Annotated in this window: 48 protein-coding genes and 1 tRNA gene; 29 read left to right on the plus strand and 20 right to left on the minus strand. The window is 59.3% G+C overall.

The window, feature by feature from the left end; all coding sequences use genetic code 11:
• Positions 1-62: 62 nt before the first annotated feature.
• The 6 genes from msrQ to FPT12_RS26105 form a co-directional block, all read right to left on the minus strand.
• A complete protein-coding gene (gene msrQ, locus FPT12_RS26080) occupies positions 63-683 on the minus strand; it encodes a protein-methionine-sulfoxide reductase heme-binding subunit MsrQ (RefSeq protein ID WP_145022007.1) in 621 nt (206 codons plus the stop codon).
• Positions 683-1,696 carry a protein-methionine-sulfoxide reductase catalytic subunit MsrP gene (gene msrP / locus FPT12_RS26085; RefSeq protein WP_145022010.1) on the minus strand — a complete coding sequence of 338 codons (1,014 nt, stop codon included), beginning with the start codon at positions 1,694-1,696 and terminating at the stop codon, positions 683-685. Before msrP ends, msrQ begins: the two co-directional genes overlap by 1 nt.
• 63 nt (positions 1,697-1,759) lie before the next feature.
• Positions 1,760-2,617, minus strand: a complete 858-nt coding sequence (gene pssA, locus FPT12_RS26090; protein ID WP_054595577.1) for a CDP-diacylglycerol--serine O-phosphatidyltransferase — start codon at positions 2,615-2,617, stop codon at positions 1,760-1,762.
• A gap of 144 nt (positions 2,618-2,761) precedes the next feature.
• Positions 2,762-3,778, minus strand: a complete 1,017-nt coding sequence (ilvC, locus tag FPT12_RS26095; protein ID WP_003185459.1) for a ketol-acid reductoisomerase — start codon at positions 3,776-3,778, stop codon at positions 2,762-2,764.
• 48 nt (positions 3,779-3,826) lie between these two features.
• Positions 3,827-4,318, minus strand: coding sequence for an acetolactate synthase small subunit (gene ilvN / locus FPT12_RS26100; RefSeq protein WP_003205610.1), 492 nt, complete (start codon positions 4,316-4,318; stop codon positions 3,827-3,829).
• A 2-nt stretch (positions 4,319-4,320) separates the two neighbouring features.
• Positions 4,321-6,045, minus strand: a complete 1,725-nt coding sequence (locus FPT12_RS26105) for an acetolactate synthase 3 large subunit (RefSeq protein WP_123583290.1) — start codon at positions 6,043-6,045, stop codon at positions 4,321-4,323.
• A gap of 398 nt (positions 6,046-6,443) precedes the next feature.
• Between FPT12_RS26105 and FPT12_RS26110 the strand changes: the two genes are divergently transcribed.
• Positions 6,444-6,866, plus strand: a complete 423-nt coding sequence (locus FPT12_RS26110) for a DUF4124 domain-containing protein (protein ID WP_145022013.1) — start codon at positions 6,444-6,446, stop codon at positions 6,864-6,866.
• Between the two features lie 18 nt (positions 6,867-6,884).
• Here FPT12_RS26110 and FPT12_RS26115 read toward each other — a convergent pair whose 3' ends face one another.
• Genes FPT12_RS26115 through mrcB form a run of 3 tightly spaced genes read right to left on the minus strand, consistent with a single transcriptional unit; the run spans position 6,885 to position 10,319 of the window.
• Positions 6,885-7,220: a YqcC family protein gene (locus FPT12_RS26115; protein ID WP_145022016.1), complete on the minus strand. Its 336-nt coding sequence runs from the start codon at positions 7,218-7,220 to the stop codon at positions 6,885-6,887.
• Complete coding sequence (locus FPT12_RS26120; RefSeq protein WP_145022019.1) at positions 7,220-7,978, minus strand: M48 family metallopeptidase; 759 nt, start codon at positions 7,976-7,978, stop codon at positions 7,220-7,222. Before FPT12_RS26120 ends, FPT12_RS26115 begins: the two co-directional genes overlap by 1 nt.
• Before the next feature lie 16 nt (positions 7,979-7,994).
• Positions 7,995-10,319: a penicillin-binding protein 1B gene (mrcB, locus tag FPT12_RS26125; protein WP_145022022.1), complete on the minus strand. Its 2,325-nt coding sequence runs from the start codon at positions 10,317-10,319 to the stop codon at positions 7,995-7,997.
• A gap of 117 nt (positions 10,320-10,436) precedes the next feature.
• Between mrcB and FPT12_RS26130 the strand changes: the two genes are divergently transcribed.
• From FPT12_RS26130 to FPT12_RS26140, 3 genes are all read left to right on the plus strand, one after another.
• Positions 10,437-11,993 carry a bifunctional aminoglycoside phosphotransferase/ATP-binding protein gene (locus FPT12_RS26130; RefSeq protein WP_145022025.1) on the plus strand — a complete coding sequence of 519 codons (1,557 nt, stop codon included), beginning with the start codon at positions 10,437-10,439 and terminating at the stop codon, positions 11,991-11,993.
• Positions 11,994-12,084: 91 nt separating this feature from the next.
• The gene (locus tag FPT12_RS26135; RefSeq protein WP_054595571.1) at positions 12,085-12,429 is read left to right on the plus strand and encodes a pentapeptide repeat-containing protein; all 345 of its coding nucleotides are present in this window, start codon (positions 12,085-12,087) and stop codon (positions 12,427-12,429) included.
• Between the two features lie 224 nt (positions 12,430-12,653).
• A complete protein-coding gene (locus tag FPT12_RS26140) occupies positions 12,654-12,926 on the plus strand; it encodes a TfoX/Sxy family protein (protein ID WP_019691679.1) in 273 nt (90 codons plus the stop codon).
• A gap of 255 nt (positions 12,927-13,181) precedes the next feature.
• On the opposite strand, the gene FPT12_RS26145 is transcribed toward FPT12_RS26140, so the two are convergent.
• From FPT12_RS26145 to FPT12_RS26160, 4 genes are read right to left on the minus strand one after another with little or no spacing between them, the layout of a single operon-like run.
• A complete protein-coding gene (locus tag FPT12_RS26145) occupies positions 13,182-14,033 on the minus strand; it encodes a ChaN family lipoprotein (RefSeq protein WP_145022028.1) in 852 nt (283 codons plus the stop codon).
• 9 nt (positions 14,034-14,042) lie between these two features.
• On the minus strand, positions 14,043-14,810 hold the full coding sequence (locus tag FPT12_RS26150) for a heme ABC transporter ATP-binding protein (protein WP_145022031.1): 768 nt from the start codon (positions 14,808-14,810) through the stop codon (positions 14,043-14,045).
• Complete coding sequence (locus tag FPT12_RS26155; protein WP_178098909.1) at positions 14,810-15,793, minus strand: iron ABC transporter permease; 984 nt, start codon at positions 15,791-15,793, stop codon at positions 14,810-14,812. Before FPT12_RS26155 ends, FPT12_RS26150 begins: the two co-directional genes overlap by 1 nt.
• 50 nt (positions 15,794-15,843) lie before the next feature.
• On the minus strand, positions 15,844-16,731 hold the full coding sequence (locus tag FPT12_RS26160; protein ID WP_145022037.1) for a hemin ABC transporter substrate-binding protein: 888 nt from the start codon (positions 16,729-16,731) through the stop codon (positions 15,844-15,846).
• Between the two features lie 185 nt (positions 16,732-16,916).
• Between FPT12_RS26160 and FPT12_RS26165 the strand changes: the two genes are divergently transcribed.
• A complete protein-coding gene (locus tag FPT12_RS26165) occupies positions 16,917-17,234 on the plus strand; it encodes a Rieske (2Fe-2S) protein (protein WP_145022048.1) in 318 nt (105 codons plus the stop codon).
• Here FPT12_RS26165 and sfsA read toward each other — a convergent pair.
• Positions 17,231-17,944, minus strand: coding sequence for a DNA/RNA nuclease SfsA (gene sfsA, locus FPT12_RS26170; RefSeq protein ID WP_145022058.1), 714 nt, complete (start codon positions 17,942-17,944; stop codon positions 17,231-17,233). The genes FPT12_RS26165 and sfsA overlap by 4 nt on opposite strands.
• Complete coding sequence (locus tag FPT12_RS26175; protein ID WP_145022068.1) at positions 17,944-19,116, minus strand: pyridoxal phosphate-dependent aminotransferase; 1,173 nt, start codon at positions 19,114-19,116, stop codon at positions 17,944-17,946. The genes sfsA and FPT12_RS26175 overlap by 1 nt, the downstream gene beginning before the upstream one ends.
• A 332-nt stretch (positions 19,117-19,448) precedes the next feature.
• On the opposite strand from FPT12_RS26175, the gene dksA reads away from it, so the two are divergent.
• From dksA to FPT12_RS26260, 16 genes are all read left to right on the plus strand, one after another.
• Positions 19,449-19,892, plus strand: a complete 444-nt coding sequence (gene dksA, locus FPT12_RS26180; protein ID WP_019691671.1) for an RNA polymerase-binding protein DksA — start codon at positions 19,449-19,451, stop codon at positions 19,890-19,892.
• A 135-nt stretch (positions 19,893-20,027) separates the two neighbouring features.
• Entirely contained in the window at positions 20,028-20,924 is an 897-nt protein-coding gene (gluQRS, locus tag FPT12_RS26185) for a tRNA glutamyl-Q(34) synthetase GluQRS (protein ID WP_145022076.1), read from the plus strand.
• A 77-nt stretch (positions 20,925-21,001) separates the two neighbouring features.
• Positions 21,002-21,178 carry a hypothetical protein gene (locus FPT12_RS26190; RefSeq protein WP_003176118.1) on the plus strand — a complete coding sequence of 59 codons (177 nt, stop codon included), beginning with the start codon at positions 21,002-21,004 and terminating at the stop codon, positions 21,176-21,178.
• On the plus strand, positions 21,162-24,116 hold the full coding sequence (locus FPT12_RS26195; RefSeq protein ID WP_178098907.1) for a sensor histidine kinase: 2,955 nt from the start codon (positions 21,162-21,164) through the stop codon (positions 24,114-24,116). Before FPT12_RS26190 ends, FPT12_RS26195 begins: the two co-directional genes overlap by 17 nt.
• A gap of 22 nt (positions 24,117-24,138) precedes the next feature.
• Positions 24,139-25,575, plus strand: a complete 1,437-nt coding sequence (locus tag FPT12_RS26200; RefSeq protein ID WP_145022086.1) for a sigma-54 dependent transcriptional regulator — start codon at positions 24,139-24,141, stop codon at positions 25,573-25,575.
• A gap of 712 nt (positions 25,576-26,287) precedes the next feature.
• Positions 26,288-27,691: a polynucleotide adenylyltransferase PcnB gene (locus FPT12_RS26205; protein WP_145022105.1), complete on the plus strand. Its 1,404-nt coding sequence runs from the start codon at positions 26,288-26,290 to the stop codon at positions 27,689-27,691.
• Between the two features lie 4 nt (positions 27,692-27,695).
• Positions 27,696-28,181: a 2-amino-4-hydroxy-6-hydroxymethyldihydropteridine diphosphokinase gene (gene folK, locus FPT12_RS26210; RefSeq protein ID WP_145022116.1), complete on the plus strand. Its 486-nt coding sequence runs from the start codon at positions 27,696-27,698 to the stop codon at positions 28,179-28,181.
• 291 nt (positions 28,182-28,472) lie between these two features.
• Positions 28,473-29,273, plus strand: coding sequence for a 3-methyl-2-oxobutanoate hydroxymethyltransferase (panB, locus tag FPT12_RS26215; protein ID WP_145022122.1), 801 nt, complete (start codon positions 28,473-28,475; stop codon positions 29,271-29,273).
• The gene (gene panC / locus FPT12_RS26220; RefSeq protein WP_145022125.1) at positions 29,270-30,130 is read left to right on the plus strand and encodes a pantoate--beta-alanine ligase; all 861 of its coding nucleotides are present in this window, start codon (positions 29,270-29,272) and stop codon (positions 30,128-30,130) included. Before panB ends, panC begins: the two co-directional genes overlap by 4 nt.
• Before the next feature lie 216 nt (positions 30,131-30,346).
• Positions 30,347-30,727 carry an aspartate 1-decarboxylase gene (gene panD, locus FPT12_RS26230; protein ID WP_003228271.1) on the plus strand — a complete coding sequence of 127 codons (381 nt, stop codon included), beginning with the start codon at positions 30,347-30,349 and terminating at the stop codon, positions 30,725-30,727.
• A 243-nt stretch (positions 30,728-30,970) separates the two neighbouring features.
• Positions 30,971-32,635, plus strand: coding sequence for a glucose-6-phosphate isomerase (pgi, locus tag FPT12_RS26235; protein ID WP_145022128.1), 1,665 nt, complete (start codon positions 30,971-30,973; stop codon positions 32,633-32,635).
• A 116-nt stretch (positions 32,636-32,751) separates the two neighbouring features.
• Positions 32,752-34,689, plus strand: a complete 1,938-nt coding sequence (gene acs, locus FPT12_RS26240) for an acetate--CoA ligase (RefSeq protein ID WP_145022131.1) — start codon at positions 32,752-32,754, stop codon at positions 34,687-34,689.
• A gap of 63 nt (positions 34,690-34,752) precedes the next feature.
• Complete coding sequence (locus tag FPT12_RS26245; RefSeq protein WP_145022134.1) at positions 34,753-35,622, plus strand: oxygenase MpaB family protein; 870 nt, start codon at positions 34,753-34,755, stop codon at positions 35,620-35,622.
• Between the two features lie 176 nt (positions 35,623-35,798).
• The gene (locus FPT12_RS26250; protein ID WP_145022137.1) at positions 35,799-36,815 is read left to right on the plus strand and encodes a class I SAM-dependent rRNA methyltransferase; all 1,017 of its coding nucleotides are present in this window, start codon (positions 35,799-35,801) and stop codon (positions 36,813-36,815) included.
• 94 nt (positions 36,816-36,909) lie between these two features.
• Complete coding sequence (locus tag FPT12_RS26255; RefSeq protein WP_145022139.1) at positions 36,910-39,864, plus strand: DUF748 domain-containing protein; 2,955 nt, start codon at positions 36,910-36,912, stop codon at positions 39,862-39,864.
• A 2-nt stretch (positions 39,865-39,866) separates the two neighbouring features.
• Positions 39,867-40,166, plus strand: coding sequence for a DUF2845 domain-containing protein (locus tag FPT12_RS26260; protein ID WP_145022143.1), 300 nt, complete (start codon positions 39,867-39,869; stop codon positions 40,164-40,166).
• A gap of 112 nt (positions 40,167-40,278) precedes the next feature.
• Here the strand turns inward: FPT12_RS26260 and FPT12_RS26265 are convergent, their stop codons facing one another.
• Entirely contained in the window at positions 40,279-40,635 is a 357-nt protein-coding gene (locus tag FPT12_RS26265; RefSeq protein WP_145022146.1) for a BON domain-containing protein, read from the minus strand.
• A 276-nt stretch (positions 40,636-40,911) separates the two neighbouring features.
• Positions 40,912-41,322, minus strand: coding sequence for a pilin (locus tag FPT12_RS26270; RefSeq protein WP_145022149.1), 411 nt, complete (start codon positions 41,320-41,322; stop codon positions 40,912-40,914).
• 226 nt (positions 41,323-41,548) lie between these two features.
• Here FPT12_RS26270 and pilB point away from each other — a divergent pair, with 226 nt between their 5' ends.
• From pilB to yacG, 5 genes are read left to right on the plus strand one after another with little or no spacing between them, the layout of a single operon-like run.
• The gene (pilB, locus tag FPT12_RS26275) at positions 41,549-43,249 is read left to right on the plus strand and encodes a type IV-A pilus assembly ATPase PilB (protein ID WP_145022152.1); all 1,701 of its coding nucleotides are present in this window, start codon (positions 41,549-41,551) and stop codon (positions 43,247-43,249) included.
• A gap of 3 nt (positions 43,250-43,252) precedes the next feature.
• A complete protein-coding gene (locus FPT12_RS26280; RefSeq protein WP_145022155.1) occupies positions 43,253-44,470 on the plus strand; it encodes a type II secretion system F family protein in 1,218 nt (405 codons plus the stop codon).
• Positions 44,471-44,472: 2 nt separating this feature from the next.
• Positions 44,473-45,345, plus strand: coding sequence for an A24 family peptidase (locus FPT12_RS26285; RefSeq protein WP_145022158.1), 873 nt, complete (start codon positions 44,473-44,475; stop codon positions 45,343-45,345).
• Positions 45,342-45,965: a dephospho-CoA kinase gene (gene coaE, locus FPT12_RS26290; protein ID WP_145022161.1), complete on the plus strand. Its 624-nt coding sequence runs from the start codon at positions 45,342-45,344 to the stop codon at positions 45,963-45,965. Before FPT12_RS26285 ends, coaE begins: the two co-directional genes overlap by 4 nt.
• The gene (gene yacG / locus FPT12_RS26295) at positions 45,962-46,162 is read left to right on the plus strand and encodes a DNA gyrase inhibitor YacG (protein WP_145022164.1); all 201 of its coding nucleotides are present in this window, start codon (positions 45,962-45,964) and stop codon (positions 46,160-46,162) included. The genes coaE and yacG overlap by 4 nt, the downstream gene beginning before the upstream one ends.
• A gap of 9 nt (positions 46,163-46,171) precedes the next feature.
• Here the strand turns inward: yacG and FPT12_RS26300 are convergent, their stop codons facing one another.
• Together FPT12_RS26300 and FPT12_RS26305 are read right to left on the minus strand one after the other, a co-directional pair.
• Positions 46,172-46,387 (minus strand): hypothetical protein, encoded by a 216-nt coding sequence (locus FPT12_RS26300; RefSeq protein WP_054595542.1) that lies wholly within the window; start codon positions 46,385-46,387, stop codon positions 46,172-46,174.
• Between the two features lie 63 nt (positions 46,388-46,450).
• Positions 46,451-47,137: an energy-coupling factor ABC transporter permease gene (locus FPT12_RS26305; protein WP_145022166.1), complete on the minus strand. Its 687-nt coding sequence runs from the start codon at positions 47,135-47,137 to the stop codon at positions 46,451-46,453.
• 131 nt (positions 47,138-47,268) lie between these two features.
• Between FPT12_RS26305 and FPT12_RS26310 the strand changes: the two genes are divergently transcribed.
• The 3 genes from FPT12_RS26310 (at position 47,269) to FPT12_RS26320 (ending at position 49,771) form a co-directional block, all read left to right on the plus strand.
• Positions 47,269-47,895, plus strand: a complete 627-nt coding sequence (locus FPT12_RS26310) for a DUF1780 domain-containing protein (protein ID WP_145022169.1) — start codon at positions 47,269-47,271, stop codon at positions 47,893-47,895.
• A gap of 76 nt (positions 47,896-47,971) precedes the next feature.
• The gene (locus tag FPT12_RS26315) at positions 47,972-48,145 is read left to right on the plus strand and encodes a DUF3094 family protein (RefSeq protein ID WP_145022172.1); all 174 of its coding nucleotides are present in this window, start codon (positions 47,972-47,974) and stop codon (positions 48,143-48,145) included.
• Positions 48,146-48,472: 327 nt separating this feature from the next.
• A complete protein-coding gene (locus FPT12_RS26320; protein WP_145022175.1) occupies positions 48,473-49,771 on the plus strand; it encodes an NAD(P)/FAD-dependent oxidoreductase in 1,299 nt (432 codons plus the stop codon).
• A 122-nt stretch (positions 49,772-49,893) separates the two neighbouring features.
• On the opposite strand, the gene FPT12_RS26325 is transcribed toward FPT12_RS26320, so the two are convergent.
• Positions 49,894-49,970, minus strand: a tRNA-Pro gene (locus FPT12_RS26325).
• Positions 49,971-50,118: the final 148 nt, after the last annotated feature.

The following is a 50,118-nucleotide window of genomic DNA, read 5'->3' on the forward strand; positions in this document are numbered from 1 at the left end:
GTTTCGACTGCGCCGGAAGTGGGGCGAATTATAGACGTCCAGAATCTGCCGTCAAGGGTTAATTACGCTTTTGTTGCAGAAGGTGCTTTTCTGGTCATCACTCGAGGGATTCGACGCATTACAGAGGGTGCTCGCAGCACTAACAGCAGCGCGCCTATAGATGCATACATCACCCACTCCTTTAGATCCGCCCGAACTATCCAGAGCATATGCAGCAACCCAAGACCAAGGACCACATAGACCAGGCGATGCAACTTCTTCCAGCGGACACCCAAACGTCGCTGACTGTAACGATTGGACGTTACCGCCAGCGCCAGCAAACACAGGAATCCCAGACTGCCGATAATAATGTACGGCCGCTTGCTTAGCTCTACACCCAACTGAGACCAATCAAGACCGAGGATGAAAAGCAGATAGGCACTCAGATGCAGAACAACATAAGCAAAGCACCACAATCCGATCTGCCGCCGAATGGCAATCCACCCTGCCCATCCTGTCAGCCTTTGCATAGGCGTCATGCTCAGGGTAATCAATAGCAGGACCAACGCTCCCAACCCCAATCGATCAACCAACACTTTTCCGGGATCCGGCCCCAAGGCAAAACTCCAGGCTTCATACAGCCAGAGTAATGGCCATATAGCCGCAACTATAAAGACGCTAATGCGCCACACTGGAAAACGCATCAGTAATTCTTCCGTAGATCGAGGCCTGTATAGAGAGAAGCGACTTCATCTGCGTAGCCATTGAACATCTGTGTGTCACGCACATTAGGCTTGAACAGCCCGCTCGGCAGGCGCCGCTCCCTGGCCTGAGTCCAACGCGGATGATCAACCGTCGGGTTCACGTTCGCGTAAAAGCCATACTCATCGGACGCGATGCTCTGCCAGGTGGTTTTCGGCTGCTCGCTGACCAGACTGATACGCACGATGGATTTGACGCTCTTGAACCCGTATTTCCACGGCACCACCAAACGCAACGGAGCGCCGTTCTGGTTGGGCAACTCACGGCCATACATGCCAACCGCAAGAATCGCCAACGGATTCATCGCCTCATCCAGACGCAGCCCTTCTACATAAGGCCAGTCGATCAAGGCAAAACCAGAGCGCTGCCCCGGCATGGTCTTGGGGTCCTGCAAGGTTTCAAAACGAATGTACTTTGCCTTGGAGGTCGGCTCGACCTGACGGAGCAACGCAGAGATGGGAAAACCGATCCACGGAATCACCATCGACCAGGCTTCTACGCAACGCAGGCGATAGATACGCTCCTCCAACTGGTACGGCTTCATGAAGTCCTCCAGCGCATAACTCCCCGGCTTACTCACCTCGCCATCGACAACCACAGACCACGGCTCGGTTTTCAGCGCGCCAGCGTTTTGCGCGGGATCGACCTTGTCAGTACCGAACTCATAGAAGTTGTTGTAGTGAGTCGCGTCCTTGAACGGCGTGATCGCCTCATCCTTGACGGTCACCGCCCCCCATTTGGTTACAGGGAGTTTTTCGGAAAACCAGGAAGGCGCCTTGCCCGGCTCGACATCCGCGTACCGAGCCGCGTTGTCGGCGCTGGCCCATCGTGGCAGGCCGCTGACCGCCATACCGGCGATAGCCCCACCAAGCACACTGCGACGAGAGAGGTAGAGAGACTCAGGCGTGACGTCCGACTCATGGGAGTCGGAAGACTTGGGAAACTTGAATAACATGGCAACTCCGCAGAATTGGAGGACAGATGCACCAATAGACTGCGGAGTATGGGGGAAATTACATCACTCGGCGTTTTTGTGCCGACGAAGATGCAACAGGTACTGCACCGGACCAGAAGCTGCATAGGCGAGAAAAACCAGCAGCAGAATGCGCGGCGGATCGCTGAAGACCACTGCAAACACCAGCACCACCGCCAGGATCGCTACGAAAGGTACACGCCCCTTCAGATCCAGCTCTTTGAAGCTGTTGTACTTGATGTTGCTGACCATCAGCATCCCGGCGGCTGCAACCATCAGCGCAACCAGGAAGGACATCTTGGAGCCCTGAATCCCGTAATCGCTGAACGCCCAGACAATACCTGCAACCACACCCGCCGCTGCCGGACTGGCCAGACCGATGAAGTAGCGCTTGTCTGCAGTGCCGACCTGAGTATTGAAGCGCGCCAGACGCAACGCCGCGCCCGCGACATAGATGAAGGCAACCATCCAGCCAACCTTGCCCATATCCCCCAGCGCCCAGCCAAATGCCAGCAACGCCGGCGCAACACCAAAGGCAACCATGTCCGACAGCGAGTCGTACTCGGCACCGAAGGCGCTCTGGGTATTGGTCATGCGTGCAACACGGCCATCGAGGCCGTCGAGAACCATGGCGACGAAAATCGCGATCGCCGCGAAAGCAAAATACTTGCTCGCGCTTGCAGCATCACCCGCACTCAAGGCGCTCTGGGCACTCATCGAGTTGATGATGGAATAAAACCCTGCGAACAGGTTCGCAGTGGTGAACAGATTCGGCAGAAGATAGATACCACGATGCCGGACTTTACGGCCTTCAGCGTCATGCCCTTCTTCGACATGCTCATCGATGGGTAGCAGGCTTTCGGCGTCAGAGGCCTGGTTTGGCTCTTCGGGACGTTCGCTCATGGACATTACCTTGCAACGGTGTGGAAAGTTTCGACAGGTGTCTGCAACAACGGTTCGGCCGCAAACGATGCAGCTTTATACCAGAACCGACCACTCAAACGAAAAAACGCGGCCTAAGCCGCGTTTTCTGCACAAGCTCGTGACTTAGTTTTTGGCTTTGTCGACGATTTTGTTGGCGCCGATCCACGGCATCATCGAGCGCAGTTGCTCGCCGATGATCTCGATGCCGTGCGCAGCGTTGTTACGACGCTTGGCGGTCATCGAAGGATAGCCGGTAGCACCTTCGCTGATGAACATCTTGGCGTATTCGCCGTCCTGAATTCGTTTCAGGGCATTGCGCATGGCCTGACGGGATTCAGCGTTGATGACTTCAGGACCGGTAACGTACTCGCCGTACTCGGCGTTGTTGGAGATCGAGTAGTTCATGTTGGCGATACCGCCTTCGTACATGAGGTCAACGATCAGCTTCAGTTCGTGCAGGCATTCGAAGTAGGCCATTTCTGGCGCGTAGCCAGCTTCAACCAGGGTTTCGAAACCGGCTTTGACCAGTTCAACGGTACCGCCGCACAGAACGGCTTGCTCGCCGAACAGATCGGTTTCGGTCTCGTCCTTGAAGGTGGTTTCGATGATGCCGGTACGACCGCCACCAACGCCAGCGGCGTAGGACAGTGCAACGTTTTTGGCGTTGCCGGAAGCGTCCTGATAGATAGCGATCAGGTCAGGGATACCGCCGCCTTTTACGAACTCGGAACGCACGGTGTGGCCCGGAGCCTTCGGCGCGATCATGATCACGTCGAGGTCAGCGCGCGGCACAACCTGGTTGTAGTGGATCGCGAAGCCGTGGGAGAAGGCCAGAGTGGCGCCTTTCTTGATGTTCGGCTCGATTTCGTTCTTGTACAGGGCAGACTGGAACTCGTCCGGGGTCAGAATCATGACCAGGTCGGCAGCAGCAACAGCGGAAGCAACGTCAGTCACTTTCAGGCCGTGAGCTTCGGCTTTGGCAACAGTGGCCGAACCTTTACGCAGACCGACAGTAACGTCAACGCCGGAGTCTTTCAGGTTGCACGCTTGAGCGTGGCCCTGGGAACCATAACCGATGATGGCAACTTTCTTGCCCTGGATGATCGACAGGTCGCAGTCTTTATCGTAGAAAACTTTCATGAATTTCCCCTATATATCCAGGCCGTTCAGGCCATTCGCTAATTTGGTTTAAATGCTGAGTACTTTGTCGCCACGGGCAATCCCGGTGACGCCACTGCGTACGGTTTCCAGAATCGAGGCAGTGCCGATCGACTGAATGAAACTGTCGAGCTTATCGCTGGTACCGGTCAATTGAACGGTATACACGCTGGCACTGACATCGACGATCTGTCCACGATAAATATCGGTAGTGCGTTTGATCTCGGCGCGCTGGGCGCCGGTGGCCTTGACCTTGACCAGCATCAGTTCGCGCTCGATGTGAGCGCTTTCCGACAGGTCGACCAGCTTGACCACTTCGATCAGCTTGTTCAGGTTCTTGGTGATCTGCTCGATGATTTCATCGTGGCCAACAGTGGTCAGCGTCAGACGCGACAGGGTCGGGTCTTCGGTAGGTGCCACGGTCAGGCTCTCGATGTTGTAGTTGCGCTGCGAGAACAGGCCGACTACGCGAGACAGAGCGCCCGGTTCGTTTTCCAGAAGCAAGGAAATAATATGCCGCATGATTACGTACGCTCCGTCTTGCTCAGCCACATATCGCGCATGGAGCCATCTTTGATCTGCATCGGATAGACGTGCTCGCTGGTGTCGACCGAAATATCGAGCACCACCAAGCGATCTTTCATGGCGAACGCTTCCTCCATCTTCGACTTCAAATCCTTCGAGTCGGTGATGCGCACGCCGACGTGACCATAGGCCTCTGCCAGCTTGACGAAGTCAGGCAGCGATTCCATGTAGGAGTGCGAGTGACGGCTGCCGTAACTCATGTCCTGCCACTGGCGAACCATACCCAGAACACCGTTGTTCAGGATGACGATTTTTACCGGCAAACCGTATTGCAGGCAGGTGGACAGTTCCTGAATGTTCATCTGGATACTACCCTCGCCCGTCACGCAGGCGACATCGGCATCCGGGAAGCTCAACTTGATGCCCATGGCCGCCGGAAAACCGAAGCCCATGGTGCCCAGGCCACCGGAGTTGATCCAGCGGTTCGGCTTATTGAACTTGTAGTACTGCGCCGCGAACATTTGGTGCTGGCCCACGTCGGAGGTCACAAACGCATCGCCCTTGGTCACTTCGCAGAGGGTTTCGATCACGGTTTGCGGCTTGATAACGCTACCGTCGCCCTTTTCATACGGGAACAGGCCACGATCACCACGCCACTCGTCAACTTGCTTCCACCAGCTGGCAACAGACTCCTTATTCGGAGTCTCGCCGATTTCCTTGAGGATCGCGACCATTTCGGTCAGGACGCTCTCAACCGGGCCAACGATAGGCACGTCTGCCTTGATGGTCTTGGAAATCGAAGCCGGATCGATGTCGATGTGAATGATCTTGGCGTTCGGACAGAACTTGGCCGGGCCGTTGATCACGCGGTCATCGAAACGCGCGCCGACAGCGAGAATCACGTCAGCATGGTGCATGGCCAGGTTGGCGGTGTAGCTACCGTGCATGCCGAGCATGCCGATGAACTGACGGTCGGTGCCAGGGTAGGCACCCAGGCCCATCAGGGTGTTGGTCACTGGCAAGTTGAGCATTTGCGCCAGTTCGGTCAGCGGCGCGGAACCACCGCCGAGGATCACGCCGCCGCCCGAGTACAGCACGGGACGCTTGGCCGCCAGGAGCATTTCTGCTGCCTTGCGGATTTGCCCGGAGTGACCACGAACCGCCGGGCTGTAGGAGCGCAGCTTGGCTTTTTTCGGGAAGACGTATTCGAATTTTTCGGCCGGGTTGGTCATGTCTTTCGGGATATCGACAACGACAGGACCAGGGCGACCGGATTGCGCCAGGTAGAACGCTTTCTTCATGACTTCCGGGATTTCCGACGCGTGCTTGATCATGAAGCTGTGCTTCACGATTGGCCGGGAGATACCGATCATGTCGGTTTCCTGGAACGCATCGGTGCCTACCATGGTGCTAGGCACCTGGCCGGAAATGATCACCATCGGAATGGAGTCCATGTAGGCCGTGGCAATACCGGTGATGGCGTTGGTTGCGCCCGGGCCAGAGGTCACCAGCACTACACCGGCTTTACCGGTAGCACGGGCATAGCCGTCAGCCATATGGGTCGCAGCCTGTTCGTGACGAACCAGGATGTGGGTCACTTCCGGTTCTTTGAACAGGGCATCGTATACATGAAGGAGAGCACCGCCCGGGTACCCGTAGATATATTTGACGCCTTCGTCACGCAAAAAGCGGACGAGCATCTCACCGCCAGATAAAAGCTCCACGTTGTTCACCTCTAAAACGCCAGAATACCGCCCACATAAGGGGACGGGTCTTAATAGGTTTACTTCTCGGCAGAGCATGAGCGACGGTGGTCGCCGACTACGTCAGCACTGACTGAGCAAGTATTGGGATCGTCCCAAGTGTTGCGGGGCTTTCCCACCCAGCGCGAGGTAACGCGTTGCGGGTGTAACAGGTCGGCGCGGATGTGCGCCTCATGATCTGCCGAGTGGGCCTGCTTCTGGCAGTCCCTCTACAGCGGACTTTGGATTCTTCTGTTTCGCCCTCTGCAAGTCAAGCCGTCAATGTGCTTTATTCGAACTAAGCGCATGAGAACGCAAGAAAAAACCTTTAAACAGCAGGTGTGTTAGCTTCAATTGCGCACCCACGACAAGGAAACGGCATGCGAACGTTCTTCTTCACGGCCAGTCTGCTGATCAGCCTGAGCCCTTTGTGCATGGCCAGTCCGATCTACAAATGGATTGATGGCCAAGGCGTTACTCATTTCGATGCACAGCCGCCCCAGGGTCAGGAAGCCAGCATCGTGGTGAAACCTGTCCAGCCCGTCGGCAAACCGACCGAGCCACCACGCAGCAACGTCATAGGCGATCAACAGGCCATCGACAACTCAGTGAAAAAACAGGTCGCCGAGCAGCAAGCCCAGCTCAAGACATTCTGCGACCAAACGAGAACGAACCTGGCTCAACTGCAGAATAATCCGAGATTACGTGAGGAAGTCGACGGTGAGATGCGTCGCCTGACAGACCAACAACGTCAGGAGCGCATCACCGAAGCACAAAAGCAAATTGCGGATAACTGCCAGTAGGCACTGGCAGTTTCCGGCTTAGCGGGAGGCGGTGATGAGCTGATCGAACTCTTTGAGCAAGACTTGCAGCTGCCGATCCTTGCCCTGGACATTGCGCGTCGCAAAGACCATCTCGGCCATTTCCTGAATGCCCGAGGCATTGGGCAGCGGCAGGTTGTTCTCGAGAATGGCTTTCATGCGTGGCAGGAAGATCCATTGCAGCCACTGCTCGAAATCCAGCGTGTCGACGGAAAATGGCTCGACACTGGCCAGCGCTTCAGCGCTTGGCGGGAGCTCGTCCCACCAGCCCTGAAGACGCAACTCACGCTCGATCAGCAGCAGCTGTTCAGCGATCTTCGGAAAGCGGACATCCATCAGAGCGAAACCTTGGCCTTTTGACGAGCCTGCGCCGCGCCTGCGGAGTCGCCCTGTTTCTCACGCGCCTGGGCAATCAAGCCCCACAGGCTTGCCTGAAGATCCGGACGCCCATTGGCAAACGTCAAACTGCGACGAGCGAACTGCTCGGCTTGCGCCGCATCACCCTGAGCCAAGCGCACCTGCGCCAGACGATAAAGCACTTGCGGCTCACGCGGAGCAACCCGCTGAGCACGCTCAAGGCTGGAGGATGCGCCATTCAGATCACCGCTCGCCTGTTGTTGCTGAGCAGTGGTCAGCAAGGCCAGCACCGGACCGTCCAGTTGCTCGTCGGCAGACAATCCGCCAGCGCTGCTGGAGGGAGGAATCCCGCTCGGTGTCGAGGGCATGCTGTAGTTACCCTGATTGATCGGCGCCGACTGCAGCGGTCCGCTGTCCATCTGACCCGGAGTAATCGGACCGGAACTGATCGGGCCAGGGCTGATCGGCTGAGTGCTGATTGGCGTCGACGTCGTAGCGCCACCGCCCGGGATCATCACCACCACACCAGTGTCACCCTGCGGGATCGCCTGGGTCTGGGCTTGTGCCGGACGCTTCACGGTCGTTTTGCGGAAACCGCCATTGGCAGAGATCCGCTCACTGTTGGACACAGCCGTACCGGAGTCGACCACTGGAATCGAGCCGTGCTGCACATTGGAGCAACCGCTGAGCAAAGCCAGAGCTGTCACCGTAATCGCTGGAATAAACCACTTGTTCACTTGAAACCCTCTTTGCTTAATTCATCCAGCCCTTGACCCAATCCATCACCGATTCGCCTGACGCAGGGCCTGAACCACCGCACGCAGCGCCAGGAGGCGGTTCGCTGCCGCGAATATACGGCATCTGCACCGCGCCTGGGCAGTTGGCTTCAGAACCCTGCCCGGTGCGCGAATCGACCCAGGCCTGAACGATATTATCCGGCTGCGGCATATCCAGCGGCAACGGGTCGGCCTTGCGCATGAAACTGGTCCAGACTTGCAGTGCGCCCGTGGCACCGGTGAACGGCGTCTTGCCGTTGTCATCGCGACCCAGCCAGACCACTGCCAGCAGATCCTGGCTGAAACCGGCGAACCAGCTGTCTCGCGAGTCGTTACTGGTACCGGTTTTACCCGCCAGCGTCAGCGTCTTGGGCAGCACGTTGTAAACCGAGCTGCCGGTACCTTCACGCATCACGCGCTGCATGGCGCTCTGGATCAGGTAGATGGAGGCCGGATCGAAACGCTGCTGAATCTGGAACGGATAACGCTTGAGCGGCTGACCTTCGGCGGTCAGTACGCTACGAATCCCGCGCATCGGCGTGTTGAAACCGCCGTTGGCCAGCGTCTGGTACATGGTTGCCACTTCAATCGGCGTCATGCCACCCGCCCCCAGCAACATCGACGGGAAGGCCGGAAACTCGCGCGTGATGCCCAGACGCCCAAGGGTTTTCAGGACGTTCGGTACACCGACTTCCAGCCCCAGACGTGCAGTCGACAGGTTGTAGGAATGCGCCAGCCCCTGGTACAGGAAAACCGTACCGTGGGAACGACGATCATAGTTCTGCGGTTTCCAGATCTGACCATCTGCGCCTTTGACCGAGAAGGACTCATCGGACAGCCAACTGGTCAAGGTGTACTGGCTCGGCTTTTCAAGCGCGGTCAGGTACACCGCCGGCTTGATCAGGGAACCGATTGGCCGCACGGCATCCAGCGCGCGGTTGAAGCCGGCAAAGCTGGCCTGACGACTACCGATCATCGCCTGGACTTCACCGGTTTCAGGGTTGGTCACGACCATCGCCGCTTCAACATCTTCCGAACCTTTGCGACCGGCAAGGCGCTTGAAGGTATCGTTGACCGAGGCTTCGGCCTTCATCTGCAGGATCGGATCGAAACTGGTGAAGATCCGCAGACCTTCTTCGGTCAAGTCTTCGTCGCGGTAGTCTTCGCGCAGCTGGCGCTTGACCAGATCGAGGAAGCCCGGGAACGAACTGTCGGCCAGGCTGCCGCGTGTGGTCACGCCTAGCGGCATTTTCTTCGCCGCAGCGACTTGCTCCGCGGTGGCGACACCTTGCTGCTCCAGCAGATCGAGCACCAGATTGCGTCGTTCAAGCGCGCGCTCCGGGTAGCGACGCGGGTTGTAGTAGGACGGCCCCTTGACCATGCCCACCAACAACGCGACTTGGTGCAACTTGAGTTCGGACAGCGGCTGACTGAAGAAGAACTGACTGGCCAGGCCAAAACCGTGCACGGCACGCTGACCGTCCTGACCGATGAACACTTCATTGAGGTAAGCCTCAAGAATGTCCGGCTTGCTGTAGTGCAACTCAAGCAGCATCGCCATCATCGCTTCGGTCAGCTTGCGGCTCAGGCTGCGCTCGTTGGTCAGGTAGAAGTTCTTGACCAGTTGCTGCGTCAACGTACTACCGCCCTGACGCATTTGCCCGGCCGACGTGTTGACCCAAACGGCTCGCACGATCGACTTCGGCGACACGCCGAAGTGGTGATAGAAGTCGCGGTCTTCCACCGCCACCAGCGTATCGAGCAGATACGGCGGCACCTGATCGATCTTGATCAGGATGCGGTCTTCAAGGTTTTTCGGGTAAAGGCCACCGATCAACAGCGGCTCGAGGCGCACCACCGACAGTTTTGAACCGTTGGTCGACGACAGCTCGGCGACGTAATCGCCCGAGAAACGCACGCGCACCGGCTGAGCCTGCTCCAGGCCCTCATAGAACTGGAACCCACGGGTGTTCAAGTCGACCGTATTGCCATTGACCGATGCCGCGCCAGGTCCATTGGCCACACTTTCGCGGCGATAACCCAAGGCATCGAGCTCGGTAAGAAAGTCATCCTTGCTCAGCTTCTGTCCGACGAACAGCTCGAGCGGACGCGCATAAACCTTGGCCGGAATGGTCCAGCGCTTGCCGGAGAACTTCTCCTGGACCACGGCATCAAGGTAAACCGCGAAGCCTGCCAGCACTACGAGGCCGACCAGACTGAGCTTGAGCGCCCAGCCTAACCAGGGGCGCAGGCCGCTAGAAGGAGGTTTTTTAGGGGAACGAGGGGATCGGGTACGAGTCATGGCGGCGGATTATACGCACTTTATTCCCGATCAACATGAGCCCGGCGAGGTTTGCGTTAACCCGACTAGCCGCCATAATGTTGCCCTTGAATTTTCCCAGACTCTGAAGGATCACCTGTGAGCCAGTCCCTGATCGCTGCCCTGCAAAACCCGGCCCTCTACCCGCATCCTGTAGAGGGATTCCAGGTCATCGAGACGCACATCTCCTGGGTGCTGCTCACTGGCCCCTATGCTTATAAAGTGAAGAAACCGGTCAATTTCGGCTTCCTCGACTTCACCAGCCTCGAGTCGCGCGAACATTTCTGCGGCGAAGAGCTGCGCCTGAACCAGCGCCTGACCAACGATTTGTACCTTGAAGTGTTGCCGATCACCGGCAGCATTGAGGCGCCGCAATTCGGTGGCACCGGCCCGGTGCTCGATTACGCGCTGAAAATGCGCCAGTTCCCGCAAAGCCAGTTGCTCAGCACCCTGCAAGCCAATGGCGAGCTGACGACTGCGCACATCGACGAAATAGCCAAGCAGATCGCCCGGTTCCACCTCAGCGCCCCGAAGGTTCCGGCAACTCATGAAGCCGGCACCCCTGAAGGCGTCATGGCACCGGTGCGGCAGAACTTCGAACAAATCCGCCCGTTTCTCAGCGATAAAGCCGACCTGCTGCAACTTGACGCCCTGCAAGCCTGGGCCGAAAGCAGTTTCGAACGCTTGAAACCACTGCTGGCACAACGTAAGGCCGAAGGCTTCATCCGCGAATGCCACGGCGATATCCATTTGGGTAACGCCACCGTGATCGACGGCAACGTGGTGATTTTCGACTGCATCGAATTCAACGAGCCGTTCCGCTTCACCGACGTCTATGCCGACACCGGCTTTCTGGCGATGGACCTTGAAGACCGCGGCCTGAAAAGCCTGGCTCGGCGCTTCATGAGCCAATACCTGGAGCTGACCGGCGACTATCAGGGCCTTGAGCTGCTGAACTTCTATAAAGCCTACCGCGCACTGGTTCGCGCCAAGGTCAGCCTGTTCAGCATGCCCGCCGAGGCCGATCCGGTACAACGCGCCACGACCCTGCGCCAATACCGCAACTACGCCAACCTGGCGGAAAGCTACAGCACCATTCCATCGCGCTTCATGGCGATCACCCACGGTGTTTCCGCCGTCGGCAAAAGCCACGTCGCCATGCGCCTGGTAGAAGCACTGGGCGCGATTCGCCTGCGTTCCGATGTCGAGCGTAAGCGTCTGTTCGGCGAGCAGCATGTACCGAATGATCCGCAAGCCGGTATCTACAGCGCCGACGCCAGTGCCGCTACCTATACCCGCCTGCATGAAATCGCTGGCGTGATTCTGCGCGCCGGCTTCCCGGTGGTCATCGACGCGACTTACCTCAAGCGTGAACAACGCGACAGTGCGGCAAAAATCGCCGAAGCAACCGGTGCGCCGTTCCTGATCCTCGATTGCAATGCGCCACAAGCCGTGATCGAGAGCTGGCTGGCACAGCGTCAGGCAGACAAAAACGATCCATCTGACGCCAATCTGGCTGTTATCGCAGCTCAACAAGCCAGCCGCGAGCCGCTGACTCCGGCAGAGATTCTCTGCAGCAAACGCGTTCAGACCAATGAAAGCGGGACCCTGGATACCGTGGTCGCGCAGATTCGTCAGCGTCTGCCGGGGCTGTAAAAAACTATTTCAGGCGTGAAGCCCTAACCGGCTTCACGCCTGCGAAATAGTGGCACTATACTGGCGTCATAAAACCAACAGGTGACACCTTATGAGCCAGCCGAAACTTCTCGACACCCCGCTGTATGCCCTGCTGCACAAAGACGACATCGAAGGCTTCAATCGCGAAAGGCCCAAGTCCGGACCTATCGATATGGTGGGCGGCGACTTTCGTGGCCTCGACCTACGCGAGCTGAACGCCGAAGGTATTGATTTCAGCGATGCCTATTTCCGCTCTGCCGACCTGCGCGGCATTGATTTTCGTGATGCTTCCCTCGAAGGCGCGAGCTTGGCCCACGCACAAATCTCCGGTGCTTACTTCCCCTCCGAACTGAGTGCTGACGAAATTCTCATGTCGATGAATTTCGGCACTCGCCTGCGCTACCGCACCCGCTAACACCTGCCGTCACCTGAAGTCCGGCGCCCCCGCTACGCGCCGGACTGCATGCCTGATCTCCCAAGTCCTTTCCTGCCGCCGCTACCGCCCTTTCCAGAGCTATCTGTTAGAACGCCTTAGAAGCTTTTGCGTTCAAACTGACCAAACAACCACGCTTTTCCTACTGACCGCTACACTCCTGTGAGGCTTGCCCACGCACTCTTCGGCTGTCGCAAGGAGGCTTGATGAATGATGAACTGCAACACCTGAAAAACCTTGGCAAGACATCGGCGCAATGGCTGCATGCCGTGGGCATCCACAGCGCCTCGGACTTGCGTCGCCTGGGCGCGGTAGATGCTTATCGGGCGGTACGCACTCGCGGGTTTCGCGCCTCGAAGGTGTTGTTGTATGCAATTGAGGGGGCGCTGATGGACGTGCACTGGAACGATATCCCCGCTGATCGCAAGGAAGCACTCAATAAACAGCTTGAAGCCATTTCGTCACGCCACAAGGTCTAAAGTCCAGCATTTACAGGCAATCCAAACAAGTGTTTGGCAAAAGAGCAAAGAACTCGGAAAACAGCGATTGACTTAGAAATGAGAATCGTTATGATTATCGCAACTGATCGCGAGATCAGCTGATCTTCTGAAAGACCATTGGTTCGGACTCTCAGATTATCTCCTCATCAGGCTAATCACGGTTATTTGACCCGGCTTTTGCCGGGTCTTTTTTTGCCTGTCGAAAAGTACCTCGCGAGATACGCCGACTGCTTGTTACTGACGCATTTGCGCGCAATAGTCCTGCACGGGGCGGGCGGCCGTGTACCAGACGTAATCAGCCGATGCCGACGAGACCACAGTCCCCTTCTCTGCCAGCATCACCACCACCGGCGCCGAATGCTCACCCAGATCCTGCACATGTAGCGGTACGCCTATGTCCAGCCGTGCGTGATAAGCGCCGGCAAACAACAATGCCGGCGCGGGGGCTGCCAGCAATCGCTCAGCCATTTGCCGATCACGTTGTTGCTGAACCGCCAGCATGGCCGGCATCCGGCTTTCGGGTAACAACCCGCAATGAGACTCGCGGATTTGCGCCAGCAGCTCATTTCTAACTGCTGGCGCATTTGACCGGGCTCCGCTCACGGCCGGCGCTTGCTTATAAATGCGCTGAATGTCAGCCGAATCCAGATTCGCCGCCAGTAACGGATAAGGCTGAGCCAGGGTATACCGCACAATTGGCCCATACAGGTTCCAGTCCCAACCCGATTGCCAGGCCAACGCCGCCGGCAAATCGGCGGGCCAGCGAGCGGAGTCCAACGCATGGATTTCATCGACACGTGGCTGCTGATCCGGCGTCAGCATTTCCAGCAGCACGCTGCCCTGAGTCCGGCGCTGGGCCAATGCCTGTAATAACCACAGTTGCGCATGATGGTGATCGGGATTGTCATGCTGCTCGCCAACAATCAGGCGTGGCGCCCCGGCCAACCGCTCGACCAACGCTTGCGCGCTCAGACGCTGACCGCTATGCAGATCGCGAATCACCCCAGCCGGTTGATCCACGGCACTGGGTGCCATGTTTTGGCATGACACCAGTAACAACAGCGCCAGAATCAATATCCCACGCATGAGTTCACCTCAACGGGCGATGATCAGCGGATGCCCACGCTCCGGGTGCGACTGCACCAACACATCCAGCCCGAACACGGCTTTGAGCGGCTCCGGCCGCAGCACCTGCTGCGGTGTGTCCAACGCATGCGGATGGCCACTTTCGAGCAACAGAATGCGATCACAGTAACGCGCCGCCAGATTCAGGTCATGCAGAATCACCAGCACCGCCGCTCCGCGATCGGCGAACTCACGAATCGCCTGCAAGGTGGTGTGCTGATGCAGCGGATCGAGCATCGACGTCGGCTCGTCGAGCAGCAAGGTTTGCCCGGCCTCCCCCGGCCAAAGCTGCGCCAGCACCCGCGCCAGGTGCACACGCTGGCGTTCACCGCCGGACAGGGCGAGGTAGCTGCGGCCACTCAAATGCCCGACATCGGCAGCCTGCAAGGCAGCGGCGACAATCTCGTCATCGCGCACCCTGCCTGTTTGATGCGGTAAACGGCCCATACCGACCACTTCCTCGACGCGGAACGCAAAATCCAGGGTCGAGGTCTGCGGCAATACCGCCAGGCGTTGCGCCCGCTGTGCGCCATCCCAATGACTCAGTTCGTGCTGATCGAGCCAGACACGGCCGTGATCAGGACGCAATTCGCCACATAACGCGCCGAGCAAGGTGCTTTTGCCTGCGCCGTTGGGGCCCAGCACTCCAAGGACTTCGCCCGGCTTGAGCTCAAGATCGATATCGGCCAGGACGATTTTCTTGCCGCGGCAGATCTGCAGATTTTCCACTCGCAGCATCAGGCGCGACCTCGTAACAGCAAATACAGAAAGAACGGTGCGCCGATAAACGCGGTAACGATGCCAATCGGCAATTCAGCCGGAGCCAGCGCCAAACGTGCCACCAGATCGGCAAACAGCAACAGGCTGGCGCCCGCCAGTACTGACGCCGGTAACAGCACGCGATGATCGGGCCCCGCCAATAGTCGCACCAGATGTGGCACCACCAACCCGACAAAACCGATCATCCCCGCCGCCGCAACAGCAGCGCCGACGCCCAGCGCGGTGCAGAACACCAACTCACGCTTGAGCCCTTCGACGTTGATCCCCAAATGACTGGCCTCGGACTCACCGAGCAACAGCGCATTCAACGCCTTGGCCCGGCGCGGCAACCACAGCGCTACCGCGGCGCTCACCAACAACAATGGCCAGAGTCGCGCATAGCTGGCGCCATTCAGGCTGCCCAGGTTCCAGAAAGTCAGCGTACGCAAGGTCGCGTCGTCCGCCAGATAGGTGAACAAACCCACCGCCGAACTGGCCAGCGCCGTCAGGGCGATGCCCGCCAGCAACATGGTTGCCACATTGGTCTGGCCGTTACGCCGACCAAGACGGTAAACCAGCGCCGTCACCCCGAGCCCGCCCAGAAACGCACACAGCGATAACAGATACGGGCCGATCGCTTCAGGCAAGCCACCAAACAGCGAGCCGCCAACAATCGCAATCGCAGCGCCCAAGGCTGCACCACTGGAGACTCCGACCAACCCCGGATCTGCCAGTGGATTGCGGAACAACCCCTGCATTGCCACGCCAGACAACGCCAGCACCCCGCCCACCGCCAGACCGAGCAAAGTACGCGGCAAGCGAATCTGCCCGAGGATCAGTTCGGCCTGTTCCAATCCCTCGGCAGGAACCGGCAGACCGATCATCCGAATTGCAGCGCGCAACGTATCGAGCAGCGGCAAGCTGACCGGGCCCAGGGCCAATGACAACCAGATCGCTAACAAACACAGCAGGCTCAGCCCGATGAACAACGAACGAGGTTTGACCAGAGTACTCATGGGGCGATGGTTGCCTTGGCCGATTCAGCGGGATAGAACCCGGCGGACAACTTCACCAGACTCAAAGGCAAGCGCGGTCCCAAGCCGCCAACCAACAGCGTCGGGTCCAGCTCGAACACTCGCCCGGCCTTGGCTGCCGGCGTCGAAGCGAGAATCGGGTTTTCCTTGAACAACGCGGCACGCGCGGCGTCACCGGTCAGCGCCCGGTCGGCAAACACCAACACGTCTGGCGTCAGGCCCGCAAGGGACTCAACGGAAAAAGGCTTGTAACCGGTATGGGTCGCCAGGTTACGCCCACCCGCCTGTTGCAACAGCCAATCGGCTGCGGTGTCCTTGCCGGCGATCAGCGGCTTGCCGCCTGCATGCCCCAGTAGCAGCAACACACCCGGCGCCTTCTGCTTGGCCTGAGCCTGGCTGACCCAGGCTTTCTGCTGTTCCAGTTGCTGTTGATAACCCTGAAACAGCGCTGCGGCCTGCGGCTCGCTACCGAGCAATTTACCCAGGTGCTGCAAGTTGCCTTGCAGGGTTGGCAGGTCAGGTTGTGCAGAGAACAGCTCAACCTGCACCCCGGCACTGCGTATCTGTGACAACACTGGCGGAGGGCCCATTTCTTCGGTGCCAATGAGAATCTGCGGACGCAAACTCAGGATGCCCTCTGCCGACAATTGCCGCTGATAACCGATACTCGGCAAGGCCTTGAGCGATTCGGGATGCTGGCTGGTGCTGTCAACGCCGACCAGTTTCGACTCACCGCCCAACGCACTCACCCACTCCGACAGAGCCCCGCCGGCACTGACCCAGCGTTGCGGCACTTCGGTCGCTTGAGCCCCATGGTTGACCAAAAGTCCGACACAGAGCGCAATAGCGCTGGTACTCAGGCGCATAACAGGGTTTCCTTTGTGGGGTTTTCCCGCAGGATCAAGGCGTCGTCAGCTACGCAGCCACCACGGGCGAAACACCCATTTGATAATTGTTTGCATTTGCACGTCAAGCGCAGACACATTTGCTAACCAGTGAGCGCGCACGCATCACCGCCAGAGGCCAGAGCCTTTGGCACTTGAGGATAGTCATGAAGTTTCTTTGCTCCAGCGCCGAGCTGGTCGATGCCAGCAGCCGTGGTTTCGAGATCGACGGCCAGAAGTTGTTTGCCGTGCGCCGTGAAGGCCGGGTCTACGTGTATGAAAATCGCTGCCCGCATCGCGGCGTAAGCCTTGAATGGCAGCCGGACCAGTTTCTCGACGCCAGCGCCAGCCTGATCCAGTGCGCCACTCATGGCGCGCTGTTTCTGATCGAAAGCGGTGAATGCGTGGCCGGGCCCTGTGCCGGGCAGTCCCTCAGCGCCCTGGCGTGCCGCGAAGACAGCCAGGGAATCTGGGTTCAACTTTAGGTGTCGAGTAACACCTCCAGTCGACGGTCCACCCGCACTTCATTTGAGGTCAGGCTCACACCGTACGCCAACACTTCAACCCCGGCCGCTTTCGCCTCACGCAAAGCGGCCGCATAACCCGGATCGATCTCCTCAGCCGGGCGCACCGAGTCAATGCCGGTCAGATTGACGCAATACAACTGCACCGCACGAATACCGTCCCGCGCCAGGCACGCCAGCTCGCGCAAGTGCTTGGCCCCACGCTGAGTGACCGTATCCGGAAACGCCGCGACCGCTGAGCCATCGAAGCCCAGCGTGACGCTTTTGACTTCGACGAAGGCCGGGCCGCTCGGGTAATCAAGACGGAAATCGATGCGGCTGTTTTCCTGACCGTATGGCACTTCACGCTTAAGCCCGGTAAAGCCATCGAGTTCGGTGATCAAACCGCCACGTAGCGCCTCTTCAATCAAGGTATTGGCCCGCGCAGTATTCACGCAGGCCAGCCGCCCTTGCGGGGTTTCACTGATTTCCCAGGTGCCAGGCAGCTTGCGCTTCGGGTCATTGGAGCGGCTGAACCAGACCTGCCCGCCTTCGACCATGCAATTGAACATCGACCCGGTGTTGGGGCAGTGAATGGTCAGCAACTCGCCGCCAACGGTTTCGATATCGGCGAGAAAACGCTTGTAGCGACGAATCAGCCGACCTTCTTCGAGAGGAGGATTGAAATGCATCAGCCTTGCCAACTCCGCAGGCCACGGGCAATCCGCTGAACCGCTTCCTGCAAACGCGGCAGGCTCTGTGTGTAGGCAAACCGCACGTGATGACCGGCCTGATACCGACCAAAATCCAGACCTGGGGTGAAGGCAACGTGTTCGGTTTCCAGAAAGTGCCGGCAGAAGGCAAACGCATCACCGCCAAAGGCACTGATATCGGCATACAGATAGAAGGCGCCTTCCGGCTCCACGGCGATCCCGAAACCCAACTCGCGCAAGGCTGGCAACAGGAAGTCACGCCGGCGCCCGAACTCGGCCCGGCGCTCTTCGAGAATGCTGATAGTGTCAGGCTCGAAGCAGGCCAGTGCTGCGTGCTGGGCCATGCTCGGCGCGCTGATGTAAAGGTTCTGCGCGAGTTTTTCCAACTCGCCGACTGCAGCCTCTGGGGCGACCAGCCAACCAAGGCGCCAGCCGGTCATGCCGAAGTATTTGGAGAAACTGTTCAGCACAAAAGCGCTGTCATCGACTTCCAGCACACTGGCAGCGTCGGTGCCGTAGGTCAGGCCGTGATAAATCTCGTCCACCACCAGATGACCGTGGCGTTCTTTGATTGCTGCAGACAGCCCGGCCAGCTCATCGCGGGTCAGGATAGTCCCGGTCGGGTTCGCCGGTGAAGCGACCAGTGCGCCAACGCTGTCGTGGTCCCAGTAACGCTCGACCAGGCCTGGCGTCAGCTGATAGCGCACGTCCGGGCCGACCGGCACCAGTTGCGCCGCACCTTCCACCAGCCGCAGGAAATGCCGGTTGCACGGGTAACCCGGGTCGGCCAGCAGCCAGTGTTTACCAGGATCGACCAGCAAGGCGCTGGCCAACAGTAACGCGCCAGAACCTCCCGGTGTGATCAGGATACGCTGTGGGTCGATGTTCAACCCGTAACGTTGGTCATAGAAGCCCGAAATGGCTTCACGCAGCTCTGGAATGCCGCGAGCCGCGGTGTAATGGGTTTTCCCCGCCGTCAGCGCCGCCTGGCCGGCCCTGATGATCGGCTCGGCGGTGGTGAAATCCGGTTCGCCGATTTCCAGGTGAATCACGTCGTGCCCGGCCGCTTGCAATTCATTGGCGCGCGCCAGCAATGCCATGACATGGAAAGGTTCGATAGCGCGGCTGCGCGCACTGTAGGACTGAGCCATTAGCCTTCCTTCAACGGGGATAAAGAATTGATTCTACCCAAGCCCGGGAACGAGCGAGAACCTAAAGCGGTCACAACCGGAAGTTCACCCGTAAAAGAGCTGATACATAAGGCTCAGGATTGACTAAAATCAATATCTGATCAGGCCTCCAGACCCGCCAGACAAGGCTTTGCAAACATTTGCAAGCCTTACGGACCGCAGCCTCGACATCCGGGAGTAGCGCGCTCCGATTTGATCTGGTAAGTTCGCCCGCTTGCAGCCGCAGGGCCGGCAGGTGTCGGTGATGGAGCAATCCTGCGCAATGGATTACAAGAGTAGAGGCGGTCCATTTCATGCCCACCCAAGCAAAGCAACAGCAGAACCCGTCGATCAGCGGCTTCGAACCCTACAAAGAAGTGAAGGGCGAGGAGTACATGGGCCAGCCCATGCGCGCGCACTTCACCAAGATCCTGAACAAGTGGAAACAGGACTTGATGCAGGAAGTCGACCGCACTGTTGATCACATGAAGGACGAAGCCGCGAACTTCCCCGACCCAGCCGACCGTGCCAGTCAGGAAGAAGAATTCAGCCTCGAACTGCGTGCCCGCGACCGCGAGCGCAAGCTGATCAAGAAAATCGACAAGACCCTGCAACTGATCGAAGACGAAGAATACGGCTGGTGCGAGTCTTGCGGCGTCGAGATCGGCGTCAAGCGCCTGGAAGCACGCCCTACCGCTGACATGTGCGTCGACTGCAAGACCCTTGCAGAGATCAAGGAAAAGCAAGTCGGCAAGTAAGTGGCCGCTTGAACGAAGAACGGAGCGTGCGAACGCTCCGTTTTTGTTTCTGGTACATCAAGCTTTGCTCCTACAGGGTGCGATGGCGATATCAAGCCGTGCTCCTACAGAACCAGACAACGTAACATCGCGCCCATGACTGCCATCAAATCCCCCGCCTACATCGGGCGCTTCGCTCCTACCCCCAGCGGGCACCTGCACTTCGGCTCGCTGGTCGCGGCATTGGCCTCGTACCTTGACGCCCGCTCGGTTGGCGGCCGCTGGCTATTGCGCATGGAAGACCTTGACCCGCCCAGGGAGGAGCCCGGCGCCCAGGCGGCGATCCTCAAGGCACTGGAAAGCTACGGTTTCGAATGGGACGGCGAAATGGTCCGCCAGAGCGACCGTCACGACGCCTATGCGCAGGTGTTGAATCAACTGTTCAACCACGGCCTGGCCTACGCCTGCACCTGCTCGCGGAAAAAACTGGCGCCTTATCACGGGATTTATCCAGGCCTGTGCCGTAACGCCGGTCATGCCAGCGAAGACGCCGCAATCCGCTTGCGCGTCCCGGAATTGGAATATCACTTCACCGACCGCGTGCAAGGCGAATACCGCCAGCACCTGGGCCGCGAGGTCGGCGACTTCGTGATTCGTCGACGCGACGGGCTCTATGCCTATCAACTGGCAGTGGTGCTCGACGACGCCTGGCAAGGCATCACCGATATTGTCCGCGGTGCCGACTTGCTCGACTCCACCCCACGCCAGTTGTACCTGCAAGAACTGCTCGGCCTGCCGCAACCGCGCTATCTGCACCTGCCGCTGATTACCCAGCCGGACGGCAACAAACTCGGCAAGTCCTATCGCTCACCGCCATTGACCGAAGATCAGGCCACCCCCCTGTTGCTGCGTGCCCTGCGCGCACTGGGACAAAAACCTGGCCACGAACTCGATAATGCCAGCCCCAGGGAAGTACTGAGCTGGGGCATCAGGCACTGGGATGCGACGTTAATCCCGCGCACACTGACACTGCCCGAAGCGCAATTACGCTGACTAAGCTTGCAGGTTGGCGCCCATCCGTTACCATCGCCGCACGTTTTCGGGCACGCACACAATAAAGAGAGGCCGGGATGTACATCTATCGCTTGGTCCTGCTCCTGGTAGTGGGGATCTATCTGTTCTCCCCAGCCATCATGGACTGGTGGATCGACGCCACTGGCGCCTGGTATCGCCCGTATCTGCTGTGGCTGATTCTGATCGTCGTGACCTTCATCCTGCAGAGCCAAAAAGATGCCGATGAGCTTTAGCCTGACCCAGATGATCCTGATCAGTGCCGCCTACCTGGCGGTGCTGTTTGGTGTTGCCTGGATCAGTGAACGCGGAATGATCCCGCGTGCGATCATTCGTCACCCGCTGACCTACACCTTGTCATTGGGTGTCTACGCCAGCGCCTGGGCGTTCTATGGCACGGTCGGCCTGGCCTATCAATACGGTTACGGCTTCTTGTCCAGTTACCTCGGGGTCTCCGGGGCGTTTCTGCTGGCGCCGGTGTTGCTCTACCCGATTCTGAAGATCACCCGCACCTATCAGCTTTCTTCCCTGGCCGACCTGTTTGCATTTCGTTTCCGCAGCACCTGGGCCGGCGCGCTGACCACGATTTTCATGCTGATCGGCGTGCTGCCGTTGCTGGCCCTGCAGATTCAAGCCGTGGCCGACTCGATCGGCATCCTCACCCATGAGCCGGTGCAGCATCGGGTCGCCCTGAGTTTTTGTGCGCTGATCACCCTGTTCACGATTTTCTTCGGTTCGCGGCATATTGCGACCCGGGAGAAACACGAAGGCCTGGTGTTCGCGATTGCCTTTGAATCGGTGATCAAGCTGATCGCCATTGGCGGCGTCGGCCTCTATGCCTTGTACGGCGTGTTCGACGGTCCGCAACAGCTGGAACTCTGGTTGCTGCAAAACCAGACCGCCCTCGCTGCGCTGCACACGCCGCTGCAAGAAGGCCCATGGCGCACGCTACTGCTGGTGTTCTTCGCCTCGGCGATCGTGATGCCGCACATGTACCACATGACCTTCACCGAAAACCTCAACCCTCGCTCGCTGGTCAGTGCGAGCTGGGGCTTGCCGCTGTTCCTGCTGCTGATGAGCCTGGCCGTACCGCTGATTCTCTGGGCCGGCCTCAAACTTGGCGCCACCACCAACCCGGAATACTTCACCCTCGGCGTCGGCATCGCCGCCAACAGCAAGGCCCTGGCACTGCTGGCCTACGTCGGTGGTTTGTCAGCTGCCAGCGGCCTGATCATCGTCACCACCCTGGCGCTGTCCGGGATGGCCCTGAACCACCTGGTGCTGCCGCTGTATCAGCCGCCTGCCGAAGGCAACATCTACCGCTGGCTGAAATGGACCCGCCGCGCCTTGATCGTCGCGATCATCATGGCCGGTTATGGTTTCTATCTGCTGCTGGGCGCCGAGCAGGACCTGGCCAACCTGGGCATCGTCGCGTTCGTCGCCACCCTGCAGTTTTTGCCCGGCGTACTGTCCGTCCTGTATTGGCCGACCGCCAACCGTCGCGGCTTCATCGCCGGGTTGCTGGCGGGGATTCTGGTCTGGTTGGTAACCATGCTGTTGCCGCTGGTCGGCAACCTGCAGGGCTTTTATATCCCGTTGCTGAACATGATCTATGTGCTCGACGACACCAGTTGGCACATGGCGGCGATCGCATCCCTGGCGGCCAACGTGCTGATGTTCACGCTGATTTCGCTGTTCACCAACGCCAGCACTGAAGAAGCCAGCGCCGCCGAAGCCTGCGCCGTAGACAACGTGCGCCGCCCGCAACGCCGCGAACTGCACGCCGCGTCACCCCAGGAGTTCGCCACGCAACTGGCCAAACCGCTGGGCGCCAAGGCGGCACAAAAGGAAGTCGAACAGGCCCTGCGCGACCTTTATCTGCCGTTCGACGAGCGTCGCCCGTACGCCTTGCGCCGACTGCGTGACCGAATCGAAGCCAACCTCTCCGGTCTGATGGGCCCGAGCGTTGCGCAAGACATGGTCGAAACCTTCCTGCCGTACAAGGCTGGCGGTGAAAACTATGTCACCGAAGACATTCACTTCATCGAAAGCCGTCTCGAGGACTATCACTCGCGCCTCACCGGCCTTGCCGCCGAACTCGATGCCCTGCGCCGCTACCACCGCCAGACCTTGCAAGAACTGCCGATGGGCGTTTGTTCGCTGGCCAAGGATCAGGAAATCCTCATGTGGAACAAAGCCATGGAGGAACTGACCGGGATCGCCGCGCAGCGCGTGGTCGGTTCACGCCTGAGCACCATTGCCGATCCGTGGAAAGAATTGCTGCAAGGTTTCATCAATCTTCCCGACGAGCATTTGCACAAACAGCACCTGGCCCTCGACGGCCAGACGCGCTGGCTGAACCTGCACAAGGCGGCGATCGACGAACCGCTCGCGCCCGGTAACAGTGGCCTGGTATTGCTGGTGGAAGACCTGACTGAAACCCAGATGCTCGAAGACAAACTGGTGCACTCCGAACGTTTGGCGAGTATCGGTCGACTGGCGGCCGGTGTGGCCCACGAAATTGGCAACCCGATCACCGGCATCGCGTGTCTGGCGCAGAACCTGCGCGAAGAGCGTGAAGAAGACAGCGAACTGACGGAAATCAGCGGGCAAATCCTCGAACAGACCAAACGCGTATCACGCATTGTTCAGTCGCTGATGAGCTTCGCCCACGCCGGCAGCCACCAGCACAATGACGAACCGGTCTGTCTGGCCGAGGTGGCCCAGGATGCCATTGGTCTGCTGGCGCTGAACCGCCGCAACTTCGAAGTACAGTTCTTTAACCTGTGCGATCCCGAGCATTGGGTCGATGGCGATCCGCAGCGGCTCGCCCAGGTGTTGATCAACCTGCTGTCCAACGCCCGCGACGCATCGCCGGCCGGCAGTGCGGTACGGGTAAAAAGTGAAGCCAACGAACACACGATCGACCTGATCGTGGAAGACGAGGGCAGTGGTATCCCGTCGAGCATCATGGACCGATTGTTCGAACCCTTCTTCACCACCAAGGATCCTGGCGAAGGCACCGGTCTGGGCCTTGCACTGGTCTATTCCATCGTTGAAGAGCATTATGGACAAATCACCATCGACAGCCCGGCTGACACACAAAGCCAACGCGGCACCCGTATCCGGGTGACCTTACCGCGTCATGTCGAAGCGACGTCCGCTGTGAACTGAGACCGTCGAGAGTATCGAATCAATGCCGCACATTTTGATCGTCGAAGACGAAACAATTATCCGCTCCGCCTTGCGCCGCCTGCTGGAACGTAACCAGTACCAGGTCAGCGAAGCCGGTTCAGTGCAGGAAGCACAAGAACGCTTCAGCATTCCCACGTTCGACCTGATTGTCAGTGACCTGCGCCTGCCTGGCGCACCGGGCACCGAACTGATCAAGCTGGGCCAGGGCAAGCCGGTGCTGATCATGACGAGCTACGCCAGCCTGCGCTCGGCAGTCGACTCAATGAAGATGGGCGCGGTGGACTACATCGCCAAGCCTTTCGACCATGACGAGATGCTCCAGGCCGTCGCGCGCATCCTGCGTGACCGACAATCGGCGCAAAGCTCCGTGGGCGAACCTGCGGTCGGCAAGGCTGCCAACGGCTCCGCGAAGTCCGCAGTCGATAACAGCAATGGCGAAATTGGCATCATCGGCTCCTGCCCACCGATGCAGGATCTGTACGGCAAAATCCGTAAAGTGGCCCCCACCGATTCCAATGTGCTGATTCAGGGCGAGTCCGGCACCGGTAAAGAGCTGGTGGCCCGTGCCCTGCACAACCTGTCCAAGCGCGCCAAGGCACCGATGATTTCGGTGAACTGCGCAGCCATCCCGGAAAGCCTGATCGAGTCCGAACTGTTCGGCCACGAGAAAGGCGCGTTTACCGGCGCCAGCGCCGGTCGCGCGGGGTTGGTTGAAGCAGCCGACGGCGGCACCTTGTTCCTTGATGAGATCGGCGAACTGCCACTTGAAGCCCAGGCGCGCCTGCTGCGCGTGCTGCAAGAAGGTGAAATCCGCCGCGTGGGCTCGGTGCAATCGCAGAAGGTCGACGTACGCCTGATCGCCGCGACTCACCGTGACCTGAAGAGCCTGGCCAAGATCGGCCAGTTCCGTGAAGACTTGTACTACCGTCTCCACGTTATCGCCCTGAAACTGCCGGCCCTGCGTGAGCGTGGCGCGGACGTCAACGAAATCGCCAATGCTTTCCTCGCGCGCCAGAGCGCGCGCGTGAATCGCACCGACCTGAAATTCGCCCCGGACGCCGAACAGGCGATTCGTCATTACTCCTGGCCGGGCAACGTGCGCGAACTGGAAAACGCCGTCGAGCGCGCCGTCATCCTGTGTGAGAGCCCGGAAATTTCTGCCGAATTGCTGGGCATCGATATCGAGCTCAGCGACCTTGAAGATGACGAGTTCATCGGCCTGGCACCGCAACAGGGCAGCAACGGTAACACCAGCCACGAGCCCACCGAAGACCTGTCACTGGAAGACTACTTCCAGCACTTCGTCCTCGAACACCAGGACCACATGACCGAAACCGAGCTGGCTCGCAAACTCGGCGTCAGCCGCAAATGCCTGTGGGAGCGCCGTCAGCGCCTGGGAATCCCTCGGCGCAAGACTGGCATGACCAGCGAAAGCTGAACGTCAGCTGTCGAGTGTGCGAGTAACACATGACAGTGTGAAAAAACTGTTACCGCAGCTTTTACTCGTAACAGAAGCCGGGGCTTACGGTAACGAAGCCCCGGCTTTTTTTGGCCTTGAAAAAAACGATTCAGACGCCTAACCCCTTGTTTTACTGGGGCTCGCAAAAGTTGGCATGGCACCTGCTATATGTTTGGTACAAGAACAATAACAAGCAATGCACAAGACAATAAAAATAAGACGAATCGACTCACGCACAACAAAAACAAGACGGCGAGAGGCGTAGCTAACTGATTCTTTTGGAGAGGCGTTGTATTTGGGGCTTGCCCCGCAACCAGGCCGAGAACAACAAAAACTGCCCTAAGGCAGAGCCTGAACTGGTTGGATCGCACAGATCATTGCAGCACAGCGACCAAAGCAATCCGTTTGCTCTTGGCTCCCGATTGGGAGGGTCATGAAGGAAACCTTCATGACAAGGGCGCGACACAAAAACAAGAAGCCCGAAACCAAAAATAAAAATAGAGCATGCAACTACTTCTTGGGGAGCTTCGGCTCCCCTTGTGGTTTCTGGCGTTTGGCCTTGCAGGCTCGACAGCTGCTACAGAGACCTTGCGCAGCTTCCTACACCATCCCCCGACTAAATGCTAGAATCCCGGCCCATCATGCGGTCATTCTTCGTTTTGGCCGAACATTCCTTCAAACAGTGCATCCCATGCTGAAGAAGCTGTTCCAGTCATTCCGTTCTCCCTTGCGTCGTACGCAACACATTCGCAGCACGCCTGAAGTGCTCAACAGCAGCCAACACTCGCTGCAACGGGCTCAGTTCAGCCGTTATGCGGTGAACATCGTCGAACGCCTGCAGAGCGCCGGCTACCAGGCTTACCTGGTCGGTGGCTGTGTGCGCGACATGCTGCTCAACATCACACCCAAGGATTTCGACGTCGCCACCAGCGCCACGCCGGAACAGGTTCGCGCCGAGTTTCGCAATGCGCGGATCATCGGTCGCCGCTTCAAACTGGTACACATCCATTTTGGCCGCGAAATCATTGAAGTCGCGACGTTCCGCGCCAATCACCCGCAAAACGACGAGGAAGAAGACAGCAACCAGTCCTCGCGCAACGAAAGCGGGCGCATTCTGCGCGACAACGTTTACGGCACGCTGGAAGAGGACGCGCAACGCCGCGACTTCACCATCAACGCCCTGTATTACGATCCGGTCAGCGAGCGCATTCTCGACTACGCCAACGGCGTACACGACATCCGCAATCACCTGATCCGCCTGATCGGCGACCCGACCCAGCGTTACCAGGAAGACCCGGTGCGGATGCTTCGTGCGGTGCGTTTCGCCGCCAAGCTGAACTTCGGTATCGAGAAACACAGCGCCTTGCCAATCCGCAACCTGGCGCCGATGCTGCGCGAGATCCCGTCGGCGCGCTTGTTCGAAGAAGTGTTGAAGCTGTTCCTTTCGGGTCATGCCGCGGACACCTTCGAGATGCTGGTCGACCTGCAATTGTTCGATCCACTGTTCCCGGCCAGCGCCGAAGCGCTGGAACACAATCCGACTTACACCCACACCCTGATCAGCGAAGCACTGATCAACACCGACCTGCGGATCAAGCAGAACAAGCCGGTGACGCCAGCGTTCCTGTTCGCCGCCCTGCTCTGGCCAGCCCTGCCGGCCCGCGTACTGCGCTTGCAGGACCGTGGCATGCCGCCAATTCCGGCCATGCAGGAAGCGGCTCACGAACTGATCAGCGAGCAATGCCAGCGGATTGCGATTCCAAAGCGCTTCACCATGCCGATCCGCGAGATCTGGGACATGCAGGAACGCCTGCCGCGCCGCAGTGGCAAACGTGCCGACCTGTTGCTGGACAATCCGCGATTCCGTGCCGGTTACGACTTCCTGCTACTGCGTGAAAGCGCTGGCGAACAGACCAACGGTCTGGGCGAATGGTGGACGGACTATCAGGACGCCAATGAAAGCGAACGCCGCGACATGATCCGCGACCTCAGCGGCAAGGACGACGGTGCCAGCGGTGCGCCGCGTAAACGTCGCCGCAGCGGTGGCGCCAAGCGCAAACGCGCTGCTGGCGCACCGAGTACGTCGGGCGAGTAAATCGATGGAACGCATTTACATTGGCATGGGCAGCAACCTCGCTGCCCCCGCGGAACAATTGCGCAGCGCCGTCGAGGCGCTCGCGCAGTTACCCAAGACAGCTCTGGTGGGGGTTTCGTCCTTCTATCAAAGCGACTCCTTGCTGCCCGGCCAGCCGCGATATACCAACGCGGTCGCCGCGCTCGACAGCACGCTGACGCCGCTTCAGCTGCTCGATGCGCTGCAAGCCATCGAAATCGACCAGGGTCGCGAGCGCCATGAGCGCTGGGGCCCGCGCACACTGGATCTGGACATCCTGCTGTTCGGCGATCGGCTGATCGACGAGCCCCGCCTCAAAGTCCCCCATTACCATATGCAGGCCCGAGCCTTTGTGCTCTACCCGCTGGCAGAGCTGGCGCCAGCTGACCTGCAACTGGCCGACGGTCGTCACCTGCGCGAACTGCTCGCTGCATGCCCGTTCGTCGGACTTGAACGCCTCCCTTCTACGTGAGCCTTACACGCCCCGTAGCAGCCGCCGAAGGCTGCTACGGAGTGCGCGTTGAACCGGCTGAATCGCATCAGTAACGCCGGTAACACCAACGGCGTAACATTGCGGTAACACATCCAATTGACTTCCCGAGTTCTCCTCACGACTATAGGCGTCCCGCTGCCGCCAACCCGGCACTTACAGGGCGCAATCCAGGCTTTTCAAGCACGACACAAGACCGTGCGCCTGAGTAGATGAAGAATCACGCGCGTTACTCGCAGTAGTTTTCCAAGCGCCTGAATGAGGATTCCTTACATGCCAGCTATCACCTTGACCACATTGCAGAGCCTCAAGCAAAAGGGTGAAAAAATCACCATGCTGACCTGCTACGACGCTACCTTCGCCCACGCCTGCAATGAGGCGGGCGTTGAAGTGTTACTGGTGGGCGACTCCCTTGGCATGGTGTTGCAAGGACACGACAGCACCCTGCCGGTGACCACCGCCGAAATGGCTTACCACGTCGCCGCGGTCAAGCGTGGCAACACCGACGCCTTGATCCTTGCTGACCTGCCGTTCATGGCGAATGCAACCATTGAGCAAACGATGACCAACAGTGCCCTGCTGATGCAGGCGGGAGCGCACATGGTCAAGGTCGAAGGCGCGCTGTGGCTGGCCGAGTCGATTCGTCTGCTGGCCGAACGCGGTATCCCGGTGTGCGCGCACATGGGGCTGACGCCGCAGTCGGTAAACATTCTCGGCGGCTATAAAGTTCAGGGCCGCAATGAAAACCAGGCGCGGCAGATGCGCGCCGACGCAATTGCCCTGGAGCAGGCCGGCGCGGCGATGCTGGTGCTCGAATGCGTACCGAGCGAACTGGCCCACGAAATCACCCAAGCGGTGAAGATTCCGGTGATCGGCATCGGCGCCGGCAATGCCACCGACGGTCAGGTGCTGGTACTGCACGACATGCTCGGCCTGTCCCTCTCCGGTCGCGCACCGAAATTCGTGAAGAACTTCATGGCCGGCCAAGACAGCATTCACGCCGCCCTGAGCGCTTACGTCGCTGAAGTCAAAGCCGCAACCTTCCCTGGCGCCGAACACGGATTCTCTGCATGAACACTGTCAAGACCGTACGCGAACTGCGTGCCGCCGTAGCCCGCGCTCGCGGCGAAGGCAAACGTATCGCCTTCGTACCGACCATGGGCAACCTGCACAGCGGCCACATCGCGCTGGTCACCAAAGCCGCCCAACGAGCCGACTTTGTGGTCGCAAGCATTTTCGTCAACCCGCTGCAATTTGGCGTCGGCGAAGACCTCGACAAGTATCCACGGACCTTGGCCGCCGATCAGGAGAAACTGCTGCAAGCCGGCTGTCACCTGCTGTTCGCCCCAACTGTCGAAGAAATGTACCCGGACGGTATGGCCGGCCAGACCCGCGTCAGCGTTCCACTGCTTTCTGAAGGCCTGTGTGGCGCCAGTCGCCCGGGGCATTTCGAAGGCGTGGCGACGGTGGTCAGCAAGTTGTTCAACATGGTTCAGCCGGACTTGGCGGTCTTCGGTCAGAAGGACTTCCAGCAACTGGCGGTGATTCGCGCGCTGGTGCATGACCTGAACATGCCGATCCAGATCATTGGCGAGCCCACCGTACGAGCCGCCGACGGCCTGGCGTTGTCCTCGCGCAATGGTTTCCTCAGCGAAGAACAGCGGGCCGTCGCGCCAATTGTGTATCGCACGCTGAGCGACATCGCCGAAGCCATCAAACAGGGCGAACGCGATTACCCGGCGCTCCTGGCCCGGAAGATCGAGCAGCTCCAGGCCGCCGGTTTGCGTCCTGATTACCTGGAAGTCCGCCACGCGCTGACCCTGCGCCCAGCGACCGTGGGTGACCGTGACCTGGTGATCCTGGTGGCCGCTTTCCTGGGCACGACCCGGTTGATCGACAACCTGCACCTGAACCTCGACGCCCCCGCTTAACCACCGCAATCCCCCTGTGGGAGCGAGCTTGCTCGCGATGGCGGCTTAACACTCAACAAAGATGTTGGCCGCCAGACCGCTATCGCGAGCAAGCTCGCTCCCACAATAGATTGGTGTTGTTTTTGTAGATTGCAGTCGGTTTCTCACGTCGTATTGCCGGCCTCAAAAGCTTCGGGCAAACTGCCCGCCGTTCGGATCTGACCAAGGGAAACACTCATGCACGCCATCATGCTCAAGGCCAAGCTGCATCGCGCCGAAGTTACCCACGCAGTGCTCGACTACGAAGGCTCTTGCGCCATCGACGGCGAATGGCTGGACCTGTCCGGGATCCGTGAGTACGAACAAATCCAGATCTACAACGTCGATAACGGCGAACGCTTCACCACTTACGCGATCCGTGGCGAAGAAGGCTCGCGCATGATCTCGGTCAACGGCGCCGCCGCACACAAGGCCAAGGTCGGTGATCGGGTGATCATCTGCGCTTACGCTCATTACAGCGAAGCCGAACTGCTCAATTTCAAACCGCGCATGCTCTACATGGCTCCAGGCAACGAGTTGAGCCATACCAGCAATGCCATCCCGGTTCAGGTCGCCTGAGCCCTCCCCGTACTCCGAACACTGAAAGCCCGCCTGCCTGGCGACCTTGAGTGCCGGTACAAAATAGTACCGGCCACAGGTCAGACAAAGCCAAGACAGATCACACCGCGAGGTTTACTGTAATCGCCCTGCGCTATTAAATCGTTTATTCGCAGTTCAACCGGAGGGTGCCTGTCATCAAACAGGACATTCCGGTTTTTTCAGTGTCCTAAAGGCAGTCCAAGTAAAAGGAAACCCGCAGCGATGGCGTACTACCGCACTCCTCATGACGTTACCGCTCTGCCAGCCTGGCAGGCGCTGAATGATCACCGCCAAGCCATGCAGGATTTCAGCATGCGCGAAGCGTTCAATGCCGACCCGCAGCGTTTTACCCAGTTCACACTGAGCAGCTGTGGACTATTTCTTGATTACTCGAAAAACCTGATCAACACCGAAACCCGCAATCTGCTGGTGGGCCTGGCGAACGAAGTCGGCTTGCAAGACGCGATCAAGGCGTTGTTCAACGGCGAAATCGTCAATGCCTCCGAAGGCCGTCCGGCGCTGCATACGGCCCTGCGCCGCCCGGTGGGCGACAAGCTGTCGGTCAATGGCGTCAACGTCATGCCTGACGTGCACAAAGTGCTGAACCAGATCACTGAGCTGGTCGGGCGCATTCACGACGGCCTGTGGCGCGGTTACACCGAGAAGCCGATCACTGACGTGGTGAACATCGGCATCGGTGGTTCGTTCCTCGGCCCTGAGCTGGTTTCCGAAGCGCTGTTGTCCTACGCCCAGAAAGGCGTGCGCTGCCATTACCTGGCGAATATCGACGGCAGCGAATTCCATGAGTTGTCGGCAAAGATTCGTGCCGAAACCACGCTGTTCATCGTTTCCTCGAAATCCTTCAACACCCTCGAAACCCTGAAAAACGCCCAGGCCGCACGCGCCTGGTACCTGGCTCAGGGCGGCTCCGAAGCCGAACTGTATCGCCACTTCATCGCCGTTTCGAGCAACAACGCAGCGGCCGTGGCCTTCGGTATTCGCGAAGAGAACATCTTCCCGATGTGGGACTGGGTTGGCGGGCGTTACTCGCTGTGGTCGGCCATCGGCTTGCCAATTGCCCTGGCCATCGGCATGTCGAACTTCAAGGAACTGCTGTCCGGCGCCTACACCATGGACCAGCACTTCCAGAGCGCACCGTTCGAACAGAACATGCCGGTACTGCTGGCATTGCTGGGTGTCTGGTATGGCAACTTCTGGGGCGCGCAAAGCCACGCGATCCTGCCGTACGACCACTACCTGCGCAACATCACCAAGCACTTGCAGCAACTGGACATGGAATCCAACGGTAAGAGCGTACGTCAGGACGGCACGCCGGTTTCCACCGATACCGGTCCGGTCATCTGGGGTGGCGTCGGTTGCAACGGTCAACACGCCTATCACCAGTTGCTGCACCAAGGCACCCAGCTGATTCCAGCCGACTTCATCGTGCCGATCGTCAGCTTCAACCCGGTTGCCGACCACCACCAGTGGCTGTACGCCAACTGCCTGTCGCAAAGCCAGGCGCTGATGCTCGGCAAGACCCGCGCCGAGGCGGAAGCCGAGCTGCGTGAAAAAGGCGTGGCCGAAGACCAGGTGCAAAAACTCGCGCCGCACAAGGTGATCCCGGGCAACCGCCCGAGCAACACCCTGGTGGTCGAGCGCATCAGCCCGCGTCGTCTTGGCGCGCTGGTGGCGATGTACGAGCACAAGGTGTTCGTGCAGAGCGTGATCTGGGGCATCAACGCCTTCGACCAATGGGGCGTGGAGTTGGGCAAGGAGCTGGGCAAAGGCGTCTACAGCCGCCTGGTCGGCAGCGAAGAAACCCCGGCCGAAGACGCTTCGACCCAGGGCCTGATCAACTACTTCCGTGGTCGTCACCGCGGGTGATCTGATCCTCGCTCCCACAGGTCTGCACAGACCTTGTGGGAGCGGTGCAAGGCTTGAACCCATTCACTACTCGGCGCATCTTTATCACTTGTGCAATACAAGCATAAGGAACCGCCATGTTCGATATCAGCACGTTCCCCAAAGCCGATGCCGTCCGCCAGGCTGCGCAACTGAGTCAGGACGACTACCAGCGCCTGTACCGCCAATCCATCGAGCAACCCGACATCTTCTGGGCCGAACAGGCCAAACGCTTTCTCGACTGGTCGAGCCCTTGGCAAAGCGTTCAACACTCGGATATCAACACTGGCGCGGCACACTGGTTTGCCGGCGGCCAGCTCAACGTCAGCTATAACTGCATCGACCGCCACCTCGCCCAGCGCAGCGAGCAGACGGCGATCATCTGGGAAAGCGACGACCCGGCCGACTCGCTGCACATCACCTACCAGAAACTTCATCACTGCGTCTGCCGCCTGGCCAACGTGCTGAAAAGCCGCGGCGTAAAAAAAGGCGACCGGGTGTGCATCTACATGCCAATGATCCCTGAAGCCGCCTACGCGATGCTCGCCTGCGCGCGCATTGGCGCTGTGCACTCGGTGGTCTTTGGCGGATTTTCCCCCGATTCCCTGCGTGACCGGATCCTCGACGCGGACTGTCGCGCCGTGATTACCGCCGATGAAGGCGTACGTGGCGGTAAATATGTACCACTCAAACAGAACGTCGACAAAGCCCTGCTCAGTTGCCCGGCCGTCAGTACCGTCGTGGTGGTCGAACACACTCAGCGCGAGGTCAATTGGGTCGAGGGCCGCGACCTCTGGTATCACCAGGCCCTGCGCGACGTCAGTGACGACTGCCCGCCAGAACCGATGGGCGCCGAAGACCCGCTGTTCATCCTTTACACCTCCGGCAGCACCGGCAAACCCAAAGGCGTGCTGCACACCACTGGCGGCTATCTGCTGCAAGCGGCGATGACCTTCAAGTACGTGTTTGATTACCGCGACGGCGAAGTATTCTGGTGCACCGCCGACGTCGGCTGGGTCACCGGCCACAGCTACATCGTCTACGGGCCACTGGCCAATGGCGCGACCACACTGATCTTCGAAGGCGTGCCAAGCTACCCGAACAGCTCGCGGTTCTGGCAGGTCATCGACAAGCATCAGGTGAACATTTTCTACACCGCGCCCACCGCCTTGCGGGCCCTGATGCGCGAAGGCCTGGCCCCCTTGAAAGACAGCTCACGCAGCAGTCTGCGGCTGCTGGGCAGCGTCGGCGAGCCGATCAACCCGGAAGCCTGGGACTGGTATTTCAACGCGGTCGGCGAGCAGCGCTGCCCGATCGTCGACACCTGGTGGCAGACCGAAACCGGCGGCATCATGCTCAGCCCGCTGGTCAGCGCACAACGGATCAAACCCGGCTGCGCAACCCGGCCGATGTTCGGTGTGCAACCGGTCTTGCTCGATGAACAAGGCAAGGAAATCAGCGGCGCCGGCAGCGGCGTGCTCGCCATAAAATCCAGCTGGCCAGGGCAAATCCGCAGTGTCTATGGCGACCCGCAACGGATGGTCGACACCTATTTCAAACCCTATCCCGGCTACTACTTCACCGGTGACGGCGCGCGGCGCGATGAGGATGGCGACTACTGGATCACCGGGCGCATCGATGATGTGATCAACGTTTCCGGACACCGCATCGGCACCGCCGAAGTCGAAAGCGCACTGGTTCTGCATGACAGCATCGCCGAGGCGGCGGTGGTCGGTTACCCCCACGACCTCAAGGGACAGGGCATCTACGCCTTTGTCACCCCGATGAACGGCATCGAACCCAGCGACGCGTTGAAGAAAGAACTGCTGGCCCACGTCAGCCAGGAAATCGGCAGTTTCGCCAAACCCGATCTGATCCAATGGGCGCCGGCCTTGCCGAAAACCCGTTCGGGCAAGATCATGCGGCGCATCCTGCGCAAGATCGCCTGCAATGAGCTCGATAGCCTCGGCGACACCTCGACCCTGGCCGACCCCAGTGTGGTCGCCGGGCTGATCGACAAGCGTTTGAACCAATGATCTGTTCACCCAAGCGCGGCCGCTGGCCGCGCATTTTTTCAATGCCGTAGCCACCGAGTCGTCATGGAATTCATCCGTAGCCGTATCGAAACCCAGATCATGAGCCTGTCCGGCCTTTCGCTGGGCAAGCTCGACCTGGAAAACCCCAAGGGCGATCCCGGGCTCTTCGGCCCCGACTCGGTGAGCTGGCAAGTGCATGGCGACTTCAGCAGCATGCTCATCGGCGGCATCAGTGCCTTGATGCTGCAAGCCCTGCACCCGCTGGCGCTGGCCGGGGTCTGGGACCACTCGAACTTCCGTGAAGACATGCTCGGTCGACTGCGTCGCACCGGGCAGTTCATCTCCGGCACCACCTTCGGTTCACGTCAGGACGCCGAGTGGCTGATCGAGAAAGTGCGCACCATTCACTTGCAAGTGGTCGGCACCGCACCCGATGGGCGCCCTTATGCCGCCAGCGATCCGGACCTGCTGACCTGGGTCCATGTGGCCGAAGTCAGCAATTTTCTCGCAGCCCATTTGCGCTACCGCAATCCGAATCTTTCACCCGTCGATCAGGACCGCTACTACGCCGAGATCGCCTTGGTCGCCGAACGACTGGGCGCCCGCGATGTTCCGCGCTCACGGCGGGAAATCAGCGAGTACCTTGAACGAATTCGCCCACAACTGCTCTGCGATGAACGCAGCCGCGAAGTGCTGCGGTTGCTTCTGGCCGCACCATCACCCAGCCGCCTGGCCAAACCCTTCGGCGGGCTGATGATGCAAGCGGGCATCGACCTGCTGCCCGACTGGGCCAGTGACATGCTCGGTGTCCGCCAGAATCCGCTACAACGCAAACTGATTCGCGCCAGCGTCAATCGCAGTGCACCGATGCTGCGCTGGGCGGTGCGCAATGGTTCGGTACAGCGGGCAAAACGGCGGATGGGTTTATCATGATCGTTCCCACGCTCCGCGTGGGAATGCAGCCCGGGACGCTCCGCGTCCCAAGAGCGGACGCAGAGCGTCCAGTGAGGCGTTCCCACGCGGAGCATGGGAACGATCGTTGACGATCAGTCACCCAACAGCCCTTAGCTGTTAAACTCTCGCGCCAAATTCCCCAGCAAGGCGCGTCCATGTCTTCCTTGAATCAGGCGCTGCGCGCCGCCCTCGATCATCGCCAAGACCTGCTCGCCGAGCTGCACCAGCAAGGCACCGACTGCTATCGGCTGTTTCATGGCAGCCAGGAAGGTGCCGGCGGCCTGACCGTCGACCGTTACGGCCCGCAACTGCTGGTCCAGAGCTTTCACCAGTCGCTGGAGCGCGATGACTTGCTCGCGCTGCACGCGATCATCAACCAGCATCTCGGCCAGGACACCCTGCTGGTCTATAACGACCGCTCGCGGGGTAACTCGCGCATTGATCGCGAAGACACGGTCTACCGCGCCGAAGAGGCCGCGCTTGCCGACATGGTCGGCCACGAATGGGGCCTGAACTACCGGGTCCGCGGTCGCCACGCCGGGCAAGACCCTCTGCTGTTTCTCGACCTGCGCAACGCCCGCGGCTGGGTCAAGGACCACAGCGCCGGCAAAAGCGTGCTGAACCTGTTCGCCTACACCTGTGGCGTCGGCCTTGCCGCGGCGGCTGGCGGTGCACGCGAGGTGTGCAATCTGGATTTCGCCGAAGGCAACCTGGCCGTCGGCCGTGAGAACGGCCTGCTCAACCCGCAATTGCCGACCATGCAGTTCGTACAGTCCGATTACTTCCCGGCCATCCGCCAACTCGCCGGCCTGCCGATCAGCCAGCGCCGCGGGCAAAAACTGCCAAGTTACCCGCGCCTGGAACAGCGTCAGTACGACCTGGTCCTGCTCGATCCACCCGCCTGGGCCAAAAGTGCATTCGGCACCGTTGACCTGCTGCGCGACTATCAGAGTTTGCTCAAACCGGCGCTACTGGCCAGCGCCGAGGATGGCGTGCTGATCTGCTGCAACAACCTGGCAAAAGTCAGCATGGACGACTGGCGTGAGCAGGTGCTGCGCTGCGCAGAAAAAGCCGGGCGCCCGGTGCGTGACTGGAAAGTGCTGACACCCGGCAGCGACTTTCCGTCGATGGATCAGCAGCCGCCGCTGAAAACCCTGATCCTGCAACTCTGACCTCTTTCGAAAAAACCTGACATTTGCTGTTCAAGGTGATTGCTTCGGAACCAGAATCGCGTGCCATACTCCAAGCCACTCCCGATTCAGATAGATGAAACCGCACATGCCCAAAGGATTGATTCGCGCCATCGGCGCCCTGTTGATTGCTGTCGCCCTTTACAGCTTGCTGGGGTTTCTGATTTTGCCGGGCATCGCCTTGCGGATCGCCAATCAACAATTGGCCAACTACGCGACGGTGCCGGCGCATATTCAACGGATCGAACTCAATCCCTTCAGTCTTGAACTGAGCGTGTGGGGCCTGAACATCGGCGAGCCGGGCAAGGAACAGATCGCCTTCGAGCGCCTGTACGCCAACCTGCAAATCGATAGCCTCTGGACTCGCGCACTGCACCTGATTGATGTGCAGCTGGACAAGCCGAAAACCGAAATCCTGTTCAACAAGGACGGCAGCCTGAACCTCACGCAACTGTTCAAGTTGCCGGCCAGTGAGCCGACGCCCGCGGCCCCGGACGCCAAACCCTTCCCGCTGCGCATCGACCACATCAACCTGGCCGGTGGATATGTGCACTTCCAGGACCTGCGCCCGAGCGAGCCGATCGAATTCCTGTACGACAAGCTCGACCTGGAGCTGAACAACCTCAGCACCCTGCCCGACGACAACGCAGCCATGACCCTCGTCGCTGCCGGCCCGGCAGGTGGGCGGATCGACTGGACCGGCCACATGAGCCTGGTGCCTATCAGTTCCGAAGGCACACTGAAAGTCACCGACGGCAAGATGAAGTCCTGGTGGCCTTATGTACGTGATGCATTACCACTGGTGCTCGAAGACGGAACCCTGAACCTGAGCACCGATTACAAGCTCAACCTGTCCAAGGAAACCGAACTGTTGCTGAGCAACACTTCGGTGAGCATTGCACCGTTCGCTATCAAGGCCCCGGATGGCCGGCCACTGGTGCGCCTCGAACGTCTGGACGTCAGCGAGACCACGGTCGATCTGGCCAAGCAACAAGTGATCGTCGGCAAGATCCGCAGCCAGAAGCTCGAGACCTGGGCTGCCCGCGAAGCCGATGGCCAGCTCGACTGGCAGAAACTCTTCGCCAGCCAACCGGCCAAACCGGCCACAAAACCCGAGTCAACCAAGGCCCCGGCGGCGGCAGACTCGCCGCAACCAAAACCCGATCCCGCGGTGCCGAGCAAACCGTGGCAAGTGCTGCTCAAGGATGTCGAGCTGCGCAACTATCAAGTGCACCTGGCCGACCGTCAGGCTCAACCGGCGGTGGCACTGGAACTCGGCCCGCTGAACGTCGACGTGAAGAATTTCGATAGCCTCAATGGTTCGCCGTTCTCCCTCAAAGTCGATACCGGCCTGGGCAAGCAGGGCAAGATTCTCGCGGAGGGTGAGGTCAACCTTGCGCCAATCAGCGCCAAACTCAAGGTCCAGACCAAAGACATCGATTTGCGTGTCGCCCAGTCCTATATCAACCCGTTCATTCGTCTGGAGCTGCGTTCCGGGATGCTCGGCAGCGACCTGGCGGTTGACCTGAAAAGCACCGAGCCACTGGCGTTCAGCGTCACCGGCCGCGCCCAGGTCGATCAACTGCACACCCTGGACACCCTGAAAACCCGCGACTTCCTCAAGTGGCAGCAAGTGGTGGTCGAAGGTCTGAACTACCAACACGGCGATAGCCTGTCGATCGACAAGGTCAACCTGCAACAGCCTTATGTGCGCTTCATGATCAACGATGACCGCACCACCAACATCAATGACCTGCTGATCCCGCAACCGGCCGACAGCGGCAGCAAAACCGCCGCCGCGAAACCTGCCGCGAGCAAGGACAAGCCACTGGGCATCCACATCGGCGCGATTGCCATCAACGACGGTTCGGCGAACTTCGCCGACTTCAGCCTGACACCGAACTTCGCCACCGCCATTCAACAGCTCAACGGCCAGATCGGCACTATCGACAGTCGCCAGGTCAAACCCGCCGCCGTCGACATCAAGGGCAAAGTCGACCGCTACGCCCCGGTAACCATCAAGGGCAGCGTCACCCCGTTCGACCCGATGGCCGCGCTGGATATCGCCACCAGCTTCAAACGCGTCGAACTGACCACCCTGACCCCCTACTCCGGCAAGTTTGCCGGTTACCGGATTCGCAAGGGCCGGCTCAATCTCGACCTGCACTACCAGATCGTCAAAGGCCAGTTGAAAGCCGAAAACAAAGTGGTGGTGGAGCAACTGCAACTGGGCGAAAAAGTCGACAGCCCGGATGCCGTGAGTTTGCCGTTGAAACTGGCCATCGCGCTGCTGAAGGACTCCGACGGCAAGATCTCCATCGAGTTGCCGATTACCGGCGACTTGAACAACCCGCAGTTCAGCATAATGCCGATCATCTGGCAGACCCTGCGCAACCTGATCGTGCGCGCGGCCGAGGCGCCCTTCAAGCTCATTGGCGGGCTGATCAACGGCAGTGGGGCCGAAGACCTGGGCAACGTGTCGTTCGCCCCCGGTTCAAGCGAGCTGAGCAAGAACGCCGAGTCGGCGCTCGATACCCTGGCCAAAGCGCTCAAGGAACGTCCGGCCCTGCGCCTGGAAATCGAAGGTACCGCCGCCGAGAAGAGCGATGGCCCCTTGATTGCCGAACAGCGGCTGGAGCGTGAATACCAGTACAACTACTACAAAATGCTCCAGCGGCGCGGCGACAAAGTCCCTGCGCAAGCCTCGTTGCTGCAAGTCCCGGACAGCGAAAAAGGCCCGTTGCTCGAAGCCATTTACCGCACACGCCTGAAAACCCAGCCACCGGCCGAATGGACGCAACTGGGCAAAGCAGAGCGCACTGCCAAACTGCGCGAAGGCGTGATCAAGTTCTGGTCTTCAGACACCGCGCTGCTGCGCCAACTGGGTCAGGATCGCGCCAGCACCATCAAGGACTACCTGGTCGACAAAGCCCAGCTCGCCGATGACCGGGTGTATTTCGTTGACGCTAACCTGGGCGAAGCCGAAAACGATGGCCGAGTCGTCACGCCCATGCACCTGGACGCGGAGTAAGCATGAATAGCCGATTACTGATCAGCCTGGCACTGGCGCTCTTTACCAGCCAGGTGCAAGCCCAGACCGATACCTTGCGCTGCGGCAGTCAGTTGATCAGCGTCGGCGATCGCACAGGCGAAGTACTGCACAAATGTGGCGAGCCGGTTGCACGTGATGCGTTGGGCTACAAACGCAGCGCCAATCGCCGGGAAGAAGTCCCGGTTGAGGAATGGACCTACGGTCCGAACAGCGGCATGTACCAATACTTGCGCTTTGAAGGCAACCGCCTGGTACGGATCACCAGCAAACGCGGAAACTGATTGGAAGAGATCGCAGCCTGCGGCAGCTCCTACAGACGATAAATTCGATGTAGGAGCTGCCGCAGGCTGCGATCTTTTGCTTCTCCCCGCTCAAGAGGAGAAGCCTTGAGCCTTACTGGGCCATCAGGCCATCAGCCGATACGGCTTTGACGCCTTTGATTTTCTTGGTGATAGCGACGGCCATATCTTTCTGAGACTGGGTAATGGCTACTTTCGACGATAGCGAAACGACGCCTTTGTTGGTTTCGACTTTGATGTCGGTGCCAGGAATCCCCTTCTCGGTAACCAGATCGCTTTTCACTTTAGTGGTGATCCAGGTATCGGAAGTCGCTTCCTCGGCCTTGGTCATTTCACCGGCAGCCACCACCATCGGCGACTGTGTGGCTTGAGTGGTCTGCGCAAACGCAGCGTTGGCCATGGTCAGGGTCAGAGCGGTTGCAGCGGCGGCAGCGATAGCGAACGTCTTCATACGAGTAACTCCTGTTCTTCCAGAAAGTCTGCTGCATGCCTTCTCAGCAGGGTTAACAGAGACAGTGCGAAGGCTGTGCCAACGAGAGACAACCCAATAAACCAATATAAATCAAAAAGTTATAAAAAAATCCAACAACTGGAATCATGCAAAATGCATGACCCGGACGTTGTTGACATGCAAGTTGCAGGTTTTATCGAATTACCGCGATGCCATCGAACGGTCGAAAAAATGCCTCGCGTCCGTAGAGGCGAGGCATTGATGCTTCGAGCAGGATCAGACGCCAGTGCAACCCTTGGGTGCGTAGTCCTGCAATACCGTAGTCGCGCAGGTCCAGCCGGCGGTTGCTGACCGTGTGAGCGTGATGGTCTTGCTGAGCACCGGCCCTGGCGCATTGAGAATTGTGCAAGCAATGGTGCCTACACCGGTGGAGGCAGTACCTGATGCAGTAATCGTGCAGTTACTGGTCGTTGCCGTGCCGCCGATCAATGTCAGCGTCGGGTCAGTGCCCTGATTGATAACGTCTTCGAAAGGCACCTTCAGCGCCGAAATTTCCGCCACTCCCGCCGTCACCTTGGCTCGCGCCTGATATTTGGAATACATCGGCAACGCGAACGTCGCCAGAATCCCGATGATTGCCACCACGATCAGCAGCTCGATGAGGGTAAAACCTTTTTGATTATTCATAGAACAGGCTCCATGCATGAGGCGAAATCTCATGTCCTGAACCAGTCAAAGCACAGCACATGCCAAACCCTGTGCTCCCTGTTTACAGGGTGCCAGATCGACAATAGTCCAGTGCACACCCCGAGGAACCGCACTATCTGACATTTTTTGTCACCTCAAGAGCGCTGGTGCGGTCCCATCCGTTGACTAGGCTATAAGTCTTGAACTGTCTGTGCCTGGTACTCGAATGAATGACATCGCCCTCAGCGGTCTGGCCAAGCAATTGGTGCTGGCCGAACTGCTCACTGACAAAAGCGCGCAACAGGCGTATCAGCAAGCTCAACGCAACCGGATTTCCCTGGTCAGCTATCTGGTACAAAACAAACTGGTGAGCAGTCGCCAGGTTGCGGAAGTTGCCTCCGAGCATTTCGGCGTCGCCTTCCTCGACCTCAACTGTCTCGACAAGGACTCCCAGCCCAAAGACCTGGTCAGCGAAAAGCTGATTCGCCAGCACCACGCCCTGCCACTCTGGCGGCGCGGCAACAAACTGTTCGTAGGCATTTCCGACCCGAGCAATCACCAGGCGATCAACGATATCCAGTTCAGCACCGGGCTCACCACCGAAGCGATCCTGGTCGAAGACGACAAGCTCAGCGACGCCATCGACAAATTCTTCGACAGCCACAGCACGGGCCTGGAGGACATGGCCGACGTTGATCTTGAAGGTCTGGACATCGAAGCCGTCGACGACCAACGCCAGGACTCTGTCGCCGGCCAGGACTCCGACGATGCCCCGGTGGTGCGCTTCGTCAACAAGATGCTGCTGGACGCGATCAAGGGCGGCTCCTCGGACCTGCATTTCGAGCCCTACGAAAAAATCTATCGGGTGCGGGTACGGACCGACGGCATGCTGCGCGAAGTCGCCAGACCGCCGATTCAACTGGCCAACCGCATCGCTGCCCGTCTCAAGGTGATGGCCAGCCTGGACATTTCGGAACGTCGAAAACCCCAGGACGGGCGGCTCAAGATGCACCTGTCGAAAAGCAAATCCATCGATTTTCGGGTCAACACCCTGCCAACGTTGTGGGGCGAAAAAGTCGTGATCCGGATTCTCGACCCCTCGAGCGCACAAATGGGCATCGATGCGCTGGGTTACGAGCCCGATCAGAAAGACCTGTACATGGCGGCGCTCAAGCAACCTCAAGGGCTGATTCTGGTCACCGGGCCGACCGGCTCGGGGAAAACCGTGTCGCTGTACACCGGGCTGAATATCCTCAACACCGTCGACATCAACATCTCCACCGCCGAAGACCCGGTGGAGATCAACATGGAAGGCATCAACCAGGTCAACGTCAATCCCAGGCAGGGCCTGGATTTCGCTCAGGCGCTACGCTCATTTCTGCGCCAGGACCCGGACGTGATCATGGTCGGCGAAATCCGCGACCTGGAAACCGCCGAAATCGCGATCAAGGCTGCGCAAACCGGGCACCTGGTGCTTTCCACCCTGCACACCAACAGCGCGGCTGAAACCCTGACCCGACTGCACAACATGGGCATCCCGGGGTTCAACATCGCCACGGCCGTGCACCTGATCATTGCCCAGCGCCTGGCTCGCAAGCTGTGCAGCCACTGCAAAACAACCCTCTCGATTCCTGACGAAACACTGATCAAGGAAGGCTTCCCACGGGAACGCATCGGCTCTTTCACGATCTACGAACCCGTCGGTTGCGATCACTGCAACAACGGCTACAAAGGGCGAGTCGGTATCTATGAAGTGGTGAAAAACACCCCGGAGCTGCAACGGCTGATCATGGCTGAAGGCAACTCTCTGGAAATCGATACCCAGATGCGTAAGGACGGCTTCAATGACCTGCGCACCTCGGGCCTGCTCAAGGCCATGCAGGGCATCACCAGCCTTGAAGAAATCAACCGGGTCACCAAGGATTGAGTCATGGCGATCAAAGCAATCAAGGTCAGTGTCTACGCTTGGGAAGGCACCGACAGGAAAGGCAGCAAGGTCACCGGCGAGCTGAGCGGTCATAACCCGGCATTGATCAAGGCGCAGCTACGCAAACAAGGTATCAACCCGGGCAAAGTACGAAAAAAAACCGCTTCGCTGTTCAATTTCGGCAACCGTATCAAGGCACTGGACATTGCCCTCTTCACCCGGCAGATGGCGACCATGATGAAAGCCGGTGTGCCGCTGCTGCAGTCGTTCGAGATCATCGGTGAAGGCTTCGACAACCCGAACATGCGCAAGCTGGTGGACGAGGTGAAACAGGAAGTCGCCGCCGGCAACAGCTTCGCCACCGCGCTGCGTAAAAAGCCGCAGTACTTCGATGAGCTCTACTGCAACCTGGTCGACGCGGGCGAGCAGGCCGGCGCGCTCGACACGCTGCTGGAGCGGATTGCGACCTACAAGGAAAAAAGCGAAAGCCTCAAGGCCAAGATCAAAAAAGCCATGACCTATCCGCTGGCCGTGGTCTTTGTCGCAATCATCGTCACCGGCATTCTGCTGGTCAAAGTGGTCCCGCAGTTTCAGTCGGTATTTTCCGGATTTGGTGCAGAACTCCCGGCCTTTACCCTGATGGTGATCGGTCTGTCCGAGTTCATGCAGGCGTGGTGGTGGCTGTTGTTCGGCGCCTTGATCGTCGGGGTTCTGGGCTTTCGCCACGCGCTCAAGCGCTCACAACGCTTTCGCGACTGGCTGGATGCCCAACTGCTGAAGCTGCCGATAGTCGGCACACTACTCTACAAATCGGCGGTGGCCCGTTATGCCCGTACGCTGTCGACCACCTTCGCCGCGGGGGTCCCCCTGGTCGAAGCCCTGGATTCGGTAGCGGGCGCTACCGGCAATATCGTGTTCAAGCGGGCGGTCTTGCGCATCAAGCAAGATGTCTCCACCGGCATGCAGTTGAACTTCTCGATGCGCACCAGCGGGATTTTTCCCAACATGGCGATTCAAATGGCCGCCATTGGCGAGGAGTCCGGCGCACTGGACGACATGCTCGACAAAGTTGCGAACTACTATGAAGCTGAAGTCGACAATATGGTCGACAGCCTGACCAGCCTGATGGAACCGTTCATCATGGTGGTGCTCGGCGTCATTGTCGGCGGGTTGGTGGTTGCCATGTACCTGCCCATTTTCCAACTCGGCTCAGCGATTTGAACATGCCCTTGAGTGAATTCATGGCCGGTTACCCACTGGCATTCGTTGTCACTGCGCTCGTGCTTGGGCTGGTGATCGGTAGCTTTCTCAACGTGGTGGTCTGGCGCCTGCCGAAAATGCTTGAGTGCGACTGGCGGCAACAAGCCCTGGACGTACTGGGTTTACCGCCCGAAACACCGGGCCCGGCCTACAACCTTATGCTGCCGCATTCACACTGCCCGCAGTGCGCCCACCGAATCCGCGCCTGGGAAAACATTCCGCTGCTCAGTTACCTGGCACTGCGCGGCCGCTGCTCGAATTGCAAAGCGCCGATCAGCGCCCGCTACCCCTTGACCGAACTGGCCTGTGGCGTGCTGTCGGCGTTTGTCGCCTGGCACTTCGGCTTCGGTTGGCAAGCGGCGTGGGGGCTGGTCCTGAGTTGGGGATTACTGGCGATGTGCTTGATCGACGCCGACCACCAATTGCTGCCGGATGTGCTGGTATTGCCGTTGTTGTGGCTGGGTCTGATCGTCAACAGCTTCGAGCTTTTCGTGCCTTTGCACGCGGCGATGTGGGGTGCGGTGGCCGGTTACCTACTGCTGTGGTCGGTGTATTGGCTGTTCAAACTGATAACCGGTAAGGAAGGTATCGGTCACGGCGACTTCAAGCTCCTGGCGCTGCTCGGTGCCTGGGGCGGCTGGCAGATTCTGCCGCTGACGGTCCTGCTTTCATCGCTGGTGGGCGCTGTGGGGGGCGTGATTTTGCTGCGTCTGAAAGACGCCAACACCTCGACGCCGATCCCCTTCGGACCCTATCTGGCAATTGCCGGCTGGATTGCCTTGCTCTGGGGTGGTCAAATAACCGGCTTCTATTGGCAGTTTGTCGGTTTCAAATGAATACCCCTGTGGAAAAACCCTGGATTCTCGGCCTGACCGGTGGCATCGGCAGCGGCAAAAGCGCAGCGGCCCGGCACTTCATCGATCTGGGTGTGCATGCGGTGGATGCCGATCATGCCGCACGCTGGGTGGTCGAGCCCGGCCGCCCGGCGCTGGCGCAAATTGCCGAGCACTTCGGTGCCGGCGTGCTGCAAGCCGATGGCCAATTGAATCGCGCGGCACTGCGCAAGCTGATCTTTGAAGTCCCCGAAGAACGCCGCTGGCTCGAAGCGTTGCTGCATCCGCTGATCGCTCAGGAAATCGCTGCTCACCTGGCACGCGCACAATCACCTTATGCGATTCTGGTGTCGCCGCTGTTGATCGAGTCCGGGCAGTACAAAATGACCCAGCGAGTGCTGGTGATCGACGCACCGGAACACTTACAGATCGAACGAACCTTGCAGCGCGACCAGACCAGCGAACAGCAGGTTCAGGCGATCCTCAAGGCCCAGTCCAGCCGTCAGGACCGCCTCAGCCATGCCGACGATGTGGTGGTCAACGACCGCGACCTCGCCTGGCTGCACAGCGAGGTCGAACGCCTGCATCACTTTTACCTTACTTTGCGTGGAGGCCAGTCATGAGCCAACCCCCTGTCGTCGAATGTCCAACCTGCGGCGCCCCTGTTGAATGGAGCGAAGCCAGCACCTTCCGGCCGTTTTGCTCGGACCGTTGCAAACTGATCGATCTTGGCGCCTGGGCCTCGGAAGAACACAAGATTCCGGTCAGCCCGGATGCTGAAGACGAGTTGTTCTCGGAAGAGTTCGACCCGCGCCACTGATCCCGCCCCTCAGGGCCGCATGAACCCGTAGTCCTGGCTGTCGTCGAGATTCTCCGCCAGAAATTGCAACTCATCGGCCAGATCCTCGACACTGCGTACGCCCTTGCTCTGCTGCACCACCGCGCTGAGCAAGGCGCGCAGGCTCAACCCCGGTTCGAACCCGGCCTCATGCGCCGACTCCAGACTGTTGCGCAATTCCTGTCTTGCCCATTCGTAAACGCTCATGCCACTGCTCCTGAGGATTTTCCAGAGCATGGAATCGCAGGCGATTCGAACATTTGATATGGATCAAGGCTTGTCGTCGTCTTTCCACGGCGCCGACAAATAACGCGTGCGGTTGAAGGTCTCCAGCCACTCGGGGCAGAACACCACCAGCGAACTGATCACCATGCCGTTGATAAACGCCTCGGGGAAAATGATCAGCCATAGGTAACCGACAAAATCCTCCAGCCATTCCGGCATCGCAAAACGCTCGTCGAACCACAACAGCCCCAGCCCCACCAGCAGACAGAGCAATGCCGACAGCGCGGCGGCCAAAAAGCCCGAGCAAAAGATATACACAAAGGGATTACGCGGTTGCGCCCGCTCCACCAGGATCGCGCAGCCTTCGGTGACCAGCACCGGCAACAGAATCAGCAACGCGCCATTGACCCCCATTGCGGCCAGGTCCTGGCGCCCGAGCAGCACCAGCCCCACCTGCGCCACCAGCCCGCCGACAATCGCCAGCGGCCAGTCCAGCAATAACGTCACCGCCGTCATGCCGATAATGTGATAGGACACACCGGTGTCGAAGTCCCGTCGCACCAGCCAGAGGACGAATAGCGCGAACACCGTACCGAACAGCAAATGCTGACGCCGACTGTCTGTGAACAACTCGACCCACGGTGCTCGCGCAGCGGCCCAGATCAGCACCGGCACATAGATCAGCCAGCCGACTGTGAGGGTTTCGGTAGACAGCAGTGCGGCACTGATCATGAGGGTAAATCCTTCGACTCCACCGCTGACTCCTTGGCAACAGCCCCATATGCAGCAGTCTACACCGCCCCCCAGTCGTGCCACTCGATGCAAAGCTTCAGCTTGTCGCATTTGAACGCTAAGCTTGGCCTATGGATGACTCAGATTATTTGCGCCTGCTGACCATCGCGGCCGAGCAAGCCAACGCGTTCCTTTCCAATGCCCGCAAATGGGAGCGTGAGCGTTGGGTTTGCCAACGCCTGCTGCAAGGCTTGAACATCCCCTACCGTGTCGACGAGTTCAGCCCTGCCGGTGAACCGCCGGACGTACTGTTTCGCGAGGCGAACTTCGAAGTGTTCTTCGTGCTCGACGAAGGCCGACGACTCAATGACGAGTGGCGCGACGAACTGCAACGCCGGCGCAGTGCATTCTCCCTGAGCCAACTGGTGCGCCGCGAAGCCAAGCCCAGGCGTATTCCAGCCAACGAGTTCTTGCTGAGACTGGCACCGACCTTGCGCAAAAAAGCCCATAACTACAAAGAGCGGGGGATGGACCTGGGCGAACTGGATATCATCGCTTTCACCAGTCTCAAGCGCGAAGTGCTCGACCTCAACAGCCATTTTCCGCCGCCCACCGAATACCTGCGCCAGGGTTGGCGCTCGCTGTCACTGGTCGGCCCGACCTTTGCCCGGGTGCTATTCGCTCACCCTGATGCACCGGACTTTTTGCGCGGTAATCTGGGACGCAGCATCCTCTTCGACGTCGGGATCAGCCTGTGAACCCACTACAGCAATTGTTGGCGCCCCCGCTGTAGCTTCTATACATTTAGCAACGTCTACCTGACGAGGCCTTATTATGACCAGCCGCCTGAAACCCGACGACCAGCAGCATGTCGAAGAGTATCTGCAACTGTCCCAGAACCGAGTCGAGCGCCGGCCTTTCCGGCCGTGGATGCTCCTCGTGGTGGTAGTGGCAGTGACGATTGGCCTGGGCCTGCTGAGCCGACTTATCAGTTACCTGACGCTATGAGCTGCTCAGGGTCAGTTGACGTTTGGAGACGACCGCGACGACGGCCCATTTGGCGCAGGGCAAGGCGCGAGGAACGAAGTTTGGTTGTTCCAAATAAGTTCCGAGCAACGCCGCCCTGCGCCAAATGGGCCGCCGTCCCTTCGGGTTGCGCGCCAACGTGCGCGAGGCTGCGTTGCGGGATTTGCCAAGGGAACAACCATTGGCGGCATCCCGCGCCTTGCCTCGCGCACGTTGGCATCGCAACGCGGTTCGTCACCAAACGTCAACTGACCCTGACGCTCGCTCGGGTAATTGCACCGATTTCCTTTAGCCTTGCGAGATATCCCCATGACTCATCGTATTGTCATCGTTGGCGGCGGCGCCGGCGGTCTGGAGTTGGCTACCCGTCTGGGTAAGACTCTGGGCAAGCGTGGCACGGCCAGTGTGATGCTGGTCGACGCGAACCTGACGCACATCTGGAAGCCGCTGTTGCATGAAGTGGCGGCAGGCTCCTTGAACTCTTCCGAAGACGAACTCAACTATGTCGCCCAGGCAAAATGGAACCACTTCGAGTTCCAGCTGGGGCGCATGAGCGGGCTCGATCGCGCCCAGAAAAAAATCCAGCTGGCTGCTACCTACGACGAAAATGGCCGGGAACTGGTGCCGGCACGCGAAGTGGGTTACGACTCGCTGGTGATTTCGGTCGGCAGCACCACCAACGATTTCGGCACTCAGGGCGCGGCGCAACACTGCCTGTTCCTCGACACCCGCAAACAGGCCGAGCGCTTCCACCAGCAATTGCTCAACCACTATCTACGTGCCCACGCCGGGCAATCCGATGCGGTGCAACAGATCAGCGTGGCCATTGTTGGCGCGGGTGCCACCGGTGTCGAACTGGCGGCGGAACTGCACAACGCAGCCCACGAACTGGCGGCGTACGGCCTGGACCGGATTCTTCCGGAAAACATGCACATCACCCTGATCGAAGCCGGCCCAAGGGTCTTGCCTGCCCTGCCGGAGCGGATCGGCGGCCCTGTGCATAAAACCCTGGAAAAACTCGGCGTCACGGTGCTGACCAACGCAGCCGTCAGTGAAGTCACCGCCGATGCGCTGATCACTGCCGGCGGCCAGGAGATCAAGGCCAGCCTGAAAGTCTGGGCAGCCGGGATCCGTGCGCCGGGTTTCCTCAAGGACATCGACGGCCTGGAAACCAACCGGATCAATCAGCTGCAAGTGCTGCCGACCCTGCAAACCACCCGCGACGAAAACATTTTCGCCTTCGGTGACTGCGCGGCCTGCCCGCAACCGGGCACCGATCGCAACGTACCGCCACGTGCGCAAGCCGCACACCAACAAGCCTCGTTGCTGGCCAAATCATTGAAACTGCGCATCGAAGGCAAGCCGTTGCCGACGTACAAGTACACCGATTACGGCTCCCTGATCTCGCTGTCGCGTTTTTCGGCTGTGGGTAACTTGATGGGCAACCTGACCGGCAGCGTAATGCTGGAAGGCTGGCTGGCGCGGATGTTTTACGTGTCGTTGTACCGCATGCACCAGGTCGCGTTGTACGGCCCGTTCCGCACGGCGATGCTGATGCTCGGCAGCAGGATTGGTCGTGGGACTGAACCACGGCTCAAGCTGCACTAAAACCCTCTCGTCAGTTAATTGATCGTTCCTACGCTCCCGCGTGGGAACGATCATTTGTCGCGATACCGGATTTCAGCAGGCAAAAAAAATCCCCGTATCTTTCGATACGAGGATTTTTAATATGGTCGGGGTAAGGGGATTCGAACTCCTGACATCCTGCTCCCAAAGCAGGCGCGCTACCGGACTGCGCTATACCCCGGTAAAAAAAAGGCACCCTTTTAAAAGAGCGCCTTCTTCGATCAGCGCTTTTGGCCTCTGATCTTAAGATTCGATTCCAGCGCTAACTGGTATCAAAAATGGTGGGTCGTGTGGGATTCGAACCTACGACCAATTGGTTAAAAGCCAAC

This window comes from Pseudomonas sp. H3(2019) (assembly GCF_007713465.1).
Lineage (GTDB): Bacteria > Pseudomonadota > Gammaproteobacteria > Pseudomonadales > Pseudomonadaceae > Aquipseudomonas.

Excerpts from the sequence above, each read along its gene's own strand:
- msrQ (WP_145022007.1), bottom strand. The coding sequence starts at position 683 with ATGCGTTTTCCAGTGTGGCGCATTAGCGTCTTTATAGTTGCGGCTATA.
- msrP (WP_145022010.1), bottom strand. The coding sequence starts at position 1,696 with ATGTTATTCAAGTTTCCCAAGTCTTCCGACTCCCATGAGTCGGACGTC.
- pssA (WP_054595577.1), bottom strand. The coding sequence starts at position 2,617 with ATGAGCGAACGTCCCGAAGAGCCAAACCAGGCCTCTGACGCCGAAAGC.
- ilvC (WP_003185459.1), bottom strand. The coding sequence starts at position 3,778 with ATGAAAGTTTTCTACGATAAAGACTGCGACCTGTCGATCATCCAGGGC.
- ilvN (WP_003205610.1), bottom strand. The coding sequence starts at position 4,318 with ATGCGGCATATTATTTCCTTGCTTCTGGAAAACGAACCGGGCGCTCTG.
- FPT12_RS26110 (WP_145022013.1), top strand. The coding sequence starts at position 6,444 with ATGCGAACGTTCTTCTTCACGGCCAGTCTGCTGATCAGCCTGAGCCCT.
- FPT12_RS26115 (WP_145022016.1), bottom strand. The coding sequence starts at position 7,220 with ATGGATGTCCGCTTTCCGAAGATCGCTGAACAGCTGCTGCTGATCGAG.
- mrcB (WP_145022022.1), bottom strand. The coding sequence starts at position 10,319 with ATGACTCGTACCCGATCCCCTCGTTCCCCTAAAAAACCTCCTTCTAGC.
- FPT12_RS26135 (WP_054595571.1), top strand. The coding sequence starts at position 12,085 with ATGAGCCAGCCGAAACTTCTCGACACCCCGCTGTATGCCCTGCTGCAC.
- FPT12_RS26140 (WP_019691679.1), top strand. The coding sequence starts at position 12,654 with ATGAATGATGAACTGCAACACCTGAAAAACCTTGGCAAGACATCGGCG.
- FPT12_RS26145 (WP_145022028.1), bottom strand. The coding sequence starts at position 14,033 with ATGCGTGGGATATTGATTCTGGCGCTGTTGTTACTGGTGTCATGCCAA.
- FPT12_RS26150 (WP_145022031.1), bottom strand. The coding sequence starts at position 14,810 with ATGCTGCGAGTGGAAAATCTGCAGATCTGCCGCGGCAAGAAAATCGTC.
- FPT12_RS26160 (WP_145022037.1), bottom strand. The coding sequence starts at position 16,731 with ATGCGCCTGAGTACCAGCGCTATTGCGCTCTGTGTCGGACTTTTGGTC.
- FPT12_RS26165 (WP_145022048.1), top strand. The coding sequence starts at position 16,917 with ATGAAGTTTCTTTGCTCCAGCGCCGAGCTGGTCGATGCCAGCAGCCGT.
- sfsA (WP_145022058.1), bottom strand. The coding sequence starts at position 17,944 with ATGCATTTCAATCCTCCTCTCGAAGAAGGTCGGCTGATTCGTCGCTAC.
- FPT12_RS26175 (WP_145022068.1), bottom strand. The coding sequence starts at position 19,116 with ATGGCTCAGTCCTACAGTGCGCGCAGCCGCGCTATCGAACCTTTCCAT.
- dksA (WP_019691671.1), top strand. The coding sequence starts at position 19,449 with ATGCCCACCCAAGCAAAGCAACAGCAGAACCCGTCGATCAGCGGCTTC.
- gluQRS (WP_145022076.1), top strand. The coding sequence starts at position 20,028 with ATGACTGCCATCAAATCCCCCGCCTACATCGGGCGCTTCGCTCCTACC.
- FPT12_RS26190 (WP_003176118.1), top strand. The coding sequence starts at position 21,002 with ATGTACATCTATCGCTTGGTCCTGCTCCTGGTAGTGGGGATCTATCTG.
- FPT12_RS26195 (WP_178098907.1), top strand. The coding sequence starts at position 21,162 with ATGCCGATGAGCTTTAGCCTGACCCAGATGATCCTGATCAGTGCCGCC.
- FPT12_RS26200 (WP_145022086.1), top strand. The coding sequence starts at position 24,139 with ATGCCGCACATTTTGATCGTCGAAGACGAAACAATTATCCGCTCCGCC.
- FPT12_RS26205 (WP_145022105.1), top strand. The coding sequence starts at position 26,288 with ATGCTGAAGAAGCTGTTCCAGTCATTCCGTTCTCCCTTGCGTCGTACG.
- folK (WP_145022116.1), top strand. The coding sequence starts at position 27,696 with ATGGAACGCATTTACATTGGCATGGGCAGCAACCTCGCTGCCCCCGCG.
- panB (WP_145022122.1), top strand. The coding sequence starts at position 28,473 with ATGCCAGCTATCACCTTGACCACATTGCAGAGCCTCAAGCAAAAGGGT.
- panC (WP_145022125.1), top strand. The coding sequence starts at position 29,270 with ATGAACACTGTCAAGACCGTACGCGAACTGCGTGCCGCCGTAGCCCGC.
- panD (WP_003228271.1), top strand. The coding sequence starts at position 30,347 with ATGCACGCCATCATGCTCAAGGCCAAGCTGCATCGCGCCGAAGTTACC.
- pgi (WP_145022128.1), top strand. The coding sequence starts at position 30,971 with ATGGCGTACTACCGCACTCCTCATGACGTTACCGCTCTGCCAGCCTGG.
- acs (WP_145022131.1), top strand. The coding sequence starts at position 32,752 with ATGTTCGATATCAGCACGTTCCCCAAAGCCGATGCCGTCCGCCAGGCT.
- FPT12_RS26245 (WP_145022134.1), top strand. The coding sequence starts at position 34,753 with ATGGAATTCATCCGTAGCCGTATCGAAACCCAGATCATGAGCCTGTCC.
- FPT12_RS26250 (WP_145022137.1), top strand. The coding sequence starts at position 35,799 with ATGTCTTCCTTGAATCAGGCGCTGCGCGCCGCCCTCGATCATCGCCAA.
- FPT12_RS26255 (WP_145022139.1), top strand. The coding sequence starts at position 36,910 with ATGAAACCGCACATGCCCAAAGGATTGATTCGCGCCATCGGCGCCCTG.
- FPT12_RS26260 (WP_145022143.1), top strand. The coding sequence starts at position 39,867 with ATGAATAGCCGATTACTGATCAGCCTGGCACTGGCGCTCTTTACCAGC.
- FPT12_RS26265 (WP_145022146.1), bottom strand. The coding sequence starts at position 40,635 with ATGAAGACGTTCGCTATCGCTGCCGCCGCTGCAACCGCTCTGACCCTG.
- FPT12_RS26270 (WP_145022149.1), bottom strand. The coding sequence starts at position 41,322 with ATGAATAATCAAAAAGGTTTTACCCTCATCGAGCTGCTGATCGTGGTG.
- pilB (WP_145022152.1), top strand. The coding sequence starts at position 41,549 with ATGAATGACATCGCCCTCAGCGGTCTGGCCAAGCAATTGGTGCTGGCC.
- FPT12_RS26280 (WP_145022155.1), top strand. The coding sequence starts at position 43,253 with ATGGCGATCAAAGCAATCAAGGTCAGTGTCTACGCTTGGGAAGGCACC.
- FPT12_RS26285 (WP_145022158.1), top strand. The coding sequence starts at position 44,473 with ATGCCCTTGAGTGAATTCATGGCCGGTTACCCACTGGCATTCGTTGTC.
- coaE (WP_145022161.1), top strand. The coding sequence starts at position 45,342 with ATGAATACCCCTGTGGAAAAACCCTGGATTCTCGGCCTGACCGGTGGC.
- yacG (WP_145022164.1), top strand. The coding sequence starts at position 45,962 with ATGAGCCAACCCCCTGTCGTCGAATGTCCAACCTGCGGCGCCCCTGTT.
- FPT12_RS26300 (WP_054595542.1), bottom strand. The coding sequence starts at position 46,387 with ATGAGCGTTTACGAATGGGCAAGACAGGAATTGCGCAACAGTCTGGAG.
- FPT12_RS26305 (WP_145022166.1), bottom strand. The coding sequence starts at position 47,137 with ATGATCAGTGCCGCACTGCTGTCTACCGAAACCCTCACAGTCGGCTGG.
- FPT12_RS26310 (WP_145022169.1), top strand. The coding sequence starts at position 47,269 with ATGGATGACTCAGATTATTTGCGCCTGCTGACCATCGCGGCCGAGCAA.
- FPT12_RS26315 (WP_145022172.1), top strand. The coding sequence starts at position 47,972 with ATGACCAGCCGCCTGAAACCCGACGACCAGCAGCATGTCGAAGAGTAT.
- FPT12_RS26320 (WP_145022175.1), top strand. The coding sequence starts at position 48,473 with ATGACTCATCGTATTGTCATCGTTGGCGGCGGCGCCGGCGGTCTGGAG.